Origin of the sequence: Bradyrhizobium elkanii WSM2783 (assembly GCF_000472865.1) — a bacterium.
Classification (GTDB): domain Bacteria; phylum Pseudomonadota; class Alphaproteobacteria; order Rhizobiales; family Xanthobacteraceae; genus Bradyrhizobium; species Bradyrhizobium elkanii_A.
The window spans coordinates 1-53646 of the sequence record NZ_AXAP01000034.1 but is presented as its reverse complement, the minus strand read 5'-3'; the positions used below and the strand labels follow the sequence as shown (position 1 = coordinate 53646).

66 protein-coding genes and 1 pseudogene are annotated in these 53646 nt (G+C 63.0%); 33 read left to right on the top strand and 34 right to left on the bottom strand.

What is annotated here, in order from left to right:
* Positions 1-164 precede the first annotated feature (164 nt).
* Both YY7_RS0126585 and YY7_RS0126580 read left to right on the top strand, forming a co-directional pair.
* Positions 165-2474, top strand: coding sequence for an NADP-dependent malic enzyme (locus YY7_RS0126585; RefSeq protein WP_028165878.1), 2310 nt, complete (start codon positions 165-167; stop codon positions 2472-2474).
* 160 nt (positions 2475-2634) lie between these two features.
* Positions 2635-3087, top strand: a complete 453-nt coding sequence (locus YY7_RS0126580) for a DoxX family protein (RefSeq protein ID WP_028165877.1) — start codon at positions 2635-2637, stop codon at positions 3085-3087.
* A 107-nt stretch (positions 3088-3194) separates the two neighbouring features.
* On the opposite strand, the gene YY7_RS0126575 is transcribed toward YY7_RS0126580, so the two are convergent.
* From YY7_RS0126575 to YY7_RS0126560, 4 genes are all read right to left on the bottom strand, one after another.
* The gene (locus YY7_RS0126575) at positions 3195-3755 is read right to left on the bottom strand and encodes a dihydrofolate reductase family protein (protein ID WP_028165876.1); all 561 of its coding nucleotides are present in this window, start codon (positions 3753-3755) and stop codon (positions 3195-3197) included.
* Between the two features lie 14 nt (positions 3756-3769).
* Positions 3770-4771 carry a polysaccharide deacetylase family protein gene (locus YY7_RS0126570; protein WP_028165875.1) on the bottom strand — a complete coding sequence of 334 codons (1002 nt, stop codon included), beginning with the start codon at positions 4769-4771 and terminating at the stop codon, positions 3770-3772.
* A 145-nt stretch (positions 4772-4916) separates the two neighbouring features.
* Positions 4917-5492: a glutathione peroxidase gene (locus tag YY7_RS0126565; protein ID WP_028165874.1), complete on the bottom strand. Its 576-nt coding sequence runs from the start codon at positions 5490-5492 to the stop codon at positions 4917-4919.
* Positions 5493-5803: 311 nt separating this feature from the next.
* On the bottom strand, positions 5804-7387 hold the full coding sequence (locus YY7_RS0126560; protein WP_051396931.1) for a L,D-transpeptidase family protein: 1584 nt from the start codon (positions 7385-7387) through the stop codon (positions 5804-5806).
* A 240-nt stretch (positions 7388-7627) separates the two neighbouring features.
* Between YY7_RS0126560 and YY7_RS0126555 the strand changes: the two genes are divergently transcribed.
* Entirely contained in the window at positions 7628-8176 is a 549-nt protein-coding gene (locus YY7_RS0126555) for a CreA family protein (RefSeq protein WP_051396930.1), read from the top strand.
* Between the two features lie 115 nt (positions 8177-8291).
* Here the strand turns inward: YY7_RS0126555 and YY7_RS52895 are convergent, their stop codons facing one another.
* Positions 8292-8507 (bottom strand): hypothetical protein, encoded by a 216-nt coding sequence (locus tag YY7_RS52895; protein WP_035690963.1) that lies wholly within the window; start codon positions 8505-8507, stop codon positions 8292-8294.
* A 223-nt stretch (positions 8508-8730) separates the two neighbouring features.
* A complete protein-coding gene (locus tag YY7_RS60690) occupies positions 8731-8979 on the bottom strand; it encodes a hypothetical protein (protein ID WP_155255332.1) in 249 nt (82 codons plus the stop codon).
* Positions 8980-9219: 240 nt separating this feature from the next.
* Between YY7_RS60690 and YY7_RS0126540 the strand changes: the two genes are divergently transcribed.
* On the top strand, positions 9220-9624 hold the full coding sequence (locus YY7_RS0126540) for a hypothetical protein (RefSeq protein WP_028165871.1): 405 nt from the start codon (positions 9220-9222) through the stop codon (positions 9622-9624).
* A gap of 136 nt (positions 9625-9760) precedes the next feature.
* On the opposite strand, the gene YY7_RS0126535 is transcribed toward YY7_RS0126540, so the two are convergent.
* The 3 genes from YY7_RS0126535 to YY7_RS0126525 are packed head-to-tail and all read right to left on the bottom strand — an operon-like array spanning position 9761 to position 11728.
* Positions 9761-10021, bottom strand: a complete 261-nt coding sequence (locus tag YY7_RS0126535) for a DUF6719 family protein (RefSeq protein ID WP_155255331.1) — start codon at positions 10019-10021, stop codon at positions 9761-9763.
* Positions 10021-10173 carry a hypothetical protein gene (locus YY7_RS62045; protein WP_196237334.1) on the bottom strand — a complete coding sequence of 51 codons (153 nt, stop codon included), beginning with the start codon at positions 10171-10173 and terminating at the stop codon, positions 10021-10023. The genes YY7_RS0126535 and YY7_RS62045 overlap by 1 nt, the downstream gene beginning before the upstream one ends.
* A 55-nt stretch (positions 10174-10228) precedes the next feature.
* Complete coding sequence (locus YY7_RS0126525; protein WP_028165869.1) at positions 10229-11728, bottom strand: PLP-dependent aminotransferase family protein; 1500 nt, start codon at positions 11726-11728, stop codon at positions 10229-10231.
* 77 nt (positions 11729-11805) lie between these two features.
* Here YY7_RS0126525 and YY7_RS0126520 point away from each other — a divergent pair, with 77 nt between their 5' ends.
* Positions 11806-12528, top strand: coding sequence for a pyridoxamine 5'-phosphate oxidase family protein (locus tag YY7_RS0126520; protein ID WP_028165868.1), 723 nt, complete (start codon positions 11806-11808; stop codon positions 12526-12528).
* Between the two features lie 70 nt (positions 12529-12598).
* Positions 12599-13876 carry an ArgE/DapE family deacylase gene (locus YY7_RS0126515; protein ID WP_028165867.1) on the top strand — a complete coding sequence of 426 codons (1278 nt, stop codon included), beginning with the start codon at positions 12599-12601 and terminating at the stop codon, positions 13874-13876.
* An 84-nt stretch (positions 13877-13960) separates the two neighbouring features.
* Here YY7_RS0126515 and YY7_RS0126510 read toward each other — a convergent pair whose 3' ends face one another.
* A complete protein-coding gene (locus YY7_RS0126510; protein ID WP_028165866.1) occupies positions 13961-14749 on the bottom strand; it encodes a cobalamin-binding protein in 789 nt (262 codons plus the stop codon).
* Between the two features lie 120 nt (positions 14750-14869).
* Between YY7_RS0126510 and YY7_RS0126505 the strand changes: the two genes are divergently transcribed.
* Positions 14870-15268 (top strand): PaaI family thioesterase, encoded by a 399-nt coding sequence (locus tag YY7_RS0126505; protein WP_028165865.1) that lies wholly within the window; start codon positions 14870-14872, stop codon positions 15266-15268.
* A gap of 166 nt (positions 15269-15434) precedes the next feature.
* Positions 15435-16052 (top strand): GNAT family N-acetyltransferase, encoded by a 618-nt coding sequence (locus YY7_RS0126500; RefSeq protein ID WP_035690959.1) that lies wholly within the window; start codon positions 15435-15437, stop codon positions 16050-16052.
* 70 nt (positions 16053-16122) lie between these two features.
* Here YY7_RS0126500 and YY7_RS0126495 read toward each other — a convergent pair whose 3' ends face one another.
* Complete coding sequence (locus YY7_RS0126495) at positions 16123-16425, bottom strand: hypothetical protein (RefSeq protein WP_028165863.1); 303 nt, start codon at positions 16423-16425, stop codon at positions 16123-16125.
* A gap of 375 nt (positions 16426-16800) precedes the next feature.
* Positions 16801-17505 (bottom strand): DUF2161 domain-containing phosphodiesterase, encoded by a 705-nt coding sequence (locus tag YY7_RS0126490; protein WP_028165862.1) that lies wholly within the window; start codon positions 17503-17505, stop codon positions 16801-16803.
* A 192-nt stretch (positions 17506-17697) separates the two neighbouring features.
* Between YY7_RS0126490 and YY7_RS0126485 the strand changes: the two genes are divergently transcribed.
* The gene (locus YY7_RS0126485) at positions 17698-18405 is read left to right on the top strand and encodes a hypothetical protein (RefSeq protein WP_028165861.1); all 708 of its coding nucleotides are present in this window, start codon (positions 17698-17700) and stop codon (positions 18403-18405) included.
* 9 nt (positions 18406-18414) lie between these two features.
* Here YY7_RS0126485 and fabG read toward each other — a convergent pair whose 3' ends face one another.
* Positions 18415-19095 (bottom strand): 3-oxoacyl-ACP reductase FabG, encoded by a 681-nt coding sequence (gene fabG / locus YY7_RS0126480; protein ID WP_028165860.1) that lies wholly within the window; start codon positions 19093-19095, stop codon positions 18415-18417.
* Between the two features lie 57 nt (positions 19096-19152).
* Here fabG and YY7_RS0126475 point away from each other — a divergent pair, with 57 nt between their 5' ends.
* Together YY7_RS0126475 and YY7_RS0126470 are read left to right on the top strand one after the other, a co-directional pair.
* Positions 19153-19929: an SGNH/GDSL hydrolase family protein gene (locus tag YY7_RS0126475; protein WP_245287409.1), complete on the top strand. Its 777-nt coding sequence runs from the start codon at positions 19153-19155 to the stop codon at positions 19927-19929.
* Between the two features lie 99 nt (positions 19930-20028).
* Entirely contained in the window at positions 20029-20244 is a 216-nt protein-coding gene (locus YY7_RS0126470) for a hypothetical protein (protein ID WP_028165858.1), read from the top strand.
* Here YY7_RS0126470 and YY7_RS0126465 read toward each other — a convergent pair.
* Positions 20241-20990 carry a tyrosine-protein phosphatase gene (locus tag YY7_RS0126465; protein WP_028165857.1) on the bottom strand — a complete coding sequence of 250 codons (750 nt, stop codon included), beginning with the start codon at positions 20988-20990 and terminating at the stop codon, positions 20241-20243. The genes YY7_RS0126470 and YY7_RS0126465 overlap by 4 nt on opposite strands.
* 101 nt (positions 20991-21091) lie before the next feature.
* Between YY7_RS0126465 and YY7_RS0126460 the strand changes: the two genes are divergently transcribed.
* Positions 21092-21406, top strand: a complete 315-nt coding sequence (locus YY7_RS0126460; RefSeq protein ID WP_028165856.1) for an MliC family protein — start codon at positions 21092-21094, stop codon at positions 21404-21406.
* A 90-nt stretch (positions 21407-21496) separates the two neighbouring features.
* On the opposite strand, the gene YY7_RS0126455 is transcribed toward YY7_RS0126460, so the two are convergent.
* Positions 21497-21697 (bottom strand): DUF2735 domain-containing protein, encoded by a 201-nt coding sequence (locus YY7_RS0126455; RefSeq protein WP_028165855.1) that lies wholly within the window; start codon positions 21695-21697, stop codon positions 21497-21499.
* A gap of 558 nt (positions 21698-22255) precedes the next feature.
* Between YY7_RS0126455 and YY7_RS0126450 the strand changes: the two genes are divergently transcribed.
* The 7 genes from YY7_RS0126450 (at position 22256) to YY7_RS0126420 (ending at position 28403) form a co-directional block, all read left to right on the top strand.
* The gene (locus YY7_RS0126450) at positions 22256-23290 is read left to right on the top strand and encodes a glutamine synthetase beta-grasp domain-containing protein (RefSeq protein ID WP_028165854.1); all 1035 of its coding nucleotides are present in this window, start codon (positions 22256-22258) and stop codon (positions 23288-23290) included.
* Positions 23291-23559: 269 nt separating this feature from the next.
* Entirely contained in the window at positions 23560-24204 is a 645-nt protein-coding gene (locus YY7_RS0126445; protein WP_051396937.1) for a GrlR family regulatory protein, read from the top strand.
* A gap of 6 nt (positions 24205-24210) precedes the next feature.
* On the top strand, positions 24211-24897 hold the full coding sequence (locus YY7_RS0126440) for a substrate-binding domain-containing protein (protein WP_028165852.1): 687 nt from the start codon (positions 24211-24213) through the stop codon (positions 24895-24897).
* Between the two features lie 32 nt (positions 24898-24929).
* Positions 24930-25754 (top strand): tetratricopeptide repeat protein, encoded by an 825-nt coding sequence (locus YY7_RS0126435; RefSeq protein ID WP_035690954.1) that lies wholly within the window; start codon positions 24930-24932, stop codon positions 25752-25754.
* A 232-nt stretch (positions 25755-25986) separates the two neighbouring features.
* A complete protein-coding gene (locus tag YY7_RS0126430) occupies positions 25987-26463 on the top strand; it encodes a hypothetical protein (protein WP_028165850.1) in 477 nt (158 codons plus the stop codon).
* A 50-nt stretch (positions 26464-26513) separates the two neighbouring features.
* Entirely contained in the window at positions 26514-26663 is a 150-nt protein-coding gene (locus tag YY7_RS60685; protein ID WP_016843021.1) for a hypothetical protein, read from the top strand.
* Positions 26664-26780: 117 nt separating this feature from the next.
* Positions 26781-28403, top strand: a complete 1623-nt coding sequence (locus YY7_RS0126420; protein ID WP_028165849.1) for an ABC-F family ATP-binding cassette domain-containing protein — start codon at positions 26781-26783, stop codon at positions 28401-28403.
* A gap of 32 nt (positions 28404-28435) precedes the next feature.
* Here the strand turns inward: YY7_RS0126420 and YY7_RS0126415 are convergent, their stop codons facing one another.
* Genes YY7_RS0126415 through YY7_RS0126400 form a run of 4 tightly spaced genes read right to left on the bottom strand, consistent with a single transcriptional unit; the run spans position 28436 to position 31083 of the window.
* Positions 28436-29485: an HD-GYP domain-containing protein gene (locus YY7_RS0126415; protein WP_028165848.1), complete on the bottom strand. Its 1050-nt coding sequence runs from the start codon at positions 29483-29485 to the stop codon at positions 28436-28438.
* Between the two features lie 24 nt (positions 29486-29509).
* Positions 29510-29701 carry a hypothetical protein gene (locus tag YY7_RS0126410; RefSeq protein ID WP_028165847.1) on the bottom strand — a complete coding sequence of 64 codons (192 nt, stop codon included), beginning with the start codon at positions 29699-29701 and terminating at the stop codon, positions 29510-29512.
* A 39-nt stretch (positions 29702-29740) separates the two neighbouring features.
* The gene (locus YY7_RS0126405; RefSeq protein ID WP_028165846.1) at positions 29741-30043 is read right to left on the bottom strand and encodes a PilZ domain-containing protein; all 303 of its coding nucleotides are present in this window, start codon (positions 30041-30043) and stop codon (positions 29741-29743) included.
* Positions 30043-31083 (bottom strand): DUF2336 domain-containing protein, encoded by a 1041-nt coding sequence (locus tag YY7_RS0126400; protein WP_196237333.1) that lies wholly within the window; start codon positions 31081-31083, stop codon positions 30043-30045. Before YY7_RS0126400 ends, YY7_RS0126405 begins: the two co-directional genes overlap by 1 nt.
* Positions 31084-31479: 396 nt before the next feature.
* On the opposite strand from YY7_RS0126400, the gene YY7_RS0126395 reads away from it, so the two are divergent.
* Positions 31480-32424 carry an AraC family transcriptional regulator gene (locus YY7_RS0126395; RefSeq protein ID WP_028165844.1) on the top strand — a complete coding sequence of 315 codons (945 nt, stop codon included), beginning with the start codon at positions 31480-31482 and terminating at the stop codon, positions 32422-32424.
* Between the two features lie 81 nt (positions 32425-32505).
* Here the strand turns inward: YY7_RS0126395 and YY7_RS0126390 are convergent, their stop codons facing one another.
* Positions 32506-32754 (bottom strand): hypothetical protein, encoded by a 249-nt coding sequence (locus tag YY7_RS0126390; RefSeq protein ID WP_028165843.1) that lies wholly within the window; start codon positions 32752-32754, stop codon positions 32506-32508.
* A gap of 119 nt (positions 32755-32873) precedes the next feature.
* Entirely contained in the window at positions 32874-34958 is a 2085-nt protein-coding gene (locus tag YY7_RS0126385; protein ID WP_028165842.1) for a methyl-accepting chemotaxis protein, read from the bottom strand.
* 98 nt (positions 34959-35056) lie between these two features.
* Between YY7_RS0126385 and YY7_RS0126380 the strand changes: the two genes are divergently transcribed.
* Positions 35057-35647: an NADPH-dependent FMN reductase gene (locus YY7_RS0126380; RefSeq protein ID WP_028165841.1), complete on the top strand. Its 591-nt coding sequence runs from the start codon at positions 35057-35059 to the stop codon at positions 35645-35647.
* A 20-nt stretch (positions 35648-35667) separates the two neighbouring features.
* Here the strand turns inward: YY7_RS0126380 and YY7_RS0126375 are convergent, their stop codons facing one another.
* Positions 35668-35922 carry a hypothetical protein gene (locus tag YY7_RS0126375; RefSeq protein ID WP_028165840.1) on the bottom strand — a complete coding sequence of 85 codons (255 nt, stop codon included), beginning with the start codon at positions 35920-35922 and terminating at the stop codon, positions 35668-35670.
* A gap of 210 nt (positions 35923-36132) precedes the next feature.
* On the opposite strand from YY7_RS0126375, the gene YY7_RS0126370 reads away from it, so the two are divergent.
* Positions 36133-36318, top strand: a complete 186-nt coding sequence (locus YY7_RS0126370; protein ID WP_028165839.1) for a hypothetical protein — start codon at positions 36133-36135, stop codon at positions 36316-36318.
* A 26-nt stretch (positions 36319-36344) separates the two neighbouring features.
* Here the strand turns inward: YY7_RS0126370 and YY7_RS0126365 are convergent, their stop codons facing one another.
* Together YY7_RS0126365 and YY7_RS0126360 are read right to left on the bottom strand one after the other, a co-directional pair.
* Positions 36345-37295: a hypothetical protein gene (locus YY7_RS0126365; RefSeq protein ID WP_028165838.1), complete on the bottom strand. Its 951-nt coding sequence runs from the start codon at positions 37293-37295 to the stop codon at positions 36345-36347.
* Positions 37296-37492: 197 nt separating this feature from the next.
* Positions 37493-37873, bottom strand: a complete 381-nt coding sequence (locus YY7_RS0126360; RefSeq protein ID WP_028165837.1) for a hypothetical protein — start codon at positions 37871-37873, stop codon at positions 37493-37495.
* Between the two features lie 231 nt (positions 37874-38104).
* Here YY7_RS0126360 and YY7_RS52890 point away from each other — a divergent pair, with 231 nt between their 5' ends.
* The 5 genes from YY7_RS52890 (at position 38105) to YY7_RS0126330 (ending at position 41789) form a co-directional block, all read left to right on the top strand.
* Positions 38105-38704: a L,D-transpeptidase gene (locus YY7_RS52890; protein WP_196237335.1), complete on the top strand. Its 600-nt coding sequence runs from the start codon at positions 38105-38107 to the stop codon at positions 38702-38704.
* 354 nt (positions 38705-39058) lie between these two features.
* Complete coding sequence (locus YY7_RS0126350; RefSeq protein WP_245287415.1) at positions 39059-39556, top strand: septal ring lytic transglycosylase RlpA family protein; 498 nt, start codon at positions 39059-39061, stop codon at positions 39554-39556.
* Between the two features lie 790 nt (positions 39557-40346).
* The gene (locus tag YY7_RS52885) at positions 40347-40712 is read left to right on the top strand and encodes a hypothetical protein (RefSeq protein ID WP_051396927.1); all 366 of its coding nucleotides are present in this window, start codon (positions 40347-40349) and stop codon (positions 40710-40712) included.
* A 200-nt stretch (positions 40713-40912) separates the two neighbouring features.
* Positions 40913-41080 carry a hypothetical protein gene (locus YY7_RS62040; protein WP_196237332.1) on the top strand — a complete coding sequence of 56 codons (168 nt, stop codon included), beginning with the start codon at positions 40913-40915 and terminating at the stop codon, positions 41078-41080.
* 472 nt (positions 41081-41552) lie between these two features.
* Positions 41553-41789, top strand: a complete 237-nt coding sequence (locus YY7_RS0126330) for a hypothetical protein (protein WP_155255328.1) — start codon at positions 41553-41555, stop codon at positions 41787-41789.
* Between the two features lie 107 nt (positions 41790-41896).
* Here the strand turns inward: YY7_RS0126330 and YY7_RS0126325 are convergent, their stop codons facing one another.
* Positions 41897-42139: a hypothetical protein gene (locus tag YY7_RS0126325; protein WP_028165833.1), complete on the bottom strand. Its 243-nt coding sequence runs from the start codon at positions 42137-42139 to the stop codon at positions 41897-41899.
* Positions 42140-42550: 411 nt separating this feature from the next.
* Positions 42551-43405: a DUF2306 domain-containing protein gene (locus tag YY7_RS52880; protein WP_051396936.1), complete on the bottom strand. Its 855-nt coding sequence runs from the start codon at positions 43403-43405 to the stop codon at positions 42551-42553.
* A gap of 174 nt (positions 43406-43579) precedes the next feature.
* On the opposite strand from YY7_RS52880, the gene YY7_RS0126315 reads away from it, so the two are divergent.
* Positions 43580-43786 (top strand): hypothetical protein, encoded by a 207-nt coding sequence (locus YY7_RS0126315; protein ID WP_028165832.1) that lies wholly within the window; start codon positions 43580-43582, stop codon positions 43784-43786.
* Positions 43787-43928: 142 nt separating this feature from the next.
* Positions 43929-45185: a phosphoglycerate dehydrogenase gene (serA, locus tag YY7_RS0126310; protein WP_028165831.1), complete on the top strand. Its 1257-nt coding sequence runs from the start codon at positions 43929-43931 to the stop codon at positions 45183-45185.
* Positions 45186-45193: 8 nt separating this feature from the next.
* On the opposite strand, the gene YY7_RS62035 is transcribed toward serA, so the two are convergent.
* Positions 45194-45358 carry a hypothetical protein gene (locus YY7_RS62035; RefSeq protein ID WP_196237331.1) on the bottom strand — a complete coding sequence of 55 codons (165 nt, stop codon included), beginning with the start codon at positions 45356-45358 and terminating at the stop codon, positions 45194-45196.
* Positions 45359-45369: 11 nt separating this feature from the next.
* The gene (locus YY7_RS0126300; RefSeq protein WP_028165830.1) at positions 45370-45600 is read right to left on the bottom strand and encodes a DUF6894 family protein; all 231 of its coding nucleotides are present in this window, start codon (positions 45598-45600) and stop codon (positions 45370-45372) included.
* Between the two features lie 452 nt (positions 45601-46052).
* Here YY7_RS0126300 and YY7_RS0126295 point away from each other — a divergent pair, with 452 nt between their 5' ends.
* Positions 46053-46334, top strand: a complete 282-nt coding sequence (locus YY7_RS0126295) for a hypothetical protein (protein ID WP_028165829.1) — start codon at positions 46053-46055, stop codon at positions 46332-46334.
* Positions 46335-46498: 164 nt separating this feature from the next.
* Positions 46499-46768 (top strand): DUF2312 domain-containing protein, encoded by a 270-nt coding sequence (locus YY7_RS0126290; protein WP_028165828.1) that lies wholly within the window; start codon positions 46499-46501, stop codon positions 46766-46768.
* Between the two features lie 128 nt (positions 46769-46896).
* Here YY7_RS0126290 and YY7_RS0126285 read toward each other — a convergent pair whose 3' ends face one another.
* Genes YY7_RS0126285 through YY7_RS0126275 form a run of 3 tightly spaced genes read right to left on the bottom strand, consistent with a single transcriptional unit; the run spans position 46897 to position 49434 of the window.
* Entirely contained in the window at positions 46897-47556 is a 660-nt protein-coding gene (locus YY7_RS0126285) for a nitroreductase (protein WP_028165827.1), read from the bottom strand.
* Between the two features lie 4 nt (positions 47557-47560).
* Positions 47561-48418 carry an alpha/beta fold hydrolase gene (locus YY7_RS56770; RefSeq protein WP_028165826.1) on the bottom strand — a complete coding sequence of 286 codons (858 nt, stop codon included), beginning with the start codon at positions 48416-48418 and terminating at the stop codon, positions 47561-47563.
* On the bottom strand, positions 48415-49434 hold the full coding sequence (locus tag YY7_RS0126275; RefSeq protein WP_028165825.1) for a zinc-dependent alcohol dehydrogenase family protein: 1020 nt from the start codon (positions 49432-49434) through the stop codon (positions 48415-48417). The genes YY7_RS56770 and YY7_RS0126275 overlap by 4 nt, the downstream gene beginning before the upstream one ends.
* Before the next feature lie 89 nt (positions 49435-49523).
* Here YY7_RS0126275 and YY7_RS56765 point away from each other — a divergent pair, with 89 nt between their 5' ends.
* Positions 49524-50138, top strand: a complete 615-nt coding sequence (locus YY7_RS56765) for a TetR/AcrR family transcriptional regulator (protein ID WP_051396926.1) — start codon at positions 49524-49526, stop codon at positions 50136-50138.
* A 70-nt stretch (positions 50139-50208) separates the two neighbouring features.
* On the opposite strand, the gene YY7_RS0126265 is transcribed toward YY7_RS56765, so the two are convergent.
* Positions 50209-51144, bottom strand: coding sequence for a hypothetical protein (locus YY7_RS0126265; protein ID WP_245287408.1), 936 nt, complete (start codon positions 51142-51144; stop codon positions 50209-50211).
* Positions 51145-51559: 415 nt separating this feature from the next.
* Here YY7_RS0126265 and YY7_RS58505 point away from each other — a divergent pair, with 415 nt between their 5' ends.
* Positions 51560-51805, top strand: a complete 246-nt coding sequence (locus YY7_RS58505) for a DUF3551 domain-containing protein (RefSeq protein ID WP_080663856.1) — start codon at positions 51560-51562, stop codon at positions 51803-51805.
* A gap of 519 nt (positions 51806-52324) precedes the next feature.
* Here the strand turns inward: YY7_RS58505 and YY7_RS0126255 are convergent.
* Together YY7_RS0126255 and YY7_RS58500 are read right to left on the bottom strand one after the other, a co-directional pair.
* Positions 52325-52861: a hypothetical protein gene (locus YY7_RS0126255; protein WP_028165823.1), complete on the bottom strand. Its 537-nt coding sequence runs from the start codon at positions 52859-52861 to the stop codon at positions 52325-52327.
* 135 nt (positions 52862-52996) lie between these two features.
* Positions 52997-53191: pseudogene (locus YY7_RS58500) on the bottom strand (nitroreductase family protein); the annotation flags it as partial.
* Positions 53192-53646: the final 455 nt, after the last annotated feature.

Genomic DNA, 53646 nt, shown 5'->3' with positions numbered 1-53646 from the left:
TGCGCAGGCGGGCGGCTGTTGACGGGAGTGCGATCCGATGTTGCATCGAGGGGGCCCGGCGTGCTTCACATCCGGCTCCATCTGCCGGACAACTGGCCTTGTTAGACTGCATAGAACAAGACTTGCATAGAATAAGAGCTTGAGGCCGGAAACGCGAGAGTACGATGTCATCCTCTTCTGAAGATCTCCATTCGGCGGCGCTGGCCTATCACCGGCTGCCGCGACCGGGCAAACTCGAAATACAGGCGATCAAGCCGCTCGCCAACCAGCGCGACCTGGCGCTCGCCTATTCGCCCGGCGTCGCCGCCGCCTGCACCGAGATCGCAAAGANCCCCGCCGAGGCCGCCTCGCTGACGGCGCGCGCGAACCTGGTCGCGGTGGTCAGCAACGGTACCGCGGTGCTTGGGCTCGGCAATATCGGCCCGCTGGCCTCGAAGCCGGTGATGGAAGGCAAGGCGGTGCTGTTCAAGAAATTCGCCGGCATCGACGTGTTCGACATCGAGATCAAGGCCGACACGATCGAGCGCGTGGTCGAGACGGTGGCGGCGCTGGAGCCGACCTTCGGCGGCATCAATCTGGAGGACATCCGCGGCCCCGAGTGTTTCGAGATCGAGGCGCAGCTCAAGGAGCGGATGAAGATCCCGGTCTTCCATGACGACCAGCACGGCACCGCGATCATCGTCGGGGCTGCGATCGTCAATGCGCTGCTGCTGAACGGCAAGAAGCTGTCCGAGGTGAAGATCGTCTGCTCCGGCGCGGGCGCGGCTGCGATCGCTTGCCTCAATCTGCTGGTGTCGATGGGGGCGCAGCGCAAGAACATCTGGGTCTGCGACATTGACGGCGTCGTCCATGAGGGCCGCAACACCTCGATGGACCGCTGGAAGGCGGTCTACGCGCAGAACACGGATGCGCGGGTGCTGGCCGACGTGATCGGCGGCGCCGACATTTTCCTCGGCCTCTCGGCGCCGAATGTGCTGAAGCCGGAAATGGCAAAGCAGATGGCGGAGAACCCGCTAATCATGGCGCTCGCCAACCCGGTGCCGGAGATCATGCCGGACGAGGCGCGGAAAGCGCGCCCCGACGCCATGATCTGCACGGGACGTTCGGACTTCCCGAACCAGGTCAACAACGTCCTGTGCTTTCCCTTCATCTTCCGCGGCGCGCTCGACGTCGGTGCGACCGCGATCAACGAGGCGATGAAGCATGCGGCGGTCGACGCGATCGCGCAGCTCGCGCGCGATCCGCCCTCGGATGCGGTCGCGTCGCGCTACGACACCGGTGAGACGCAGGGTTTCGGGCCCGGCTCGCTGATCCCAAGCCCGTTCGACCCGCGCCTGATCCTGCGCATTGCGCCGGCGGTGGCGAGGGCGGCGATGGAATCGGGCGTAGCGACACGGCCGATCAAGAATTTCGACGAATACACCGCGCTGCTCGAGCGCTTCGCCTTCCGCTCCGGCCTCGTCATGAAGCCGATGTTCGCCAAGGCCAAGACGCAGCCGGTGCGCGTGATCTACGCCGAAGGCGAGGACGAGCGCGTGCTGCGCGCCACGCAAGTGGTGCTGGAAGAGAAGCTGGCGCGGCCGATCCTGGTCGGGCGGCCCTCGGTGGTCGAAGCCCGCATCAAGCGGTTCGGCCTTGCGATCCAGGCCGGCAAGGATTTCGACCTCATCAATCCCGAGGACGATCCGCGCTATCGCTCCTATGTGCAGTCCTATATCGAGGTCGCCGGCCGGCGCGGCGTGACGCCGGATGCGGCGCGTACGGTGGTGCGCACAAACAACACTGTCATCGCGGCGCTGGCGGTGGTGCGTGGCGAGGCTGATGCCATGCTGTGCGGCGTCGAGGGCCGCTACATGAGCCATCTGCGCCACGTGCGCGAGATCATCGGCTTCCTGCCTGGCGTCAGCGACTACGCGGCGCTGGCGCTGATGATCTCGACCAAGGGCGCCTATTTCATCGCCGATACGCAGGTACGGCCGAATCCCAGCCCGGAAGAGCTGTCGGAGATGGCCTCGCTCGCGGCGATCCACGTCCAGCGCTTCAACTTCAAGCCCAGGGTCGCGTTCGTGTCGCATTCGGATTTCGGTAGCTACGACACCGAATCCTCGCGCAAGATGCGGCGCGCCACGCAGCTCCTTAAAGAAAAGCATCCGGAGATCGAGGCCGACGGCGAGATGCAGGGCGACACCGCGCTGTCCAAGGCCGTGCGTGACCTGGTGCTGCCGGGATCGAAGCTGGAAGGCGAGGCCAACATCCTGATCATGCCGAATCTCGATGCGGCCAACATCGCCTACCAGATGATCAAGTCGCTGGGAGACGCGCTTCCCGTCGGCCCGATCCTGATAGGCCCGGCGCGGCCGGCGCATATCCTCACGCCGTCGGTGACGGCGCGCGGTGTCCTCAACATGACGGCGGTAGCCGCGGTCGAGGCGCAGGAGCGTGCGGGCCGCGCGCAGCCGACCTTGTTCGGCTAGAGCATGATCCGAAAAGCTCCTGCTCAAACAAGAAGATGAGATCATGATCCGATTCATCGGATCATGATCTTGGCGGAGACGAATTCGAATTGCTCGCGGCAGGCGGAACGACCATAATCGTTCCGGGCTCGGTTTACGACTGCGATCAATGGGGACGACCATGCCGGGGTTCATTGCTTTCGGACGAGTTTTGTTCGCCGTCCTGTTCATCTATTCGGGAGCAACCAAGCTGTTGGCGATCCAGGCGACCGCGGATTCCTTCGCAGCCAAGATCACCATTCCCGAGATTGCAGCGCCCTATGCGCACCAGCTTGAAACCTTGGCGGCAATGCCGATCATGCAATTGATCGCGATTTCGGTCGGCGTGTTCGAAGTCATCGCCGGCCTGATGATCGCATTGAACTGGCTGGTGCGATTCGTCTCGATCCTGCTCATCATCCTCGTGGTCGGCGCGACCTTCTACTTCCACGATTTCTGGAATCAGCCGGCGCCTGACAACGCCCACACGCTGATGGAGGCGCTGAAGAACCTGTCAATCATCGGCGCGCTGTTCATCCTCGCCGGCTACGGCCGCACGCCGCGGAGCACTGAGGCAGCTTACGGCGATGCGTGAGAGACTTGTAGCCCGGGTGGAGCGGAACGCGTAACCCGGGATGGCGGTATCCGTATTTGCGAGCGGCCCCGGGTTACGCTGGCGCTTCCACCCGGGCTGCGGCAGCCTCACGCTGTGTCGCGCCGCCACGGCGTGACGGTGACGCCTTGGTTGGCATCGAGGATTTGCGGCTCGCCCGGCTTCAATCCGTGGGATGCAAGGATCTGCTGCGGCGAGCGGGCAGGGACGCCGGGAAAGCACGGCTCCCCGTCCGGCAGGTTCACCCCCGGCGCCTGCGACAGCCAGAACGTGTCGTAGCGGTCCATGAACATATCGAACACTGAAGGACCGCCGATGATCGCGACAGTGCCGGAAGTGACACCCGCTTGCGCGCTCGCCGTCTCGAACGAAGCGCCGGCGGGATTCCAGAGCGTAGCGTTCGGATTCGCGGGATCGGCCGCGATGGCGGGCACCTTGCGCGTCACGATGATGCGTTTTCGCTGTGGCGAGTTCGGCTGGTCTTCGTAGGAATTGCGGCCATGCACGATCAAGTCGGCACGGTCGAGGGCGGCGGAGAAGAATCTCTTGTCGCCCTCGAATTTCAATTCGTTCGGCATCACATTATTTGCGTTCGCCAGCCGGCCATCGGCGGAGACAATCACATAGCCTTCGAAACGCAACGCCGGCACGACGACTCGGGAGTCTATTCGTTGACCGTCGTCACGACGCTGTTGACCGGCCGTGCGCTCACCGTCGGCAGCTTGGCGTCCTTGGCCAGCTCTTCCTCATATTTCGGCAGCACCTGCACCGGGGATTTGGCGCGCATTGCGACGACCTTGTAGCCGCCGGCCTTCAGCCGGCTCAACAATTCGGGCAGGGCTTCGGCGGTGTGCTTCTGGAAGTCGTGCATCAGGATGATGCCCTTGCCGAGCTTGTCGACCTTCTTCATCACGGTCTCGATCACCGTCTGCGGCTTGCTCGCCTTGAAGTCGAACGAGTCGAGGTCGCAGGAGAAGATGGCGACGTTGCGGGTGCCGAGATAGGTCACCATTTCGGGCGGATGCTGCAGCGCCGGGAAGCGGAAGAACGGTGAAGGCGAGACGCCGAGCGCCCATTTGACCGCGGCGAAGCCCTTCTCGATCTCGTCCTTGCGCTGGTCTTCAGTCAGCTTCTTGTTGTTCAGGTTGGCATGCGACCAGGTGTGCGCGCCGACGGTGTGGCCGGCGTTGTAAACCTGCTTGAGGATCTCGGGATGGTAGGTCGCGTGCTTGCCGATCGGGAAGAAGATGCCGGTGGTGCATTCGTCCGCCAGCGCCTTCAGCACGGCGGGCGTGTTGTTCGGCCACGGGCCGTCGTCGAAGGTGAGGACCACCTCGTGGTCGCGCAGGAAGTCCAGCTGCTTGAAATGCTCGAAGCCGAAGCCGGGTCCGCCTGTCGTGTCGATCTCGACCGTGCGGCCGACGCCGAGCGCGTTCGGATTGTTGCAAGCGGCGCGTGCTGGCTGCGGTGGCTGTGCGGGGGCGGCCGCCGGAACCGGCGCAGGCGCCGCCTGCGGAGTGGCCGCCTGCTGCGCGGGCGCCGGAGCGGCGTTCGCGCCTTTGGCGACGGGAGCACCTTTGACCATTGGGGGAGTCTGCGACCAAACCGCGGTGGACGAGAGCAGCGAAACTGCGCCCGCCAAAATCAGACCTGCCGCAATGCGCATGGCTGTGTTCCCTAGAGCTATCGTGCGGGTGGAGGTATCCAAAGCCCGCTCGAACTGCCGCCCACCCCAACTAATAGTAGCCTAGATGGTCACACCCCGCCAATGCAACGGAGGCCGACTTCCTGCACAGGTAAATTGCAGGGGATCAGGCCGCCGCCAGCGCCCGGGCGATGGTGGTCTTGACCCTCGTGTCCTCCGGCGCAACCGACTCAGGGAAGACGTCGGCGATGTAGCCGTCGCGGCCGATCAGATATTTGTGAAAGTTCCAGCGCGGGACATCCTTCGGACGCGCCTCGGCAGCCCATCTGTAGAAGGGATGCGCATTGGGGCCTTTCACGACGGCCTTGGCCGCCATTGGGAAGGTGACGCCATATTGGTGATGCGCGGTCTCGGCGATTTCGGTGGCGCCGCCGGGCTCCTGGCTCCCGAAATCGTTGGAGGGGACGCCGATGATGACCAGGCCACGGTCGCGGAACTCCGTCCACAGCGCCTGCAGCCCGGCATATTGCGGGGTGAAGCCACAGAGCGAGGCGGTGTTGACGATCAGGAGCGGACGGCCAGCATGCTCGGCAAGCCGGATGTCACCGCCCTGCAGCGCCGGAAACGAGAAGGCGTAGGCGGTGACCCGGCTCATCGCCGGCTCTGCCTGCAAGGTCCGGGAGAATGAAGATTCGGCCAATACCGCCACCGCGCCCGCGGCAAAGATTCTGCGGCTGATCATGGCCATTCCCCTTCAGCGTGAAGATTCGCCGAACAATAACCCGGCCGGGGGTGGAGCGGGGCTTTCAACAAGACGTTACGGCGGAGAGGCGAAGCCGTGCTTGCGGCGTCGATTTGCGTGTCATTCCGGGGCGCGCGAAGCGCGAGCTACGATGTGCAATTGCACATCGGAGAATCCATTCATCCACGCGTTTTGCGGCCTGATGGATTCCGGGTCTGCGCCTTCGGCGCATCCCGGAATGACGGAGGAGAGAGCCTCAATTTATTGTGCTGGAGAAGGCCGGAGCTGGTCTGCGCTCCCAGCCAAGACGTTCAGCGCAGCGGGATGATGAAGTCCGTGCCTTCGCCGGTCTCGCCCTGGTTGATGCCCTGGTCGGAAACGATGATCGAGCCGCCCGTGGTCAGCGCCTCGTTGACGCGCGCCATCGCGTCCTGCGGGATGGTGATGCGGTCGAGCGCTTCTGCCGGGCTGCTCGCGAGCGGCTGCGGCTTGACCTCGGCGGGGGCCGTCGCGCCGCGGCGGCGCCGTCCCGGATAGGCATCTTCCTCGAGCCGCGCCGCTGTGCGTGCAGTCGGCAACGAGACCACCGACCAGCGCAGGAGGTTGGGATCGCTCTTGTCGACCCGGGCGGTGAACACATGCGTGCCCAGCGGCCGGTCGCCAGGCGCGATCACCACGGGCACCTCGAACAGCGGCGCAAAATTCTGCCGAACGTAAAGCTTGGAATCCTTGCGGCTGATCAGGACGGCGATCTGGCCGGTCCGCTTCGGCTGATCGAGCTTTGCGGCGGCCGGCAAACGTGAACCATCCTTCTTGACGTCGGCAGCGGGCGCGTCGCCCGGCTTGGCGGGCTCGGCCGCTTGCTCGGATTCCTTGGGCTCGGTCGATTTGGCGGCGTCGACTTTCGGTGCATCCTGCTTGACCGCTTCGGCCGTTCTCGCGGCTTTCACACGTTCAGCGGCAAGGGCTTCGGATTTCGAAGCTTCCGTGCTGGCAGTGATGTCGATCGGATTCTGCTCGCCGGCTGAGCTCGCTTCGCCGACCGCGCTGTTGTCCAGCCGGGTGGCCGGCATCGCACCGCTAGCGTCCGCAGTATGGGTCTGCTCGCGCAGCGATGTTTGCAACTCGGCATGACCCACGGTGGCGCGCAGCTCGATACCGGGTTCGTTGGCAGGCTTGAGCTCCGCGCCCTTGTCGCCCTTGACGCCAAGCGGAGCATCCACCTTCGGTTCTTCGGCAACGGGTTGCGGCGCCACCTTTTGCGTGGCGAGCAGCGGATGCGAGAAAGCAACGGGTGTGATCTCGCCGGGCGTGATGACGACGCGCGCGCCCATCTTGGTCCAGTTCCACATCTTGATCGCGAATGACATCGGCATCCGGATGCAGCCGTGCGAAGCCGGATAGCCGGGCAGCACGCCGGCATGCATCGCGACACCCGACCAGGTGATCCGCTGCATGTAGGGCATCGGCGCGTTGCTATAGATGTTGGAGTGATGGAATTTGTGTTTCTGGATGACGCTGAAGATACCCATCGGGGTGGAGTGGCCCTTCATGCCGGTCGAGACCGGGCTCTCGGCAAACAGACCGTTGGCGTCAAAGACCCGCATCTTCTGGTCATGGATCGAGACCGTGATGATCAGCGGAGTCTGAGGCTTGATGCCGGTTTCTTTCTCCGGGGCTGCGGCCTTTGCAGCGGGCTTGCGCGGCTTCTGCCGCCGCGGCTGAATCTGCGGCTCGGGCTGATAGTAGGTGGGATCATAGTCGCGGTAGTAGTAGAGCGCGGCATCGGCCTGCGAGGCGGCGCCAAGCGTGCCTACCGTCGCCAGAAGCGCGATCTTCCAAGCCCGTTCACTTGCAGTATGCAATGTTGAAACCCGACGTCCGCTCACGCGCATAGTCCTTAAGATTCCCAGTCCGCTATTGGTTGGTTGTCGCAGAGGCGAAATACGTTCACCAGCGCAGGCACTTTAACCCTTCTGTGATCGTAGCGCTTTTCATAGAAAGCGTAGCAAAAAAGCCTCACATTAGGTTAAACCGGCCAACGCGCCTCTCAATGCGCGCAGCCTTTCCTTTCAGCCTTTCCTTGCAGCCTTTTCGCCATACATAGGCCGCGCCAACAACGTAGCGGAGCCATCATGCACGCCAAAGCCATCACTTCTCCGCAACTGCCTTGGAAGAGGCTGGCTTTGGCCACAGTCGTCCTGGCGCTGGGACTGGTGCAGGCGGCAGTCGCTGCCGACGAGCCTGACCTGATCTTCCGCCGCTCCACCGTGTTCAAGTGGATTTCGCCCAACGACAAGCTCGCGACCTATGGCGTCGACGATCCCGAGGTCGAAGGTGTGGCCTGTCATTTCACGGTGCCGGAGAAGGGCGGCTTCAAGGGCTGGCTGGGGGTGGCGGAGGAAGTCTCCGACATTTCACTGGCTTGCCGGCAGATCGGCCCGATCCGCTTCAAGGACAAGATGAGCCAGGGCGACGACATGTTCCGCCAGCGCCGGTCCCTGTTCTTCAAGAAGATGCAGATCGTCCGCGGGTGCGATGCCAAGCGCAACGTGCTTGTCTACATGGTCTATTCGGACAAGCTGATCGAAGGCTCGCCGAAGAACTCGACCTCTTCGGTGCCGATCATGCCGTGGGGCGCGGCCGACGCTGTCGTGCAGAAGTGCGGCGACTTCATCCAGTAGTGGAAGAAAGGGCTAGAGCATTTTCGGTTCTGATTGAATCAGAACCGAAGCTCTAGATTCTTGTTTTGACGCGTTTTCTTCACGCGAACCGGTGTCCACTTCGCTCGAAAACGCTCTAGAACTGCCGTTTCTTCCAGTCGGACCCTCGCATGCTGGCCTGAAGGCGGGCTTGGGGATCGCGGCAGCCCACGAGGCGCACAAGCTTCTGCTGCGCGCATTCATTGTCACCCATGACGTGGATGTCCTGCTGCGACATCGCACCCGCCATCTGCTGCTGGCCGGGTTTGCGGGTCGCGGTTTCCTTGCCAACGTCGATGTTGCCATCGCCCACGACTGCGATCCTTCGTTGGATTGAGAGAAGTAGCTAACGCGCGACCATCAACAAAGGTTGCGAGTTGTGCGACTGAGTCGGTGGAGCAAGCTGTTGGGTTCAGTTCGCCGCAGTGCTCCTAGCGGCCAAAGATTAAGAACTCGCGACGTTGTTGATCGGCGCATCGATAATCTAGCGGCAAACCGTGGTTGCCGGCGTTGATCTATGTCATTCGCGAGGTGAATCATTTCTTCGCCGGTGGCGAGGCACGGCGCGAGCGCGCTGGTGTACCAGAAATGCGGGTACTGAAATCATTGCGTTTTCTGCCCCAATGTTTCGTCGCGCCGAGCCCACGAAACAATTCGGCAGTGGAATGAAACCATTTTGAGGTTTTCGCGCAGATGTCCGGAAACAGGGCGTGGTTATCAAACCGCCATACGAGGCGGGAACGCTGGAAGACCGGAGACAGCCAAATGCGGACGATCAGCTTCATCCTTGCCTTCGCCTTCGTCCTGGCTGGACCCTCAATGGCCGGGTCCTCCAACAGCGACCTTCCGGGGATCGGCAGCTTCTCCTATACGGGTTCGCCGATTGCAGGCGCCACGACTCAGGCTATCGTCGTTGCCGCCAACTGAGCTCCTTGTTTGAGCATGATCTTTTCGGAAAACCGGTTTCCACTTTTCCGGATCATGCTGTGAGAAGTCTGCAGGAAAGCCGACGGTAAATGAACTGCATGCTCTTGCGCACCTGTCTCGCCGTCATCGCGGCATCGATCATTTCTGCCAGTTCGGCGCAAGCGCAGGCGCCGACAGCGCATCAGACCCAGCCGGTGCAATTCCGCACCCTGTTCAAGGTGCTGCCCGATCCGCGCGGTGAATTCGTGCGCCAGTGCGCCCCCCACATGCTTGGCCGCTGGGCGCATCCGGAAGCCGTATGCGGCTGTCTGCACGATTATGCTGCCGCCACCGTCGAGGATCCCGATCTGCGCGAAGCCTTGCTGCGCGGGATCAGCGAGACCGGCGTGCCGACGATCGAGACCGACTGGGTGCCGCCGTCAAAGCAGTCCGAGATCGGCCCGACCTTCACCAAGATCGCGAAGCCGACGCTGCAGTGCATGTTCGATCCGGCGACGGAGTGAGCGGCGTTTCTCGATCATCCCACGAGGTCATCGCCCGGCCTTGACCGGCGATCCAGTATTCCGCGGCGCTTCTTGTGCGCACAACTGGCGATGTTGGTTACTGGATGCCCGGCCGGCGCGGGGCATGACTGACAACTCAGCGCTTCTTGGTGCCGAGCCGCGGGACGCATTTGCGCACGCGCGTCACGCCCTGGCTCGTCATCTGCGAGCCCGAGACTTCCTTGATCTGGCCCGCGGGGCATGATCCGTCGTCGACCATCACGCGCTGGCCCAGTCGCAAATCGATGATGTCCTGCTCGCGTCCCAGCACCTGGGCCGACGCTGACGGCGGCGATGCAAGCCAACTCAGCAGCGCGATGCAGCCGACGCGCAGAACTCTTTCCGAAATCATCAGCATCACTTGCCTTGGATCTTCAACCCGTCGGGGCCGACATTGATCTGGAAACCTTCGGGCTGCTTCTTGGCCTGGTAGAGCTGGTAGCTGAGCACGCCGATCACGGCGAGCAGCACACCGATGATCAGATACAGGACGTTGCGATTGCCGGGCATCCGGTATCTCCGCCGTACAGCTTTCATTTTCAGCTTAATGAGGCGCCGGCGATTCTCATAGAGCCGCGCGCGACGTTGACGTTTTGGCGACGCGGGCTCTCGGCTTACGGCTCTCGCGCAGCGCGGTGAGCGAGGCCTTCGCCAGTCGTTCGGCCGATGCTTTCAGTTGCGGAAGGCCGTGGCCGGCAAACCCCAGCACGAAGCCGGGCAGGGGACGCGCACGATGATAGGTCTCTGCGAGCAGCCAGCCGTCGACCCCGGCCGCGTTCCTGGCCTCTGACGCGACGAGCGGTTCGGTCGATGGATCGAACCGTGCCACCAGATGCAGACCCTGCGAGGGCACCGGCACCGACAGCTCGCCTTCGGAAGCCGCCGACAGCGTCGAGGCCAGCACGTCGCGGGCCTCGCGGTAGAGCCTGCGCACCTTCTTCAGGTTGGCGGCGAAGGCGCCGGAGTTGAGCATGTCAGCGACGGCGCCTTCCATCAGCGTGGAGGGAAAGCGATCGAGCGCGGCGCGCGCTGCCGTCACCGGACCGATCAATTTTTCAGGCAGCGCGCAATAGCCGACGCGCAATCCGGGAAACAGTGTCTTGGCAAATGTGCCCATGTAGATGACGCGCCGGAGATGATCGATGCCGGCGAGCGACAGCAGGGGAGCGCCGTCATACCGGAATTCGCTGTCGTAATCGTCCTCGAACACGAAGGCATCGGCGGCCTTGGCCCAGTCCAGCAGTTCCAGCCGGCGCGGCATCGACATCTGCACGCCGAGCGGAAACTGATGCGACGGCGTCACATAGGCCGCACGGGCCGCCGGCGCGCGGGCCCGGCCGTTCGCAACCACCATGCCCGATGCATCGACCGGAACGGAAACCGCGCGATAGCCGCAATGCTCGATGGTCCGGCGCGCGATCGGGTAGCCTGGATCCTCGCACCAGATCTGGTCGCGCGGCCTAAGGATCGCGCTGAGCACGATCCGCAGGCCGTGCAGCGTGCCGGACGTCAGCATGATCTGCTCGGGATCGCAGCGCAGGCCGCGCGCCGACAACAAATGGTCGGCGATTGCGGCGCGGAGCTCGCGGCTGCCCCTGGGATCGCCGTAGTGGAAATGCTCGGCGCTGAAGGCGCGCATCCTTCGGCCGACGAAGGCGCGGAAGCGCTGCAGGGCGCGGCTATCGATATGCGTGCAGCCCAGCGCCAGCGCGCCTTGCTGGGGCGCATCGATGGTGATCTTCGGCTTCGGTGCCTCGCGGGCTCGCGCAGGGATGCGCGCCGCGACGAAGGTCCCCGAGCCCGTGGTCGCCACTGCGAACCCGTCCGCGATCAAACGCTCATACGCGGTGACGATCGCGTTGCGGCGAAAGCCGGTCTGCTTTGCGAGAGTGCGGGAGGGCGGTAGCGGCTCGCCGGGTTTGACGATGCCGCCGAGGATGGCGTGGCAAAGCGCCTGGTAGAGGCGCTGCTGCGCCGAGGCGCCAAGTGTGACATGCGGTCCGGAAAGGTCGAGCGGCAGCTCGGCCTTTCGGGGCGACGCAGAATTGGTCGAAATTTTTCGCATGGAATTGGCACTATCGCAGACCAAATCCGGCGCTACAACTGCTTCGAAACGTTCAAAATCCAGAAACAGGAGCTGCCGTGAGCGAAGGTGCTGCCGCCTCTTATCCGCTGTCACCACGAAACCAGGTGAAGCGCCGCCATGATCGCGGCTTCTATGATCATGAAACCGTGCACCGCATCCTCGATTCCTCGATGCTGTGCCACGTTTCCTATGCGATCGACGGCCAGCCCTATTGCACGCCGACCTTCTTCTGGCGCGAGAGGACGAAGCTTTACTGGCACGGCAGCAGCGCGAGCCGGATGCTGAGGAACCAGTCCGCGGGCCAGAGGGTCTGTCTCACGGTTGCGCATCTCGACAGCCTGGTGCTGGCGCGCTGCGGTTTCAATCATTCGGCCGACTACCGCGCGGTGATGGCGTTCGGGTCAGCCTATCTGGTTACCGATCCGGACGAGAAACAGCGTGCGCTGGTCGCGATGGTCGACCGCTTCTTTCCCGATCGCACCGCGAGCCTGCGGCCGAGCAACACGCAGGAGATCAAGGCGACATCTTTCATCGCGATGGAGATCGAGGAGGCTTCCGCCAAGATCCGCGCCAAAGGCGTCGCCGATGACGACGAGGATTACGAACTGCCGATCTATGCCGAGCGCATCCCGGTGCGCACCGTGCTCGGCGCGCCGGAACCGTGCCCGCGGCTGCTTGACGGCGTGACGCGGCCGGCGTCGCTCGATGGCTATTCGGAAGGCCGGCTGCTCGATGAAGCACTACGAGATGCCTATTTTGTGCAGTACCCCGGCGGCTGAGATCACGCTATAGCGTTGCGGGCCAAGCGCCCACACGCTTGATGATCGAACCTGGAGTTGGAGCTGCTGCATGAGTGCCGATTCGCAACAAAGGATCCTGGACGCCGTTGATGCCGGCTTCGCTGCGCAGCTTGCGACCACGAAGGAATTCGTTGCGATCCCATCGACGCGTGGCGCGGAAGGTCCGTGCCAGGACATGATCGGCGATCTCCTGCGCGCACGCGGCTACGAAGTCGACGACTGGCATATCAATGTTGACGATCTGAAGGACCTGCGCGGCTTCGGCCCGATCGAGCATGATTTCTCCAGGGCCCGTACGGTGGTCGGCACCTATCGGCCGCCCAGCAATGGCGGCAAATCGCTGATCCTGCAGGGGCACTGCGACGTGGTGCCGACCGGCCCGCTCGACATGTGGGAGACGCCGCCATTCTCGCCCACCATCAAGGATGGCCGGATGTATGGCCGCGGCGCCTGCGACATGAAGTCGGGCACGATCGGCGCCCTCTATGCGCTGGATGCGATCAAGGCGGCAGGCTTGCGCCCAACGGGGCGGATCCACTTCCAGTCGGTGATCGAGGAGGAGAGCACCGGCGTCGGTGCGCTCTCGACCCTGCAGCGCGGTTATCGCGCCGATGCCTGCCTCATCCCGGAGCCGACCGACGGCAAGATGATCCGCTCGCAGGTCGGCGTGATCTGGTTTCGGCTGAAGGTGCGCGGCTTCCCCGTGCATGTGTTCGAGGCCGGCGCCGGGTCGAATGCGATCATGGCGGCATATCACTTGATCCACGCGCTGGAAAAGTTGGAGGCTGAATGGAACGAGCGCGCCAAGGCCGACCGGCACTTCAAGGACGTCGCCCATCCCATCAACTTCAATCCCGGGATCATCAAGGGCGGCGACTGGGCTTCCAGCGTGCCGGCCTGGTGCGATGTCGACTGCCGCATCGCGGTGCTGCCGGGCTGGTCGATTGCGGAGTGCCAGAAGGAGATTTTGGCTTGTGTCTCTGCGGCCGCGCGCGACCATCGCTTCCTTTCCAACAATCCGCCAGAAGTGCAGTGGTCGGGCTTCCTGTCCGAGGGCTATGAGCTGACTGACGCGGCCGAGCCGGAAGCGGCGTTCGCGAAGGCGTTCGGCGCCGTCTATGGCGGCACGGTGGAAGACCGCGCCTTCACCGCGCTCACTGACACCCGCTTCTATGGATTGAACTACAACATCCCGAGCCTGTGCTTCGGAGCCAGCGGCGCGGCGATGCACGGCTTCAACGAATATGTCGACCTGGAGTCGCTGCGCAAATCCACCAAGGCCACCGCACTGTTCATCGCGGAATGGTGCGGGGTGGAGAGGGTGTAGGGTGTAGTAGGGTGGGCAAAGCGAAGCGTGCCCACCTTCTCTTGCACCGACCGCGAACGGTGGGCACGCTGCGCTTTGCCCACCCTACGACACCGATGGCCACAGTGCAGCTACTATCGCATCCAGCCCATCGGTCAGTGCGGCTGGGCCCGGCTGCAAGATGATCGTCGACTTGATCTCGATGATGCGGTCGTTGCGCACGGCGGGGATGTCGTTCCAGCCGGGGCGGTTGCGGATACGATCGGGCACGACCTTCTTGCCGCACCAGGAGGCGAGGATCACGTCAGGCGCGGCGTCGCGCACAATCTCGGGCGCGATGATGCGATCTTTCGCCGCCTTCTGTAACCGCAAGCCTGGCAGTGCGTCTTCGCCGCCGGCGATCTCGATCAATTCCGATACCCAGCCGATGCCGCTGATCAGGGGATCGTCCCATTCCTCGAAATAGACTTTTGGTTTCGGCTGCGGACGCGGCGTCGCAGCGATGCTGGCGAGGCGCTGCTCAAAGCTCGTCGCAAGCTGGTCGGCGCGCTCGGCGGCGCCGACCATGGCGCCGAGCGTGCGGATCATGGCCATGATGCCGGCAATGTCGCGCTGGTTGAAGACGTGAACGTCGACGCCGGCCCGCACGAGATCGGCGACGATGTCAGCCTGGATGTCGGAGAAGGCGAGCACGAGGTCCGGCTCGAGCGCCAGGATTTTCGGGATGTCCGCCGAGATGAACGCCGCGACGCGCGGCTTCTCGCGCCGGACCTGGGGCGGCCTCACCGCATAGCCGGAGACGCCGACGATGCGATCCTGCTCGCCGAGCAAATACAGCGTCTCCACGGTCTCCTCGGTCAGGCAGACGATCCGGCGGGGAGGGAAGTGGCGCATCGGAAAATCTCTCTCATTGGCGCATCGTCACATCGGCCATTACCTCGGACGTCATTGCCTGATTTACCGGCTCCGTCCATTCTCCGCCGCTGCCGCGCGCACAACAAAACGGGAGGACGCATGACGCCGCTGGAAAAGATCCAATCGATGAAAATGCCGTTTGCGGAACTGAAGGGCGTCACGTTCACAGAGGCCGACAAGGACCGCGTGGTGGCGAGGATGCTGGTGCGGCCGGACCTCTGCACGCTGCATCACACCATTCACGGCGGCGCGGTGATGGCGTTTGCGGACTCGGTCGGGGCGGCTGCGACCGTGATCAATCTGCCCGAGGATGCCAAGGGAACCACCACGATCGAGAGCAAGACCAACTTCATCGGCGGCGCCAAGGAGGGGAGCACGGTGATCGCCATCGCCACGCCTGTGCATCGCGGCCGGCGCACGCAGGTCTGGCAGACTCGGCTGGAAACCGAGGACGGCAGATTGGTCGCCCTCGTGACCCAGACCCAAATGGTACTATAGTGCGCTCGCCATCCCGAAATTCATCAATAAATTCAGGACGAAAGATCAAGTGAATCCAAATGCAACATTCGGTGAATCTAAGCACTTGAATTTCATGTTGCGACGCACAATATTGCGCGTCTAGGGATTCGACGCCTCCTCGAGGGCTACCACGAGGAGCTATGGAATGAACTACGATTCTACCGGTTTGGCGCCGGCCAAGGGCACTGTTCGGACGCTGAGCCAATCGGAATTGCCGCTTCTGCAGGACCATCTGCTGAGGCTGGACCGAACCAGCCGCTATGATCGCTTCCATGGCTTCATGGATGACGGCTTCATCAAGCGCTATGCCGAGAAGTGCGCCAATGACGGCACCGTCATCATCGCCTATTTCGAGGACGGCACGGTGCGCGGTGCGGCCGAATTGCATCAGCCGGACCAATCGCCTGATGGCGAGCCTGAGATCGCCTTTAGCGTGGAGCGCTCGGCGCGCCGCAATGGCGTCGGCAGCATCCTGTTCCGCAAGCTGATCGCAGAGGCGCGGGCGAGGGGCTATCGCTCGCTTCGGATCACCACCGGCGCGCAGAACCAGGCGATGCGTGCGCTCGCCAGCAAGTTTGGCGCGAAGCTGACCTTCCGCCACGGCGAATCCACCGGCAGCATCGATCTTGCGCGGCATGGCCAGCCGGAACTGGTCCCCGCGCCGACCGTCGCGCCGCTGGAGGCCGCGCGCGCGATCGCCGATCTCAACCGCGCCTATTGGCAGATGGTGTTCAAGATGTACGGCTGGGGCCGCGCCGCCTGATCGGCGCGCGCACTCGTGCGCCCCAACTCTGCGGGCAATTCGCTCAGGTGAACGAATCGCCAATCGCAGTTCAGGTGCCAGTGCGCTTGTCGTTGCCGAACCGCCGGACCACGCGCCGCTCGACCACGACCGCGCGCTGCGCGCCTTGCTCGCCCGTGATCACGCGGGTCGCCGACCTCGCGGTGGTGCGCGCCGTCTTCTTCACCTCAGCCAGCACCTCCTCGTAAGGGAGGCCCATCAAGGCGGACGCGATCTCGGCCTGTTGCTCAAGGTCGTCGGTGATGCCGACGGCGGCGAAGATCGCTTCCTCCAGCGTCGGCGGATCGCGCCTCACGCGTCGGGGACCATATTTCGTTTGCCAGTCTTCGCTCATCGGGGCCTCGCTGGGAGCGGGATGACGGTTCCATAAATCGCCATCCGCCCGCCGCTTCGTTTTGAGCATGATCTCCGCGCAAACGCTTCGTCTGTCGCGAGGAAATTCCGGTAGCTATTTTTCCGGATCACGCTTTGGGCGGATACCTAGGCTGCATATTGTTGCATTGCAATATGAAACTGACATGGCAATCCAGCCATGCACGGTAGACTTTCTCCAGATCATGATCCGATTGGACAGAATCGGATCATGATCTGATCTCTTTGTTTGAGCATGACCTTTTCGGAAAACCGGTTTCCGCTTTTCCGGATCATGCTCTGTTTACCCCGCCTCATCGCGCGATCGTGACCGGTTATGCACCGCAATCGTGCGTCGCTACGCGGTCGTCATCCGGATCGAGGGCGCCGTTTCGATGGCCGCGGAATCAACCGCCGGCTGCGGCCAGCGTTGCAACGCGGCGCGGCCCGCATCGGTCAGCACATAGATTCCACGCTCGGCGCGGTCGAACCAGCCGTAGACATTGTGCAGCAGGATCTTGCCGGCATCCGGAATATCCACCCGGAGCTCGCGCACGCGCCGCGGTCCATTGGCGAGCGCTGACGCGCAGGCGAGCGCCTGCTGGCGGTAGGCCGTCATGATCGGCGAGCGCGTGCTGCCGCCCATCACGGGATCGCCCCTGCGGCGATTGTGCTCGGCAACCAGGCGCGAGCGCTTCTTCGGATCACGGCGCGGCGCCGTGGTCGGCGGCTTCACCAGCACCTCGACCTCGCCGGCACTGGTCACTCCCAGCATGCCGAAGCCGAGGCGGCGGCAGAGATTGCGGTAGCGCGCGTCGCTCTCGCGGCCTTTGCCGCGCGACGACAATTTGGCGGCGATCCAGATCTCGTCGCAGGCGCCGGCGCGACCGACCGCCTGCAGGATCAGTTCCAGGTTGAAGGTGAGCTTCAGCTCACCGACCACGACGACCGGCGGATCGTCGCCGCTCAGCGCCACGAGGTCGCAGCCGCCGATCTCGCCCTTCACCGTGAAGCCGAGCTTTTCGAGAAATCGTTTGACGGGCAGATAGAGCGAGGTTTCCACGCGCAAAACTCTCCAGTCGCGAAATGCCGCGACTCAGTTGCAGAAGTTTACCGCAAAGCGTTTGCCGGGACGGTGGCAAAACGGTTAGTCTTCGTGCGGGACGACTAGACCAAATGGCAATCGGTGAGCCTGCGCGAGCAAACGGTCCGCGCGGGGTATGGTGCATTTGTCGCGTGAGAAGCAGGCGCCAGGGTGCTGCAGGGATTATACAAATTCTCGTTCAGGACAGTGCGGGGCACTGGCTGCGGCGTGATGTTCGCAACCGCCTCCGGCAAGTTCTATGGCGGCAATTCCGGTTCGTCCTTCATCGGCAGCTACACGGAGGAAGGCGGCATCATCTCATCCGAGGTGAAGATGACGCGCCACAACCACGATCCGAGCTATGTGCCGATGTTCCCGGTCGATAACATCGTCATGACCTTCAGGGGCACGCACAAGGGCGACGAGGTTCATTTCGAAGGCGGGACCACCGCCTTACCCGGCGTCGTGTTCACGGCGATCCTGACCCCGATCAACGACAAGGATGCGCCTGCGCCGGGCAAAGTCGGACCCGACGGCATCGGCAACGGGCTCTATTCCATCCACATTCGCATGCTCGATGGGCTCGACGGCGGCAATACCGGCGTGATGATGCTGCATGACGGCCGCATCTGGGGCGGCGACGCCTATTTCGACTATATCGGTGCCTACACCGCCGCGAACGGCCGGTGGAAGGGCGAGATCGTCAACCGCGAGCATACGCCGAGTCTGGGAGAGCGACCGCTGTTCGGCCGCCACGAAGTCGGCATCGGCTTCTCCGGGACCTACGATTCCGAAGGTGCCGAAGCTGAAGCCACTGCGCTCGCTGGCAAGCGCAGCGTCCGCTTCAAGGCGGTGCTGAAGAAGCTGGTGGAGGCGTGAGCGAGAGAGTCAAACGCGGCCATTCACCGGCAACAGCGCGCCGGTGACTGCGCTCGCTGCGTCGCTGGCGAGGAACAGGATGACGTCGGCGAGTTCCTTTGGCGCCACCCATTTTGAGAAATCCGCCTTCGGCATGCTGGCGCGGTTTGCCGCGGTGTCGATGATCGAAGGCAACACGGCGTTGACCGTGATCTTGCCTTTGTGCTCGGCGGCGAGCGCTTCGGTCAGGCGGTGCACGCCGGATTTGGAAGCTGCATAGGCGCCCATGCCGGCGCCTGCCTGCAGTGCACCGAGCGCGCCGATATTGATGATACGCGCGGCGCTGGACGCCAGAAGATGCGGGATCGCCGCGCGCGAGGCGTTGAGCGCGGTCGTGACATTGAGCGCATACATCCGCTGCCAGGTTGCGGGATCGCCGTCTGCGACCGTCTCGAAGGCAAAGCCGCCGGCGATGTTGATGAGCGCATCGAGCCGGCCGAAATGCGCCGCCGCCGTGTCGATCGCCTTTTCTGCCCGGGCTGCGTCGGTCAGATCAACGCCGCCGAACTCGATCCGATCTGACGTCGGCGAAAGCGATGACGGCGCGTGATCAATGCCGGACACGCGTGCGCCGCGCGCCAGGGCTTCCTCAGCGACCACCTTGCCGAGCGCACCGGACGCGCCGGTGATGACGATAACTTTTCCGTTCATGAGACAGCTCCGCACTACCCGGGCAGACAGACTAAACTCAGCAGAAATTCATTTGCAATGCCGGCAAAATCCTCGCGAAATAGGCCCTCAACGTTAAATAGTATTCAATTTGTGGGGCCCGAAATGATTGACAATCTTGCAGATGCCGAATTGCCTGATCAGTTGATCGCCTTCAAATATCCGCTGACACGCCTGGCCGAGGCGCTTCGGCACGGCGGGCCGCTCAAGATCGTGGCGATGGGATCATCGTCGACCGCTGGCCGGGAAGATGTCTTGCCTTATCCATACTGGCTGGAAATGTATCTGAGGCGTGCCTGCGATAATCCAAGGATCGATGTGCTCAACAGGGGGGTAGGCGGTCAAGAGGCGATCGAAGAACTGGATCGCTTCGATTCGGACATTTTCGCCGAAGCGCCGGCACCGTCACTGGTGATCTGGCAGGTCGGCACCAACGCCGTCTTCCACAAGGAGAAGTACAACGTCGACGACGTCGCGGAGAAAATTGCCGTCGGCGTAGACCGGCTTCGTGCCCATGCAGGCCAGATGGACGTGCTACTGATCGATCCGCAACATGTCCCGGCGATGCTGATCGACGATAAGGCCGAGCTTTCCGAGCGCATGGTCTCGCTGATCGCCGCAGTGGCAGAGCGGGCAGGAGTCAATGTGTTTCGCCGCTGGGCGCTGATGCAGCATTGGCACGCGCAGAACAATATCGGTTTCGATCGTATGGTCGACCCGACCGATCCCGATCGATTGCATCAGAGCGACGGCAGCACGCTCCGGATGTCTAGGGGCCTTAACGATGCTATCCGGAAAGCTGCCGCCGTAGCGTAGCCATGCACGTAAGACTACGGCCTTGCCCTTGATTGGTAAAATTTGCCGGACTTCCGTAAGTCGATTGCAGAATCCGTTCGCTAGAAGCGAGGTCTCATCATGGCAGGGGATCAGACCATGGGAAACTTACCCGATCACGGTTTACCGCTCGTTCAGCTTAAGGAGCAGCGGCGGGACTTGGTCGTCGCGCTGCAGAATCGCACCGGTCCGGTCAGCGGCTGGGAGTTGATGCAGATCGCGGCCGTGCAGCAGGCGATCTCGGCTTTCGAGGAAGTCATTGCCGACCTCGACGCCGAGCTGGAAGCGGCTGCTTAAGTTCTCTCGAGATAGAGCGCGGCAAGCTGCTTGCGCTCGCTCTCTCCGACACCAAGGCCGTCGCGGATATAATTGTCGAGGCCACCATAGCCGGCGCTGATGGCCTCGAACGACGTGGCCAGGAACGCCGCCCGCACCGTGCCGATCACCTGCAGGACAGTGTCCGGTAGATCGCTCGGCACGGAAGCATCGCGCCGATAGAAGCGGTTGGTCAGCAGATAATCTTCCGAGATCACCTCGTCGGGAACGCCGAGCGTATGCAGGATCAGCGCGCAGGCGAAGCCGGTGCGGTCCTTGCCGGCGCTGCAATGGATGACGAGCGGCGCGCGGTCCTCCAACAGATGCGCAAACAGCGTACGGAAGCGCGGCGTGTTCTCCTGCACATAGCTGCGGTAGGAATCGCGCATCACCTCGATGGCGTCGTTCTCGGTCGGCGGATTGCCACTGGCGGCGATGGCGCGCAGCGCGGCGATCACCGTCGGTTCGACCGGCAGGGAATGCACGGTGATCTCGGCCACGCCGCAAAGCCCCTCGGCGCGCTCCTCGCGGCCACGGAAATCGAAGGCGCTGCGGACGCCGAGGCCGCGGACCACCGCGACATCGTCGTCGGTGAGGCGGCCGAGATGGTTGGAGCGAAAGATCTGGCGCCAACGGACGCTGCGGCCGTCGCGCGTAAGGTAGCCGCCGAGGTCACGGAAATTGCTCGCGCCGGCGAGATTGAAATGTCGGGCAGGGGAGTCTTGCATCGGGTGACTTGAGCAATCTTGTACGGCAAGCAGATGACCGGATAGGAGATGGTGCGCATCCCGCGCTCGTCTATACTCAAGGCAGCTCCGGGGGGCGAAGCATGAATCATCGGTTGGCAGCGATTTTCGCGGTGGTCTTGGTGGCGGGAACCCTCGCCGGCAGGTCGCAAGCCTCGGCCCAAAGCTCGTTCCAGAACTATCGCTGCGCCGACGGCACGCAGTTCATCGTCGGATTTTTCCAATACGACTCCCGCGCCCATCTGCAGCTCGACGGCAAGGCGGTAACGCTGTTGAAGCGGCTGACACTATCAGGCGCGCGCTACTCCGGCAGTGGCGTTACGCTAAGGATCACGAAAGCCGGCCTTGCCACGCTCAAGCACGCCAAGCGCCGGGCGACGGCCTGCGAGCTGGCATGAAAAAGGGCCGAAACGCGCTCGTTCCGACCCTTTTCGACGCTACCGATCCCCGACATTCCCGTCGGGAGGCTATCCGATATTGACCCGGCATTAGTGGTCACGCGTTGGCTTGGATTCTTCGATCGCCGCTTGGTGGTACCAGCTACCGCTGCAATCGGCCTTGTTCACCTGTGAAGCGGCAATCTCGAGCGCCGACTTGGTCTCACCGTAGCGGCGTCCTGCGATGGACGCCCGGCCGCCAACCGGGAATTGGTAGATCTTGGCAGATCCCTGATTCAGACCCGTATTCATGTCATCCTCTCCTCTGATCGGAGCCGCGATCCTCCATGGTGCGCCCGACTCGTTCTCGTGTGGTTACTTGGATAGTTACTTGGACTTGCGATATCGGCCGTGCCCCGCCCGGATGCAAGTTGATCAAAAAATGTCACTCGATGATTATTCTCTAGGCATTTTTGCTTTTGCTTCGCGTGAGGCAACAAGCAGGTGACCAACGCTTGAGCCGGGCCGAGGGTTGCGGTCGCGCGGCGGCGTCTCCGAGCAATGCCGCGAAAGCCTGCCAAGGCTTTAATCGGACGGTGGGCGCCTAGAGGAAATTGCCGGAGAATCGGGCGCTGGCGGTACCCTGGGAGCGTCAATTGGCCGCTTCGTACGCATGCCAGCCGCGCTTCTATGTCGCAGCAAAAAAGAGCTAGCGCGGTCTGGACTTTTCCCCAGAGACCCGCTCCCGCATTGCAGCGATTGGCATTCAAATTGCTTGGTACATTCTTGGCCGATGGTGGCCGGGTACGCGTGGGGCAACCGAGTGGCTTTTCGGCCCCTCGCGTTTTGCATCATCAACAGAGAGGCTCAATGACTAAGTACAAGCTCGAGTATATTTGGCTCGACGGGTATACGCCGACACCGAACTTGCGCGGCAAGACTCAGATCAAGGAATTCGCGTCGTTCCCGACGCTCGAGCAGCTTCCGCTCTGGGGCTTCGATGGCTCCTCCACCATGCAGGCTGAAGGCCACAGCTCCGATTGCGTGCTGAAGCCGGTCGCCGTCTATCCGGACGCTGCGCGCACCAACGGCGCGCTCGTGATGTGCGAAGTCATGATGCCCGATGGCGTCACCCCGCATCCGTCCAACAAGCGCGCCACCATTCTCGATGACGCCGGCGCCTGGTTCGGCTTCGAGCAGGAATATTTCTTCTACAAGGACGGCCGTCCGCTGGGCTTCCCCTCGAGCGGCTATCCCGCTCCGCAGGGCCCGTACTACACCGGCGTCGGCTACAAGAATGTCGGCGATGTTGCCCGCAAGATCGTGGAAGAGCATCTCGACCTCTGCCTTGCTGCCGGCATCAACCACGAAGGCATCAACGCCGAAGTGGCGAAGGGCCAGTGGGAATTCCAGATCTTCGGCAAGGGCTCCAAGACCGCCGCTGACCAGATGTGGATGGCGCGCTATCTGATGCTGCGCCTGACCGAGAGCTATGGCATCGACATCGAATTCCACTGCAAGCCGCTCGGCGACACCGACTGGAACGGTTCCGGCATGCACGCCAACTTCTCGACCCAGTACATGCGCGAAGTCGGCGGCAAGGAGTACTTCGAGGCGCTGATGGAAGCCTTCAAGGCCAACCGCGCTGACCACATCGCAGTCTACGGCCCTGATAACCATATGCGCCTGACCGGCAAGCACGAGACGGCCTCGATCGATACCTTCTCTTATGGCGTGGCCGACCGCGGCGCTTCGATCCGCGTTCCGCACTCCTTCGTCAACAACGGCTACAAGGGTTATCTGGAAGATCGCCGTCCCAACTCCCAAGGCGACCCCTACCAGATCGCTTCGCAGATCCTGAAGACCGTCTCTCAAGTCCCGACCGGCAAGAAGGCCGCGGCCTAAGACGCTCCCGGCCCGGGCTGGGGGCGCCCGGGACCGCAATCAAGTCCGCCAATGCCGTTCGGCTTTGGCGGACTTTTGCATTTTAAACGGCATTGGACTGGTTGCGCTTCCGGACCGTCGACACGCTTTGTTTAGCGCAAAGCCGGTATCGACCTTGCCGAAAGCGCGCTACACTTGGCTTGGATGCGCGCGGGCCGGGGGCCGAAGTGGGTTTCGGAGGCTTCTACAAGGTCAGATTTCAGCTCAATGATGCGGTCGGCCGCAGCGTCATGCACGCGCATGACGGCAAGATGCTCGGCGGCAATTCGGCCTTCGCCCATATCGGCACCTATGAGGAAAGCGGCGACGATGTCTCTGTCGTGGTCAGGACCGTGCGCCACAATCCGGATCCCAACTATCCCGCCATGGCCGGCACCGATGATGCGACGCTGGTGGCGCAGGGCCGGCCCAATGGCGACACCTATCGCTTCGAGGGAGGGTTGCGGGAGGTGCCGGGCGTCCCGTTTCAGGCATTGTTGACGCCGATCGAGGAGCAGGAGGTCCCGATCGCCGGCGGTGTCGGCGAGGGCGGGATTGCCAATGGCCTTTATTCCATTCATCTCCGCCTGCTCGATGGGGTCTCAGGCGGCCTGACTGGCGTGATGCTGCTCAAGGATGGCCGCATCGTCGGCGGTGACGCGTTCTTCTATTATCTCGGTACTTACGTTTCGGAGAATGGCCGCTGGAAAGGCCAGATCCTCAACCAGGAGCACACGCCGGCCAGGGGCGAGAATCCGATCTTCGGCGGCCACGAAGTCGGCATCGGCTTTTCCGGCACCTGTAATGAAGAGGGAGCGGTGCTGGAAGCAACCGCGCTCGCCGGCAAGCGCAGCCTGCGATTGACGGCGGTGCTGAAGCTGATGCGCCGACTGTAAGACGCGATGCCCGACACCATTCGCCTGCTCTCCACGTTGGCGCTGAAAGGCGCAGTTGCCGATCTTGCCGGACAGTACGCGGCCGCCGGCGGCGTGCGGATCGACGCCGATTTCGCGCCGACGCTCGCGCTGCTCGACCGGATCAGGCGCGGCGAGGGCGCCGACATCCTCATCCTGACGCAAGAGGGGCTCGCCGAGCTCGCGCGGGAAGGAAGCGTCGCCGCGGCGAGCTGCGTCGATCTCGCGCGCTCTTATGTCGGCATCGCCGTGAAGGAGGGAGCCTTGCATCCCGACATCGCCAGCGAGGCGGGGTTGCGCGCGACGCTGCTGGCTGCGCGCTCGGTGGTGTATTCGCGGATCGGCGCCAGCGGGATTTTCTTCGCGCGACTGATCGAGGGCCTGGGCATCGCGACCGAGATCAACGCGCGCGCGACCATTATCCCGTCGGGCTTCACCGCGGAACGGCTCGTCACTGATGAGGCCGATCTCGCCGTGCAGCAGATCAGCGAATTGAAGCAGGTTGCCGGCATCGAGGTCGTCGGACCAATTCCGCGCGAGTTGCAGACGCCGGGGGTGTTCTCCGCCGGCCGCATGACAGCTTCGGGGAAGGCGGAGCAGGCCGACCGGCTGCTGCGCTATCTCGCTTCCGACGAGGTCGCGCCGGTGCTGCGCGAGTCGGGGCTTGAGCCTTGAATTTGCCGGCCGTTCGACGCAACTTGCCAGCCATGATCAAGCGAATTCATGCAGCCGCACTTCTCGCCGTCACAGTGCTCGCGGCGCCAGGCCATGCCCATGCGCAATCGGCCGACCTCGTGCTGTGCGACCGCCTCGCGGCCGATCCCTCCGATCCCGACAAGCCCGCCGACGTCAAGGGCGCGCCGGAGGTCGCCTCGGCCGACATTGCGACCGCGATCAAATACTGTGCGGTTGCTGCGAAATCCTCGCGCCGGGCGATGTATCAGCTCGGGCGTGCCTATGCAGCCAACCGGCAAACGGCGGAAGCGGTCGCGGCCTGGCGGAAGGCGGCAGACAAGGGCTCGACCTCGGCGATGGTCGAGCTCGGCGTGCTCTACGGGACCGGCGCGGGCGTCGCGAAGGACGAGGCGCAGGCACGCAAATTGTTTGAGCGCGCGGCGCAGGCCGGCAATCCGCGCGGCGTCACCAATCTGGCCGCGCTCGGCGGCTCCTCGGCGGCCGATCCGGCACGGGCCCGCGAATTGCTCGCGAAGGCCGCCGAGACCAACCCCGAGGCGCAATATCAGCTCGGCCTGATGCTCTCCGAGGGCTCCGGCGGCGAGAAGGACGATGTCGCGGCACGCGCGCTGTTCGAGAAGGCGGCCGCGCAAAATCATCCTGCCGCGCTGGAGCGGATGGGCGCCTTCGCGCAATCCGGCCGCGGCGGTCCGAAGGATTCGGATGCCGCAAAAGCCTATTACGAGCGCGCCGCCGCGCTCGGCGACGAGGACGCCAAGAAGGCGCTGGAGCGGGCGCGATGTCCGATGACGATCAAGGACAAGCGCGGCAATGTCGTGACTAATCTCTGCTTCTAGCGCGATCAATGGTAACCCAGCCGTCATTGCGAGCAAAGCGAAGCAATCCATCTCTCGAAACTTGCGGAGACAATGGATTGCTTCGCTACGCTCGCAATGACGGCTGTTGTGTTGCTTGGTCGAATTCCCCAGGCGGCTTTGATCAGGCGCAAGACTCCCACGACTCTCCTCGCTAGGCTGCAAGCAAAACAATGTTCTGCGGTCGCTGCCGCGGGAAGAAATGGAGTTTGCGATGAAACGGCGTGCTCTGGTGATGGCTCTGCTTCTGTCTGCGGCGTCGACAACATTGGCGATCGCGCAGTCGGATCTGAAGCAGCCTTCTTCGAGCGACCGATATGTCCCACGGCTTGGCGACATCATGAGCGCTGCGCAACAGCAACACCAGAAATTGTGGTTGGCCGCCACGGCCCAGAATTGGGAGCTTGCGACGTACGAACTGGGCCAGCTCGAGTCCAGTCTTGCGGAGGCGGCCATGATGTATTCCGGCATCCCCGTCAGCAATGTCACCACGCTGAAGGATCCGTTGCAGTCGGTTTCCGACGCGATCGCGTCGAAGGATGGCCGCAAATTTGCGAAGGCTTATGCCAGTCTGACCGAAGGCTGCAACTCCTGTCACACATCGATGGGCCGAAGCTTCATCGCCATCCGTGTTCCCACCGGACCGCAGCCATTTGGCAATCAGCTCTTTCCGCCGCAGCGCAAGCCGTAATGGAACCGAGAGGGTGCGGCGTGGTTGATCGGGCAAAAGGAGACCCGACCATGATCCGCAAATTACGATCCGGCGAATACCGCCTCTATTCGCGGAAGGTCAATCCGAAGACCGGCAAACGTCGCAATCTCGGCACCTTCAAGTCTCGCGCCGCGGCCGAAAAGCACGAGCGCGACGTGCAGTATTTCAAGCGGCACTAGCAGGGCTCGTTTCGGAAGGAAAATCGCGCTGAAGCGGAGCGGGTGGCGGAACGTCTTTGCGCTGGCGGGCGAAATCGACTAAGAGCGCCCCGCACAGATGTCCCACCAGATAGCGCAATGATCCGTCTCGACAACGTCAGCAAGCAGGCCGGCCACCAAATCCTCTTCATCGAAGCTTCCGCGGCGCTCAACCGGGGTGAAAAGATCGGCCTCGTCGGGCCGAACGGCGCCGGCAAGTCGACGCTGTTCCGGATGATCGCAGGCCAGGATGTGCCCGACGAAGGGCAGGTGGCGGTCGATCGCGGCATCACGATCGGCTATTTCAGCCAGGATGTCGGCGAGATGTCCGGCCGCAGCGCGGTCGCCGAGGTGATGGACGGCGCAGGCCCCGTCAGCATCGTTGCGGCCGAGCTGAAGGAGCTCGAGGCTGCGATGGCCGATCCTGAACGCGCCGATGAGATGGACGACATCATCGCGCGCTATGGCGAGGTGCAGGGACGGTTCGAGGAGCTTGACGGCTACGCGCTCGAGGGGCGGGCGCGCGAGGCGCTGGCCGGCCTTGGCTTCAGCCAGGAGATGATGGACGGCGACGTCGGCTCGCTCTCGGGCGGCTGGAAGATGCGCGTGGCGCTGGCGCGCATTCTCTTGATGCGTCCGGATGTGATGCTGCTGGACGAGCCGAGCAACCATCTCGATCTCGAAAGCCTGATCTGGCTCGAGCAATTCCTGAAGGGCTACGAGGGCGCGCTGTTGATGACGTCGCACGACCGCGCGTTCATCAATCGCGTGATCGGCAAGGTGATCGAGATCGACGGCGGCGCGCTCACCACTTACTCCGGCGACTACGAGTTCTATGAGCAGCAGCGCGCGATGGCCGACAAGCAGCAGCAGGCTCAGTTCGAGCGTCAGCAGGCGATGCTGGCGAAGGAGATCAAGTTCATCGAGCGCTTCAAGGCGCGCGCTTCCCACGCGGCCCAGGTGCAAAGCCGCGTCAAGAAGCTCGACAAGATCGAGCGGGTCGAGCCTCCGAGACGCCGCCAGACCGTGGCGTTCGAATTCCTGCCGGCGCCGCGCTCCGGCGAAGACGTGGTCGCGCTGAAGAACGTCGACAAGGGCTACGGCAGCAAGCGAATCTATGAAGGACTGGACTTCATGATCCGCCGGCGCGAACGCTGGTGCGTGATGGGCGTCAACGGCGCCGGGAAGTCGACGTTGTTGAAACTGGTGGCCGGCTCGACTGAGCCGGACAACGGCACGGTCGTGCTCGGCGGCAGCGTCAAGATGGGTTATTTCGCGCAGCACGCGATGGATCTGCTCGACGGCGAACGCACGGTGTTTCAATCACTCGAAGACGCGTTCCCGCAGGCAGGGCAGGGCTCGCTCCGCGCGCTTGCCGGCTGCTTCGGATTTTCCGGCGACGATGTCGAGAAGAGGTGCCGGGTACTGTCGGGCGGCGAGAAGGCACGGCTGGTGATGGCGAAGATGCTCTACGATCCCCCGAACTTCCTGGTGCTGGACGAGCCGACCAACCATCTCGATCTTGCGACCAAGGAGATGCTGATCAACGCGCTGGCGGAGTTTGAAGGCACGATGCTGTTCGTCTCGCACGACCGGCATTTTCTCGCCGCGCTCTCCAACCGCGTTCTGGAGTTGACGCCGGACGGTATCCACCAATTTGGCGGGGGCTATACGGAGTACGTCGCCCGCACTGGCCAGGAAGCACCGGGGCTGCGGAGCTAGCTTTCGACTGCCTGGGGGACGGCGAGGGCGGGTCAACGGTTCAGGGCGACGTCCCTGAACGCCTCGACCAGCGGCCGCTCGAGCTTGCCCTTCATGCCCCGCAGGACTTCGTATGCCGCCGCCCGCGGCATCGCCTTTTTGTAGGTCCGCTGTTCGATCAATGCGGAGAAGATGTCGGAGATGGTCAGGATACGCACGATGTCGGAGATGCTCTCGGCGCAAAGCCCGTCCGGATAGCCGCTGCCATCAAGAAACTCGTGATGGTGCCGTACGGCATCGAGGATTTCGGCCGAGATGCCGGGCGTTCCCTTCAGCACGGCATGGCCCGCGGCAGGATGGGTTTCGATCAGCGTACGTTCCTCGGCATCGAGCTTGCCGGGCTTGTCCAGGACGGCGAGCGGAATCCTTGCCTTGCCGAGGTCGTGAAACATTGCCGCCGCATAAAGACGCTCGATATCGGCCTTCGCCATGCCAAGGCTGAGGCCGAAATCGACGGCGATGCCGGTGACCAATAAGCAGTGCTGGTAGGTGCCCTCATGGTGACGGCGAACTGTCGCGAGCCAGTCGGACAGCCCACGCTCGGCGATCGTCTCTGCGATCACGTTGCCGGCGTTCTTGGCCTCCGCGACGTTGACGGCCCAGCCGCAGGTGACCGCCGAGAACATCGAGGCGAAGCTGGCCGCTCCGACCGATGCAGCCTCCCGCGCGCTCGAGGCGGGTTCGCTCGGAACGATCGATGGGGTCTCGCCCGGCGCGAGCTTTGCCAGCAACTGGGCCGGCTTGACCGGACTGAGCAACGCATGCGTCGCGCCGAGCGCGTAGGCCTGGACCACCGCCAGCCGGGTCCGCTCGTTGACGACGAAGATGCGCTTTGGGATTCGCGAGAACGTGCCTGACAGGGCTTTGAGCGCCGTGATGTTGTCGACGACACGCAGGTCGGCGTTGACGACAACGGCCGCGATGTCATTGCCGCGAATGCTGACGGCTCCAAGCAGATCCCCTGTAACGGGATGCTTCGGCTCCAGCATGGCGCACAAGGACGAAAGCCCGGCCTGCGTATCGGCTACAACGTAAACAGACATCGAGATGGTGTTGCCGGCATTGCTTCAGATGTTGTCGAAGGCGCGCTGCTCGGCCTGGGTGAGAAAATGATCGAGGTCACTGCAGAGACTGTGCGCGACATGCTCGTTGAGTTCGAATCGCAGCGTCTTTCCGGCCATGTCGATCTCGACGATTCCGCGCAGCGGCTCCGCGCAATTCGTGGTGACGGAGAAGGCTGCGATCTTGTGGACGGTCATCGGTCGTTCCTCCCTGGGAAAATTGTGTGGCGGGCATGCTCACTTTGGAATGATGGCGCGCCCTTTCTTCTTTCGTTCGGCGACAAACTTCACACCGATCTGCATCCCGTCGACCCGGATCAGTTCGCAGCGCCGGAACGCAAGTCCTCTCGATGACAGGATCAGGAAGAATTCCTGCGCCCGCAGCACGTCGAGCGGGCCGTCGACCTCGAGCTTGGCGCCGGTCTGCGACACGTCGAGAAGAACGCAGCTTCGTTGCCAGGTGCCGTCAACGCCCATCAGGTTGACCGGATAGCGGTGCTCGAAATGAACGCGCTCGGCTTTTCGGTTTCCATAAGCCATCAATGCACTCCCCCAACTGAAGCTGTATCGGCAGACAAGGGCCTGGCGCCGATGTCGCTTACGGATCCGAAGCGGATGGCGCGCTGCGCGGTGGAAAGCGAAAGCGTGTCAAAGGCCTCCTTGGCCTGTTCGAGTTGTTGCGGCGAAACCGGCTTGACGCCCTTGCGGCTCCTGATGATGGCAACCGCGGTCTGCCAATCGAGCCGCGACGCCCGGCATGCGAGGATCAGGCCGTAGCAATCCTCCGTCTCCAGCAGGGGCTCGATGGTTTCGATCGGGACGGTTGCCAGCAGCGACAGCGCGGCGATGACACTGGGGTGGTCGCGCCGGATCGCAAAACGGTTGACGATGGAATCGTTCAACTGGCCGGCATTGTTGAGCGCGAGCACCGTCGCCTTTGCCTCGGAATAGTCCACGGCAACAGGCTTGCGGGCGCGCCCGCGCGCGGCGGTCTCTTCGATCAGCGTTCTGATCGCGACATGCCGCTCGGGCGGCGCGGTCTTGAGCAGGCGGGCCTGCGCGGAGGGGCTGCACTTCGCCACCAACTCGCAAAGCACATCGCGCGGAAGATCCGGCCGCTGCACCAGCGCGTCGGCGATATCATCGTCGCGCAGGGCCATATCGACCAGGGTCGCGAAGCCCACAACAGAGAACTGCGCGCCGGGATTCCTTGCGAGGACGCCGCAGATGGCGGCATCGCCGCGCATCAGCAGGGCATCCGTGAGCCTGCGGCTCACCGCGCTGCGTCCGGCGATGGCGCCGAGGTGCTTTTCGCCGCGGGTCCTGATGACCTCGATGAGGTCGTCCTCAGACAGGCATTCGCATTTTCGAAGGATCGGGACGGCGACGGCCGCGTCTTCGTGCTGGGCGAGGCGGCGCACCGCCTCCCTCGGGGCCGACCTCAAATCGGCAAGGGGGGCGCTGAGTTTGGTCAGCGTGCGTGCTTCGACCGCCCCGATCAGACGGACCAGGACGTCGTCGAATATTTCGATCTGGTGCTCGCTGAGCCGGTCGGCGTCGGCGAGGAACAGGCTCGCCACCTGCCGCAATATCCGGATGCGGCGTTCGGGCGAACCGGCTCTGACAACATCTTCGAGTTCTGCAATAAGCTCAGTCGAGGCAATGGCAGTCATGGCGGCACCAATAATCCGCTGCAGGACGTCGCTGTCCCTCAGCCGATTTCGCGCCTAGATTGTTAATTACCACTGTAAATTGGTCTTTTAGGGTTGTGCGCCCTTTACGATTCTACCAGAAAACAGTATCGAAATTCGGCAATGGTATTTTGCCACGTTGTCTTTCGCAGTCACTGCGCTCCAACTGGGTGGAGATTGGAGAAGAGTACGAGACGAGTCGTCGAGCGAAGATCGCCGCTTTTTTGCAGCGCGGCATGATTGCCGTGCCCTCGACTGGTGTTGCTCTTACAAGAACTATTTTAAATGAACGATCATTCACCGGCGCCAACGCTGGTGCCGAAGATATTTCGGTTCGATGATATCGACACGTTTCGGAGCTTTATTCGAAACGTGCAGGTGGAGTGCATTCCGCTCGCCCGGGATATTTCGGCCGAGCAAACCATCCTGAACTTGCCGGGTTGCGACCTGAACTACACGAAGGCGTTTCCGCGGGTCATCGACGTGCAGTTGGCGCCGAACACGACCGCCGTCGGGTTCCCGATGGATGAGGGCACCGCCATTCGCTTCAATGGTATCGAGCACGATCGGTCGTTGCTGGTGATTGGCAGCGGCGGGGCCGCCTATAGCGCACTTGAGAGAACCCCCCGGCAGTATGCCTCGATCGTTTTCAAGCCCAAGGTCGAGGATCGCGGGTGGCCGAAGACCGGGCTGAGCTTCAATCTCTATGAAACCAGCGAGACGGCGAAACGGCGGCTGCGCCAGCTGGTGCGGGAGATCCTGGCGATCGCGCCGCATTTGGCCGAGGCGCCTGAGGTTCCCGGAGTAGCGGTCGCGATCCGCGAATCCCTGATGGCCGCGATCGATCATGCGTTCGCGGAGGTCGTGCCGGCAAAGTGGACGGCGCGGGCGAACGCTGCGCGGCAGTTCAAGGTTTTCAAGGATGTGCAGGCGGTCCTGTCCAGCGAGCTCGCGCAGCCGATTTACAGCAGCGATCTTGCCAGGGAGATCGGCGTGTCAGTGCGTACCATGCACGATGCGGTGCAGCGCTATCGGGGGATGAGCCTGCACCGATATCTCCGCCTGCGGCGGCTGTGGCTCGTTCGCCAAAACCTCTTGGCCGGCACCCATAGCGTCAAGGCCTGTGCACTCGCCTGTGGCTTTTGGCACCTCAGCGACTTCTCCAGGATATATCGGGCGCATTTCGGCGAATCGCCATCGGAGACTCTTTCGAGGTCGCGGCGATCCTGAATCAGCTAGAGCGTTTTCGAGCGAAGTGGACACCGGTTCGCGTGAAGAAAACGCGTCAAAACAAGAATCTAGACTGCGCGGTTATGCGCCGCTCTGGCACTTCTTCATGAAGCTGGTCTTGGCGGCGCCGGCGAGCTTCTTGCCATCGGACCCGACCGCTTTGGCCTCGCAGGACTCGGTGGTGCATTTCTTCATGAACGAGGTCTTTGCCGCGCCCGACAGCGGTTTGCCGTCCTTGCCGACGGCCTTGGTCTCGCAGGACTCCTGCGCGAATGCCGAGCCGATCGCAAAGGTGGTGACGACCGCTACCAACAATATCCGTTTGAGCATGGGCTTCTCTCCCTATTTGATTTGCCAAAATAGCCGAGCGGATTGGATATCGGAATCTTGCGCCAATCAAGTTGATAGCGCACGGATTCCTCCGCCAAATCGACAAGCCATACCCGCGACTACGCCGCCCGGACTTCCGCGAGGAAGCGGTTGACCTGGCCGGCGAGGTCGCGCGACTGCGCGGAAAGCTGTTCGGCGGCGCCAAGGACCTGGCTGGCGGCGGCTCCGGTGTCGTCGGCGGCGCGCTGGACACCGGAAATGTTCGAATTGACGTCCTGCGTGCCACGCGCCGCTTCCTGCACGCTGCGCGAGATCTCCTTGGTGGCCGAGCCTTGTTCCTCGATCGCGGCGGCGATCGCGGTGCCGATCTGGTCGATCTCGGTGATGACGTCGACGACGTTCTGGATCGCTTTCACCGTCTCATCGCTTGCGGCTTGAATGGTGGCGATCTGCTCGGAAATTTCGGTGGTCGCCTTCGCAGTCTGGCCGGCCAGCGACTTCACCTCCGAGGCGACCACGGCAAAGCCGCGTCCGGCATCCCCGGCGCGCGCGGCCTCGATCGTCGCGTTCAGGGCCAGCAGGTTGGTCTGCGCCGCGATGTTCTGGATCAGCGTGACGACATCGCCGATCTTCTGCGCGCCCTCGGCAAGCGAGCGGGCGGTGTCGCCGGTGCGGCGGGCGTTCTCCACGGCGCGTGCCGCGATCTCGGTCGACTGCGTGACCTGGCGCCCGATTTCCGAGATCGAGGACGTCAGCTCTTCGGTCGCGCTGGCAACCGTCTGCACATTGGTCGAGGTTTGGTCGGAGGCCGTCGCTACGACAGCGGCCTGCCGGTTGGTGGCGGACGCCGTGGAGGACATCGACTGTGCGGTCTCCTCCATAGTGGCAGAGGCGGCCGAGAGCCCGCCGACGAGCTCGCTGACCTTCGCCTCGAACGTGTGAGTCAGGTTGTCGAGCACTTGCGCGCGGCGCATCTTGACCTGGTTCTCGGCTTCCTTCTCCGCCGCGAGGCGATCGGCCTTGATCATGTTGTCCTTGAAGACGCGTACGGCCTGCGCCATTGCGCCGATCTCATCGCTGCGCTCGGCGCCCGCGATCTCGTCCGCAACGTCGCCGGCAGCAAGCCGCGACATCCTGGCGGTCAATTGCACGATTGGCCTGCAGATCCGGCGTCGCACCATCATGACCAGCGCAATGCTCGCCGCGACCACGGCGATCAGGCCGGCGAGCGCGACCAGGAAGCTGACACGCGCAGAGGAGTAGGCGGAAGAGAGCACCTGCTCGGCATTATCGTAGAAGGCGTCGCGCACCCCGATGATCGAATTGAGCCCGTGCTGCGATTCCACGTAGAAGGCATCGACATCGTGCTCGTACTTGCCGCTGGCCGCACCTTCCTTCACGAGCTTTAGCTCCTTGCCGAACCGCTCGACATAGGCCTCGTTCATGCGGTCGAGTGCGACTGCGACGTTGGCGGGCAGGTTGGGATTGCCACGCAGTTCCTGCAGTGACATCAGCACCTGATCCGCGCGCCCCTGGGCGCGAGCGAGATCGACCTTCTCGGTCTCGGTCGCCGCGCGCCTGGCGCCGACAAGGTTCTTGTGCTGGCTTGCATTGAAGCCGCCGACATCGCGCAGCGACCAGGCGATATTCGCGTAGACCGACTGCCGATAGGCGTCGCCGTCGATCAGGGCCAACTTGCGCACCTGGCCGTCGAGCAGGGAGGCTGCGGCATTGTTGAGCACTGCATTGTCGGCGACGATCTTCTTGGCGGCGTCCTTGCGCGCTTCCGCCGGGCCGTCGATCGCCTTGTCCATCGCCTCGCGCAACGCGTTGAATTTTGCGTTCACCCCATCGATGCCGGCGCCGATCGCTCCGCCATCCTCGAGCGAACCGGGCAGCGCTTTACGCAGCGCCATCATCTTGTCGCGGGCGCGATCGGTCGCCGTGCGCACCTTCTCGTTCAGATCGGCCCGCTGCTTCGGATCGACCACCGGTGGCCCAAACAGGATGTTGGTGGCAAAGCCACGCTCCGAATTAAGATAGCGCGGGATGTCACTGATGGCGCGAACGATTGCGAGCCGCTCCTGCGCTGCCGATACGTTCTCCATGGTCTGGTATTTCGAGACCGCGACGTAGAGGGCCAGTCCACCGCCCACGGTGGAGAGCGAGACGATGGCGGTCGTCAAGAGGGTTCCGATTTTCATGTGACTGGTGCCATTCTGGACGATAGAGGAGCGTTCAGCTCCATGGTAACCAGCGCGGATTAAATCCGCGTTTACGTTTTCCGATCGGAGTGACCGGCATGGCCCATCGTATCCTCGTCTTCTACGGCTCCTATCGCTCCGACCGCATGGGCATTCGGCTTGCAAGCTTCGTGGTCGAGGGCCTGCGCGCCCGCGGCGAGGACGTCGAATTCATCGACGCGAAGGGGGTCGGATTGCCCATGCTCGACCGCATGTACAAGGAGTATCCGAAGGGCACGGCGCCCGCTGCGCTGGAGAAGCTTGCGGGCCAAATCCGCGAGGCCGACGGCTTCGTGTTCATCACCGGCGAATACAATTGGGGCATCCAGCCGGGGCTGAAGAACCTCACCGATCATTTCCTGGAGGAGTGGTTCTGGCGGCCTGCCGCGATCGCAAGCTATTCCGCCGGACGTCTCTCCGGCGCGCGTGCCGCGACCGCCTGGCATGGCACGCTCTCCGAGATGGGCATGGTGGTGATTTCAAGCACGATCGGCGTCGGACCGATCGGGCAGACGCTGTCGGCGGATGGAAAGCCGATCGGCGAGGGCGGCAAGGCGCTGGAGCGGGCCTTTCCGCGCTTTGCCGATGATCTCATATGGTGGGTCGAAGCCGCCAAGGAGCAGCGGGCGCGCAAGAAGCCGCCTTACTGAGTTGAGGCGAGGGCCCTTAACTAGCGCGTTCGCTGATCCGAATTTCCGGTGGCCGATTTGCGCTTGGTCTCGGCAGGCGCGCCCATCTCCTGGCAGGGCATCTGCTGCCATGAACCGTCGGCTGCCTTTTGATAGGCGCGGCAGGGCGATGTAGCCCGATTCTCGTCGGCCTTCTGGGCGTCGGGCTGGGTTTCCGAGTTCTTCGCGAGGACCGGCGTGGCAAAATGCGCAAGCGCAGCCACCGAACCTGCGAAGATCACTGCTGCGATCCGCATCGGAGGTTCTCCTTTTCGATGCAGACTTTTCTAGAAGCAATTGTGGAAAATTTTTGCCAAGCGGCCCCATGCGCCGGACTTTGCTTAACAATCGGAAAATGACCGATCAGCCCAGGTCCTGGGAACGTCGTTGTCGTTCGCCGGTTTAGAACCAACTGCGGCCAACCAGGACAGTGTGACGACCGGCGCAGGCAACATCGGGAGAGCGACATGATGCCAGAGACGCAGATTCACGTGATCGCGCGGCAGATGTTGGAGCAGCACGGCTTTGAGGCGATCGCCCGGGCGGCGCAGAAGGCGCAAGCCTGCGAGAGCCAGGGCGAGGCCGACGAGGCCCGTGAATGGCGCCACATCGAAGCCGCCATGAAGATCATGCGCGGCCCCCACCAGAGCTGATGAGCTATCGCACTAGCTGACGAGAGCTATCGCACCGGCATCGGCGGCCGCACCACCGGTCCGCCATCCTGCGCCGGTGGCTCGGGCACCGTTTGCAACGGCGCCGGCGCTGATGGTGGCGGCAGGGGCGGAGCTGCAGCGGCGGTTTGCGCGGGCGGATATGTCGGCGGCTTCGGCCTGCGCACGGGCGCTGCGACCGGCCGCGGCGGCGGCGCGGCGCGCGGCTGCACGGCTTGTGCCGACACCCTGGCCTCAGAATTCCTGGCGATGTCGCGGGCGATCTGATCCTGGCCAGCCTTGAGCTGCGCGATGCTGGCTTTGAGTTGCTCGATCTGTTGGCCCATCGTCGCGAGATCGTGCGCCATCGACTGCAACAACTGTGAGGAATCAGCAGAGAGGGCGGCGGCCGTGGTCGGCGCGGCGGCTTGCGCTGGCTGTGCCTGAGCAGGGGTGTCCGGCTGAGCGACCGCCTGATCGGTTGAGGCGGTTTGAACGGCGGGTGAGGCTGATTGGTCTGTCGCGGCCTGATCGGCGGGCGGGGCCAATTGCTCGGCGGGCGCCGTCGCCTTACCCGACGGTGACGAGGACAACGACGACAGCAACGAGACCTGCGGTATCCAGTCCGCAATCATCTGCTTGGCAGTATCGCCATGATGCTTCCAGGCTGCCGCCGCGAAAGCGCTGAGCAGAGCGAACAGGAAGCCCATGGCGGCGCGCTTGGCCCATTTGGCGAACGGCGAAGGCTCGCTCGGGAGCTGGATGTGATCGCTGGCTGTGACGCGAAAGGCGGTATCGAGCGATGGCGCCGAGGCGCCGGATGTCACGTAGCTCTGCGGTGCCGGCGTCTGGTTCACTTCGGCAGGCGGCGTTGGCGGTACACGATCTCCACGCGCGGCGAGAACGACTTCGGGGTCGATCACGAAAACATCGTGCGGATCGGATTCTTTAGCAGGATTAGTGTTCAGCGTGGAAAGCATTGGCGCTCCATCTTCAGTCCAATGCCACCCGCTCTGGAAGCGGCCGGCGGATTAACACTACGTCAACCATCCTCTGCCCAGCCCCACGACTCCAGCCAGGTGTGACCAAAGCAAGGCGAGAGGAGGGAGAGTCTGGGGCCGCCCACGGCGACTGGTTTCCCCGGAACTCGGGAATCAGCCGCGCAATGGGCACGCAGCTAGTTCTTCGGACGGATGAAGCCGGCAAGGTGAGTCTTCTGTGTTTCGCACCATGTCGTCATGCCCAGCCGCCGCTGGTCGAGATCAGTCGCCTGCGTGGCGACCGCGACTTCGGCCATGAGCTCGTCGTCCTGCCGCTCGCCCATCTTGCCCCCGGTGTGCATGAACGCGATCGCCTTGCGCACCTTCTCCGTGGTGCCATCGGGCAGGTGCATCTCCTGGGCCTTCTGCACCAGGTCCTGATAGACGAGGTCGGTGTTGGGGCACTCGACCTTGGCGGCAAACGCCTGCAGCACCAGCGTGACATAGGCCGAGCGCGGATCGGCCTGCGCGGGCTGAGCAGCAAGCAACAGTCCCGCGATCAATAAACGAGAGCGCATCCTTGGGAACCTCCTGTTTTTTGAGGAGGCTAGCGTCGACGCTCGCGCCGTGCAACCGAGGCAAGGCAGAACATGCTGATTCAATCAAACAGACGTGTTCCAATGGCTGTTGCCATGATTTCAGCATTATTCTGGCAGCAACTAGGTAATAGGTTAACGCAGGGGAGACGTGCGGTGTCGAGATTGGGGCTCGCAGTTTTGCTGACGGGGGCAGTGGGGCTCGCCGGCTGCATGCAGACGACGCTGTCGCCATCCACAGATGCAAGCATGACGCCGCGCGATCGGCAGTTGTTGGCCAATCCGCCTTACGCGCAGGCCGCTATCCCGGAGCAGTTCCAGCGCCACATCGTCGACTATTCGCGCAAGGAACAGCCGGGCTCGATCCTGGTCGATACCGACGCGCGCTATCTCTATTACGTGCTGCCAGGTGGCAAGGCGATCCGCTACGGTGTGGCGGTCGGCGAGGAAGCGATGGCCTTCTCCGGGGTCGCCACCGTTGGCCGCATGGCCGAGTGGCCCGACTGGGTTCCGACCAAAGACATCCAGGAGCGGCTCGGACCTTATCCGTCGCGAGTCGCCGGTGGACCGGCCAATCCGCTCGGTGCGCGTGCGCTCTATCTCTACCAGGGCAACAAGGACACGCTGTACCGCATCCACGGCACCAATCAGCCGGAATACATCGGGCAGGCGATCTCCTCCGGCTGCATCCGCATGGCCAATTCCGACGTGATCGATCTGTTTGGCCGGGTGAAGCAGGGCGCCACAGTCGTCGTGCTGCCGCCTGCCGCCGGCACGGCGTCGGTTGGGCCGTTCAGCGCGCGCCGCGGATGATTTGATCTAATCCAACTCTCCATCCCTCATTTCGGGGCGACGCGTTAGCGTCGCAGCCGGAATGCATCTTTCCGCTGTGCCTGCGGTCCATTTGATTCTGAGCCAGCGCGCGTCGTACGCATCCGGCCCAGAATGACAGCGCCGGCTGTGGCGCAATCACCACACATCGAAGGAATCGCGCAGCGACAAGCGCGCCCTGACGCGATTGGAGGCCGCCCTTAACCATGTTGGATTTCGGCTTGGGCTAGGGGCGCGAGTTGGGGATGCAACATGTGCTTCGACGCTGCCGCAAATTCGTACGTCGACATCAGGGCGCTCGCGCAGGTTGATGCGCACTTGGTCTCATCCGGTTCTATGTGGAGGGCCACGCGGCTCATTGCTGTGGTCCTCGGGGCCGCTTCATTGGCGGCCTGCGCGCAGTCAACCGTCGTCAGCCAACGATCGGAGATCGGCGCGAGCAGGCAGGCATCGTACGTGTACACCCGCACGGCGGCGGTCGCGATGAAGAAGCGGGTAGCGGCAATGCGCAAGCACGCGCGGCTGGCGTCGCGCAAGGGTGGCGATGTCAAGGTCGCATCCCAGGGTGTCGCGAGCTTCTACAGTGAGGACTCGCAGACCGCGAGCGGAGAGAAGTTCGACAAGAACGAACTGACCGCAGCCCATCCGACCTTGCCGTTCGGCACCAAGCTTCGCGTCACCGACGTGAAGAGCGGCCGTTCGGTGACGGTGCGGGTCAACGACCGCGGACCTTATGTGCGGGGACGAGTCGTCGACGTCTCCTATTCCGCCGCGCAAGAACTCGGAATGGTCGGCAAGGGCGTCACCAACGTCAAGCTTGATGTGGTCCACTAGAGCATGATCCGGAAAAGTGGGTACCGGCTTTCCGAAAAAGATCATGCTCAGACAAAGAGCGAGAGCGGGATGACGATTCGAAGAAAAGTCATCACGCGCTAGACTCTTGCCTTGACGCGTTCGGGAATTTTCTGTGTCGTCGTCGGGAAAATTTCCCTCGCATGCGGCGCTTTAATCAGGTTGCCGACGTCCATCGGCGCGATAAGATTCGAAACGCTACGTCCCGCGCCTTGAACTTATCCATTGCGTGCGGATTCTTACCCAATGAACTTCAACCCCGCCTTCCATTCGTGGAGGCGGGGTTTTTCTTCGGCGCGCTTCGGCAGCCCGCAACAAGGTCCCGGCTAGGCCAAAGGGGCTTCGCCGCGGCGCGCAAGCCCGGGACGACCAGCGGATCCTTCCGATTCAAATTTCAAGCAGCTTTCCGCTGTCATCGTCCGCCACCGGGTCGGCCGAATGGCCGCCCGATGACAGGCTCCGGCGGACGATCCAGTATTCCAGAGCGGTTGAGTTTGAGCCGAAAGGCCGCCGGATACTGGATGCCCCGCCTTCGCGGGGCATGACGGCGGAGTTTGTGAGGGGATGTGCGTTCGCGTTCTCGCGGCGTGAATTGCCCGAGCTTTGCGTTCGTTTCACCCTCCCCGAAACACAGAGGGCGCAGGGAAAGCGGGGGTGCCGGTTGCACCCGTCCATAGCGCCGCGGAACTTCACGGCGCGTTGACTGAAAGGTCGGAACGGCGCCCGTGTTCCACAGTTGGGCCTCCGAAGGGGCACCATTGGAGGAGGACCGATGAAGAAGCTCGCATTGTTGAGTGCCGCCGCGGTGTTGGCGACGACGTTCGCCACCCCGTTGATGGCGCAGGGAGTCACGCAGGAACCCGGTTCGATCGGGTTCAACTATCCGAATTCGCGCTACATGACCGGTAGCTATGGCGTCGGTACGCCCTATAACACCGGCCGTTATCCCCGCATGGGCTATTATTATCGACCGGTCTACTACGGATACGGACCCGTCTATCACCGACCCTATTACGGGCCGGGTCCAGGCGCGGTCGCTGCCGGCGTCGTCGGTGGAGCGATCGGTACCGCAGCCGCGATCGCCGCTGCGCCGTTCGAGCCGTATGATTCCTACGCCTATTACTACGATCCTTATTGAGGAACGCAGTAGCGACAGGAGAGCGGCCCACGGGCCGCTTTTTTGTTGCTGCTTCCGCTATGCGCCCGTCGCAACGGCAGAACGGCGCAGGCGCCGTTCCATCAAATCGTCACGTTCCCGGCGAATTGCGGCCAAAACCTGTTGGCTAGTGGCGAAAACCGGGCAAGTACAAACATGGGAAAAAGAAATTGTCCTACAAAATGATCGCAGAACGCGACAACGAGAAAGTCAAGGTCGAACGCCAGAGCTCATTGATCATCGTTGCCAAGGCACGCGTCTTCGCCAGCGCCGGCTGGCAGGTCGTGATCACGGACAAAGAGGGGAAGTCGTACGCTCCGGCGGAGTTCGATCGATTGTTAGCAGCGTGATTTTTCGGATTGCGTAGGCGGATCAGCGAAGCGCAATCCGCCGATCGGCTGGCTGTGGGTGGCGGATTACGCTGCCGCCAATCCGGCCTACGAGTTCTGCTCCATCAATTCAGCAAAACGTGAACGACCGATCGCCGGGCGCGAGACCGCGATGCGCTGACTGCGCGGCTGCATCAGCGGTTGGTGCCCGGGAAGATCATTTCATTTCGGCGCTCGATTGAGAACGTCCGTATTGTCGGTTGATCGCCAGGCGAAGCTTCTTCCTAAGACACATCAAGCAGAGATGCCCCGACCCCTTTTACGCACACATCCGCCGTGGCCGATCACGATGATGTTTTTTGGATGATGAGTATCATTCTATTGAACGTGAACGTCTGATCGCCATCTGCAGCCGCGAACGCCACGATGACTTCGAAACGTTGGCGAGAGTTCAAACATGATTTGTTTGGTCAAGTCGAAAGGGGAATAGGCAATGACTAGGTTCAAGCTTTTCAGCGCGGTTGCATTGGTATCAGCAATGGTCGCGAGTCCGGTGGTCGCGCAGCAGGCGGTCCAGGAGCCTGGCGCGGCGGCGTTCTATCAGAGCCTCGGCGTCGGCTCTCATTCCTACCCACAGAATGCGCTGGCGTCCTTCGGCCGCGTCGATCTGTCGGCTGCGCCTCCGGCGCGTCATGCGCGCGCGTCCGCGAGGCATCACGTCAGGCACTGACGTAGTGACGACGTCGGCGAGCATGGGTAAGCCGCCGGCTTCTTCAGTCGAAGGCGGATCGCGCTCTCGCGCCGTCCGCCTTCAAACCGTTTGAAGCGCGCCGTTGCTCAAATCCGCCCTGCGGAGCGCCACGCCGGAACGGGATCGAGTGGTGTGCGGTACAGTTCGATATTGTCGGCGTCGGTGACGCGAACCGCGCAGCCTTTCGCTTTCAACTCGGGCTTGACCTGTGAGAGCTCGTTGGCGAGCTGGTCGGCTCTGTCGGAGGCGACGTGCAGGTCCTCGAGAATGATCGAGCCCTGATTCCTGAACTCTTCCCCAACGACGAGATCGAAGCTGTAGCAAGGCATCCGAACCACTCCTGTTTCGGTATGCACTGCATGGTAGCACTGAGTCGTTGGTTCCCTAATACGACCAACGCACAATGGTTAAGCGTCGCGCGAGAACGGTGTGCAGCGATGCCCGAATGCATCACACGGCTCGTTCCGCGATGAAATGTTCCGTAGTTTTCCGGTGGCCCGCTGGCCACAAACTGTGATCAAGGCCACTTTTGCCTTGTTAGGACTTTATTAAACTTATCGGCGTCCCCTTAAAGGCACGGGAATTTGTGGCGGAACCGGATCCGGGAGCCGGCAGCTACAAGAGAAGGCCGGCGGCGTAACGCCCGCCGGTCTTTTCTCTGCACTGGCGGCGAAGGAGCCGAGCTACGAAGTAAGACAGCAATCCTGCTTCTTCTGGCGATGAGCGGCCGCCGTGCTCCATCACAGGATCAAGAGAAGCCTCTGCACAATCCTCGGTCCCCAGTGCAAGGCCGTGAAGTAGTACGTGCTTACGGCGATGAACGCTGCGGCAATGCCCATGCAAATCGCCGCTCCGATTTTGACGTGAACAGCAGAGCGCAGCTCGCGCGCGCGAATGAACGCCTCGGCAACGATCAGATTGGGAATGTAGAAAAAGAAAGCCATCACGACGTCAAAGCCCCCATCGAATGTCGGCGTGTGGCCCATGTTGTGGCCGAGCAATGCCCAGAATCCGTAGTCCATCCGGTAGAGCCAGGATCCGATCACCAGTGCAAACAGCCGGATCGCCCAGGCGCGATGCTGCTCGAAGCGTTTGCCTCGCGCATGCCAGAACGTTGTGACGGCGGCGATGGCCGTGAGCGCGCCATAGAGGCTGAAACCGATATTCATCGGTGTCCCGCCGATGGTGCCCTGCACGGCGATAAAAGCGAGCCCGCCCAAGCCGGCCATGAGTGCTGACAATGCATAGAGCCGGCCGACCCACCGGTGAAACGCCGGTGCTCTTGCCCGCACGGCGCTGATCAGTTGCAACGGCCCGAGCAGAAGCAGCACCGTGCCGGCCGCAAAATGCAGCCCGATACCCATTGTTGCCAGCAGCGAATGCGGATCGTGAAGGCGCGGCAGATCCCGGTTCCACTGATCAAGATTTCCATCCACCAGCGCGCCAAGATAGATCGCAACGATATAGAGGCCGAAGATGGCCGCGCTGATCCAGACGGCAGCCACAAGGGCGGTCATCGTCCATCGCAACGCCGCCGCGCCGACGGCATTTGCGCCGATCGAGCTGCTTTGTTGCCGATCAAGTTCGAATTGCAAGGACACTGCGATAGCTCAGCGTAAGTTTGACGCGCGACGAACAGGATTTGGGGCTGATTGAGGCATTGGGATGACTGCAAGGCTCGGAGCCTGGCCGATGACGTTACCGATGTAATTCGAACGCATGTGATCGATCGAGCGCAACTTTCGTGGTCTCCAGCGCGTTGTGCAAGCATGACAGCTCAGCAAACCCTGCATCCCATGATGAACTTTGACCCGTCCGAGCCGGCGATCCTGCATGACCGTACCACGGACGAGATTGTCACCTGGATCGGCGACGAAGCCGACGACTTCCGCCGCACCAGCAACGCGCGCGCCGACGGAGCGGTTGCGTGGCGGGAGTTCGTGTTCGACGGATGGGGGAATGTGCTGGGCGGGTGAGGGTCGGCGGAGCTGGTGGCGGGCGTGCAGCGCCAATCGCGGATAGCGGTTGCCTCGGGCGGCAAGGGCGGATATCCGTCCGCTCCTCCGGGCCAGACCAAACTCCGACGATCGGCCCGGGCAGACCACGAATGGACGACCGATGCCCCTGTCTCTGCCCAAGCAAAAGATCCGCGTCCTGCTGCTGGAAGGCGTGAACGATTCTGCCGTTCGCCTGTTCGACGCCAATGGTTACACCGAGGTCGAGCGTCTGCCGAAGGCGCTCGGCGCCAAGGAGCTCAAGCAGGCGCTGTCGGGTGTGCATATGCTGGGCATTCGTTCCAGGACCCAGCTCACCGCCGACGTGATCGAGGCGGCCGATCGGCTGATTGCGGTCGGCTGTTTTTCCGTCGGCACCAACCAGGTCGATCTCGACGCGGCGCGGCGGCTTGGCATCCCAGTGTTCAACGCGCCTTATTCCAACACGCGCAGCGTCGCGGAACTCACCATTGCCGAGGTGGTGATGCTGCTCCGAAAGGTGTTCCCGCGCTCGGTCGCGGCGCATGCCGGCGGCTGGGACAAGTCCGCGGAGGGCAGCCGCGAGGTGCGCGGCAAGACGCTCGGCATCGTCGGCTACGGCAATATCGGCTCGCAATTGTCGAATCTCGCGGAAGCCATGGGCATGCGCGTGATCTTCTTCGATCAGACCGACAAGCTCCGCCACGGCAACACCGAGCCGGTCGAGACGCTGGATGAGCTGCTCGCCGCGAGCGACGTGGTCTCCCTGCACGTGCCGGAGACGCCGGCCACCGCCAACATGATCGGCGAGCGTGAATTGCGGCAGATGAGGCAGGGCGCCTACCTCATCAACAACTCGCGCGGCACCGTCGTTGACCTTGATGCCCTGGCCCGGGTGCTCGGCGAGGGCTGGCTCGCCGGCGCGGCCGTCGACGTCTTCCCGGTGGAGCCGGCCTCGAATGCGGACCGCTTCGTCTCGCCGCTGCAGGGCCTTTCCAACGTGATCCTGACCCCGCATGTCGGCGGCTCCACCGAGGAAGCCCAGGATCGCATCGGCGGCGAGGTCGCGCGCAAGCTCATCGACTATTCCGATGTCGGCTCAACGCTCGGCGCGGTCAACTTCCCGCAGGTGCAACTGCCGGCCCGCCCAACCGGCACCCGCTTCATCCACGTGCACCGGAACGTCCCCGGCGTGCTGCGGCAGGTGAACGACGCCGTCTCCCGTCACGGCATCAACATCCTCGCGCAATACCTGCAGACCGATCCGGAAGTCGGCTATGTCGTGCTCGAGACCGACGTCGTCGGCGGCGAGGGCGAGGGATTGCTGGCGGATTTACGGGCTGTCGACGGCACCATCCGCGTCCGCGTGCTGTACGATCAGAATCGGCCGATGGCGCGGTGAGGGGCTCCCTACGGGGTCTGCTGCTTCGCGCGCCACTTTGGGCCGGGCCCTCGCATGTAGTGAAGCTCGGGCCGGTAGGGATCGCAGACGGCTCCGATCAGCTTGCAGCAGCCGGCGATGATCGCCTTCAGCGCTCGGCGCAGCGGTGTCCATGACGGCTGTGCGAGCGGCACCGGCTCCGCCCTCAATGCGACTTGCCAAGCACTGATGCGAACGGCACGGCGAGGACCTCGTCGCCGAGCTCATCGGTGACGTGCAGGACCCAGCTCCGCCAATCTTCCTCGCTTGGCGTCATGATGAGGGCGCGGACCAGGCCTTCCGCGTGCTCGCGTGCCTCGGCCAGGTCCATGGCGTGGCCGCATTCGTCGATGATGACGTGCTCAGCGTCGGAGCAGTGGAAATACAGTTCAGTCATGTTCCGCCTCCTGCGGCAAGCGACCTCACGGCCTATCGATAGCAGCAGGGATGACGGCTGAGAATCCGGGTGATCCCCCATCGGGAAGTTACGGGGAATGCAGAGGATTCGAATCAAGCCGATGTGATCGGTTCGCTAAACGGCTGCATGAGCTCAGAAAAATGTGAACGGGGTCGTTCTTCTCGCGGCGATCCACGGCGTTCGCGTGACCGGGTTTTGCGAACGGAAAATCGTTCTGTCTTGCTGCTCGCTTCTGCACTTCGAATCTACGGCGCCGGCAGCCGGCGAAACGAATCGCTCCATGACGCGACGATGGCTGTTGCGCATTGATCCCGCTCACTATCGCGTCGAGAGGTGCGCATTCCTGCATTGTTGCAATGCAACAATAGTGAATGCCGCAGTGCAGCAAGAGACCTATATCCTGAGCAGCGAATCCACTCAGGAGAATTGCAGTGAAGAAGACTTGCCTAACCCTTGCGGCCGCCGTCGCGATCTCAATGGCAGGCGGCGCTGCCAGCTTTGCTGCGGAGTTGCCGACCTATGAACTCAACGGCCTGCCGATCTCGCAGGTGCAGGTTGGATTGCTGGGAGCGGCGAATGTCCGGGAGCAGTCGCCGGTCGCCACCGCAGCGGCTTCTCCGCACCAGCTCAGCGTGCTGACACAGCGACCGAAACTCAAGGCGGCGTCGGCGACACAAAGTCCGACCCAAACCTCCGGTCTCGCGGCCCACTGAGCGCCGCGTCCAAAGCCGCACGAAATGCCAAAAGGCCCGCGACCGCGCGGGCCTTTTTTCTTGATGGCCGCCGCTTGTGGACGGCGGTGAGGCAGGACGGCGGGTTAAGAATTTGGTCATTTCTTTCCGCGCATTTTCACGACCTCATTCAGCAAAGAGGCACCATGTCTGACATCACCATTCCCGGCGGGCGTATTCGTTCCTTCGTCGAGCGGATCGAGAATCTGGACACCGAATTGCAGGAGTTGAACGAGCAGAAGAAGGAAGTCTTCTCGGAAGCCAAGGGCGAAGGCTTCGACGTGAAGATCCTCAAGGAGATCATCAAGCTGCGGAAAGAGGACAAGGACGAGCGCGACGAGCGCGAGAGCCTGCTCGATCTCTACATGCGCGCGATGGAAACCTCGCCGCCGGAAAAGACCGCCAAAGCGGCATGACACGATCAAAGTGACGCGCGTCGGGCGGGTGAACCATCGGGGCTGCGCTTCGCGCGGCCCGATGACAGGCTCCGCGTAACCTGCCGACGTCCGGGCAGCGTATCGCGGCCAATGCTGACATAACGATGTCAGTCGAAGCCGCGGAACGCAACCCAATCGGAGATCGGGTCCCGCCTGGTCCTGAGCGTGTTGATGGGATTTTCGTCCGCGTATCCCAGGCCCATCCCGCAAAACACCATTTCCTCGGCTGGCAGTCCAAGCAGGTCTGCCAGCGTCCGGGGATAGCGCGACCAGTATTCCTGCGCGCAGGTCGACAGTCCATCCTCGACGGCGAGCAGCATCACCGTCTGGATGAACATGCCGAGATCGGCCCATTGCGGAGGGCCGAGCCTGCGGTCGAGGCAGAAGAACAGGCCGACCGGCGCGCCGAATAGTTGTCCGTTCTTCGCCAATTGCTGCAGTCGGCCGGCACGATCTTCCCGGGGAATGCCGATCGTGGTGTAGAGATCCTCTCCACATTCCCAGCGTCGGCGCCGGTACGGGTCCCACAGCGAATTCGGATAGACTTGGTATTCCGGAGGCTCTCCAAGCGGATTGGCAGTTGCGCGGGCCTTGAGTTCGTCAAGCGGGGCGCCCTGAAGCGCATAGACGCGCCATGGCTGGAGATTGCCGCCCGATGGCGCGCGCCTGGCTTTATCGAGCAGCCGCAGGACCTGCTGCTTGGTGACGGGATCGGATTTGAACGATCGAACCGAAATGCGCCGCTCGATAGCTTCCGCAACATTCATGAGATCAACCAAGGAGTTTGGTGAGCGCGTCGGCCACTTCATCCGGCCGCTCGAGTTGCGGATAATGGCCGAGACCGGCAAGCGCGGTCACACGGGCATGCGGTAGCTTCGCGCTTGCGCGTTCGAGAATAGCGCTGCCGGAAATTGGATCGGCAGCGCCATAGACGAAGCCAAGCTTGACGCCGGTCTGCGACAGTGCGGCTTCCCACTGCGGGGAAAGCCCGGACCGCTCGGCCATGTAGACCAGGTGCCGCGGCCAGAGCAGTTGTCCATCTGCGCGCCGAATGGCGTCCCACATGTCATCGAGCTCTGAGGCCGCGAGCCGGCGAGACGGGAACAGTGTCGCCATCGCTGCTTCGAGCGTTGCGCGCGAGAGCGATCGGGCGATGATCGGTCCCTGGACCGGGTCGGCGAGGGCGAGTTGCGTCGGGGTCGGACGGTAAAGCTCCGCGTAGACCGAGGAGTTCATGAAGATCGCCTGCCTCAGACCGAGTTCCAACCGGTCCTCGAGCTGGCGGTGCAGCATGTCCTGAAGCAGGATGCCGCCCAGATCGTGCGCGACGACATCGGCCTCGGTAACGCCGAGAGCAGCAAGGATCGCGAGCGCACGGTCGGTTTGGATCAGCGCCGAATAATTGGCATCGGTCGGCTTTTCGGAGGCACCGTAGCCCAAATAGTCGAACGTCACGCAACGGTAATGGTCGCGAAGGCGGATGATGACGCCAGCCCAATCGTGCGAGGAGGTCGGAAAGCCGTGGAGGAAGACGACGGTTGGCCCGCTCCCTTCCACGCGCGTGAAGATGGCGTGGCCATCAACCTCGATCGTCGAGCCGCTATCCCACCACTCGGTAAGCCCTGTCATTGCACGCTCCTGACGTCGATACAGATCTTGCCGTGCTGGTCGGCGCTGGCGAGTCGGCGATAGGCTTCCGGCACTGCCTCAAATGGATAAAGGCTGTCGATCACCGGCTTGAACGCGGCCGTTTCGATGAAGGACAGCATCGCCTCGAAGCTGGCGCGCGATCCGACGGTGATGCCGCGGATCGTGAGGTTTTTCGAAATTACCTGACCAAGCTCGACCTTGGTCGACAGGCCACCGAGAAAGCCCACGGCAATGATCCGACCGTTCTGCCCGCTTGCAGCCACCGACTGGGCGAACGTGGAGTCGCCGCCCACATCCACGATCACGTCCGCGCCCCGTTTGTGCGTCGCGCGGACGACTTCCTTGCCCCATTCCGGTGTATCCGAAGCAAGGATCACGCTCTCGACACCGAGATTACGGATTGCGGCGGCCTTGGCCGCGGAGCGCGACACCGCCACCACGCGCAAACCTGCGGCAAGCGCGAATTGAGCGGCAAAGGTCGACACCCCGCCCGAGCCCTGCACGACCACCGTTTCGCCGGGTTTCGCGCCGGCAAGATCGAAGAGGGCGCACCAGGCGGTGAGTGCTGCGATAGGAAGCGTCGCGCATTCGACATCAGTCAATCGGTCGGGGGCGCGTACCACGAAATCGGCCGGAAAGACGCGCCGCTCGCAGAGCACGCCGTCCAGTGGCGAGCCCAGCGTCCGGGTGCGGTCGGAAGGCTCGCTCGGTCCCCGGTCCCAGCTCTGCATGTAGCAGCCGATCACGCGCTCGCCGACATGCCATCGCTCGACACCGGGGCCGACCGCGACGATGCGGCCGACGGCATCGGAGGCGGGGATCATCGGGAGTGACTGCGAGGGCGCGTAAACGCCGCGCGCAATCGCGAGGTCACGATAATTCAGCGAGACGGCATCGATTTCCACGAGCACCTCGCCTTCGCCCGCGATCGGGTCAGGCCGCTCCCCGAGCGCCAGTCCTTCGACGTCGAATGACCGAACTTCCCAGCACTTCATACAAATCGCCATCCAAATACATAAATGTATCTGAATGCAAAGATGTTAGGCTGTCAAGCGTCAGGATTCGGCTCGCGACAGGAGGACCAATGCGAAAAGTGAAGCGATTGAATCGCGAGGAGAGCCAGACACGGACCCGCGAGTTGCTGATGCGCTCGGCCTCGGCCTGCTTCGCCAGGCTGGGCTTCGAAGGCGCATCGGTGGATGAGATCGCCGAAACTGCCGGATTCTCGCGCGGCGCGTTCTATTCGAATTTTGCCGACAAGGACGAGATCTTTCTCACGCTGCTCAAGCGGCACCTGGAGCGGGATCTGCGCGATTTTGAAGCGGCACTGACGACGAGTGACAGCTTCGAGCAGCTCGTCGAAAAAGCGGCCGCACGATACATCGAGCTCGGCGACCATCCCGATTGGTGCCTGCTGATGGCCGAGTTCCAGTTGCGGGTATCGCGCGCGAACAAGACCGACGACGCCTTTGTCCGGACCTATGCTGAATATCGTCAAACGCTATCCGGTCTGATTGAGCAGACCTTCGCGAAATTCGGCAACAAGGGGAGCCTGGCGCCCGCCGATCTCGCCATAACTCTGCTCGCGCTATCGCATGGGTTTGCGCTGGAGCGCGCGGCATCAAGGGATGCAATTCCAATGGCGCTGACGGGCAAAGCGATGAAGGCACTGTTGATCGGAGCCGCGAGCAAGATGTAGTTCGCAGCGTCGGAAAACCGCTTCAGCGCGAGCAAAGTGGAACTGATTTGCCCGTCGAGGGGCGCACACCTCACCAATATGGATCGTCCCAGGGGTCGACCGTATACGGCGGCGGCCTCCAAGGCCCTGGCGGCCGTCTGGGCCGCCGAGGTTCGACTACGGGCACGTGCGGGCGCGCAGCCACGCTGCTCTCTTTCCTCACGGTCGGCGCGGAGGGTTTCGCGGATGAAGCGGCAAGCTGCGCTTGCAGCGCCTGTAGCTGCTCGGCGATGCGCGCGCTGTCTTTCGCATTCTGCTCCTGAGCCGCCTTGAGCTGTTGAATGGACTCGGCATGCTCGCGAAGCGTTTGTTCGTGACTGCTCTTCAGTTGCTCCAGCTTGTCGTTGATGCTTACAAGGCCCTGCGCGATGGTCTTGAGCGATTGCGCGACATCTATGGATGTCGAGTCGGCGGACTTGGCGGAGCCGGCTGGCGGAGCGTCTTTCGTTTCCTTGGGGTTCGAAGGCGCCGGCGCTTCCTTGGGGCTCGAAGACGGCGGCGAGGGTGGTTCGCCTGCCTCTGCCACCTGGACGGTCAGCGACCTGGTCGGACCGCGAGGCTCGGACGCCTCCGGGGACGCCATCGAGGCTTGCGGGGTCCATCGCGCCATGATCGCCTTGGTCTCATTGCCGTATCGCGAAGCCAGCGCAGCACCCGCGATGCCCAGCGCCAACAGAAGGCCGCCGACGGCTCGCAGCAGGGGCCGACCCCGTCTCGGGCCTGGGTCGCGAGCCTGGTTCTCTGGTGTTGGAGTCTCGTTCACGGTGGCAGCGTCGGGTGGCGCGGCGCCGGCATCTTCCTGCCGGATCTTTGGGCCGTCGCCGCGCTCCAATCCGGAGACCAATCTGTCCAGCCGCGTAAGGTCTTCGCCGGCACTTTTGATCCGTTCATAGGCCCGCGCCAGTTCGCCATCGGCGCGCGGCGTGCCCTGCGGTTCGTCCGGCTTCGGGTTGTCCGTATCAGCCACCGATGCGCTCTCCATTCAGTCTTGCATCAACGGAATGAGTGCGGCAGTCCGAGATCATCGGGAGGATAGTTGCCGTCGCCGTTTGGATCAAGATAAGGCCGGCGTGAGGGAGAATTTAAGGCGACCTCGGCCGGGTCCGGCAGATTACGCCGTCGGCTAATCCGCCCTGCGGGCTGATGGCTTCGCAAGCCGGCGTTGACCTGCGCAGATGCCGAATCCGCATAGCGCGCCATTCCCACTGAGCCCATGCTGGCCGGGCGCCCTGTTTCTCGGACGGATCGCAACTGCTTTCCCTCCCTGGTGCGCACCTTCGGGCCTGTGCTCGACGAATTCGAAATCGATCGCGCTGCTTTTCGGCAACAGCGCAAGAACGACTTCCTGCGTCGAACCAGGCACCAACCTCAGGAGGTATCGCATGCGACGTCTCATATTCGCCCTGTCCGTCGCCGTTCCGGTAGCAGTGGGAGCAATCTCGCCAGCTACCGCGCAGGACTACCCTTACTGCCTGCAGGGAAAGGACTGGGGCCTTCCGGGCCTTTGCCAGTTCTGGACCTACGAACAATGCCAGGCGAGCGCATCCGGCACGTTCTCCTATTGCGGGATCAACCCGCGCTTCGCGTTTTTCTACACGCAGCCAGGCCGCTGGCCGCCGCCGCACTGAGATCGTGGTGACATAAGGAAGGCCGCGCGGCGGGCTCAGCGCGAACGGCTTGTCGGACGAGATCCGGCCGTCCGACGTTGACGGCCGCTTCATCTGCATCGCGTCCGGCAAGCGGACCGGCCGCGCAACGACCGAGCCAGACCTGAACGGGGGCTGAGCCATGAAATGCACCAAGCAGTCGTTTGCCGTCATCTGCGCGCTCGTGGCAGTGCCTCTGTCCTTGAGCATTGGAAGGCTCAATGCGCGCGATTCCGATCTCGCCGCCGACACATTGGCAGCCGCTCAGACGGCCAGGCAGCAATGCGTGAATACCTGTCGTGCGCGATATCGCGACTGCCGTCATCTGAAACAGCTACCATCGTTCGAGTGTCGAGGTGTTTACCAGGACTGCACCCGATTCACTTGCAGTGGTTCAGGACCGGGATGACGCAACTTGCCCTTGCGGCCGTCAGCGGCGAGAGCGAGCGGCGGATTACGCTGGCGCTGATCTGCCCTACGAACTGGTTTACGAGCACGCGCCTAGCATCCACCGATGCCGCCGAAGAGATCGCCTGCGCTGGCATTGCCGGCCATTGACGGTATCGCGCCCAGGCAACGCACGCTCGATGAGGCAACACCGCCGACTGCGCCACCTGCGCCCGACGTGGCGTTGGGCGTGCCGGTTTGCGTGTTCGGGGCAATGCTGCCCACTGGTGCCGTTGTCACCGCGGTGGCCCCTGCCTCCGCCGGAACTTGGTAGGTTGGGGCGCCGAGCGGATCGGATGCGCAGCCGAACGCCGTCAGATCGGCGCTCAGCGATACGCCGGCCGCACAGGGCACCGCCACGGGCGCAATGGTGCTGAAGCTTCCTCCCGTTGCCCCGGTTACTCCCCGGCCGGATGGCACGATCGCGCCGGTCACCGTGCTCACTGCGTTGGTCGGGGAGTTGACCTGCGCGCCGGTTTGAGCGCTGACCTGAGGGTTCGGCTGCGTGCCTACCGATGTACTCACCTGCGCGTGAGCGGTGGCAGACACACCAAGCCACAGGGTGACCGCAAGGATGAGCATCTGTTTCATCGCGCTCTCCTGTCTTGCCGAAGCGACGATGAGGTCGTGATACGGCTTGCGCCCGCCCGTTGCTTCAAACGTCTCCGACGCAGAGGGGTTCCTTGGGACCGAGCCTCAGTGCGCGGGGCGGGCTAGAGTAAGCGGGCGGATTACCGGGTCCTCCACGATAACGAACCGCCACGGCTGGCTCAGCCCGACCGATGGGGACAGGCAGGCGATGTCGATGAGCCGCTCCAAGGTGCCGTCCGGCAGCGGATCGGTTCGGAAGCGCCGCACGTCGCGCCGCCAGATGAGGAGTTCGCGCAACTGCTGGCGAAATTGCTCGTCGAAGGCAACCATCAGAGTTGTAGATTCGGATGAAAGAGCGCGGCGATCAAACTGGATGGCTGTCTCCCGGATCTTCGGCACTAGCGACAAAATTGGACTAACCATCCCGCCCTGCGGCTACGTGTTTCGATTCGATTGTCAAACAGCGGATGCGATGCGAGTCCGCGTTCCCGCGGCACGATGTGCCCGAGGTCCGCGTTTTCGTTGACCCTCTTTCGATGTAGAGGGCGCAGGGAAAGCCGGGTGCCGGTTGCACCCGTGGGTCCCGTGCAACAAAAAGCACGGGGGTAGGACCACAGGTTCAACCGAAGCAACTCCGGCTTTCCCTGCGCGGTGGTGTTACGGCTTACTTCGTGCTCTCCTCGGTGACCGGGCTTTCTTGCCACCGTCGCCCTTAGGGATGTTTCCATCCCTTAAGGACTTAGCGCCAGCGTCGGGGCGCCAGGACCACACGACTTCGCCGTCCG

Bases quoted from the DNA above. Each gene is read 5' to 3' on its own strand.
- YY7_RS0126580 (WP_028165877.1), top strand. From the start codon at position 2,635: ATGCCGGGGTTCATTGCTTTCGGACGAGTTTTGTTCGCCGTCCTGTTC.
- YY7_RS0126570 (WP_028165875.1), bottom strand. From the start codon at position 4,771: ATGCGCATTGCGGCAGGTCTGATTTTGGCGGGCGCAGTTTCGCTGCTC.
- YY7_RS0126565 (WP_028165874.1), bottom strand. From the start codon at position 5,492: ATGATCAGCCGCAGAATCTTTGCCGCGGGCGCGGTGGCGGTATTGGCC.
- YY7_RS0126560 (WP_051396931.1), bottom strand. From the start codon at position 7,387: ATGCGCGTGAGCGGACGTCGGGTTTCAACATTGCATACTGCAAGTGAA.
- YY7_RS0126555 (WP_051396930.1), top strand. From the start codon at position 7,628: ATGCACGCCAAAGCCATCACTTCTCCGCAACTGCCTTGGAAGAGGCTG.
- YY7_RS60690 (WP_155255332.1), bottom strand. From the start codon at position 8,979: ATGAAGCTGATCGTCCGCATTTGGCTGTCTCCGGTCTTCCAGCGTTCC.
- YY7_RS0126540 (WP_028165871.1), top strand. From the start codon at position 9,220: ATGCTCTTGCGCACCTGTCTCGCCGTCATCGCGGCATCGATCATTTCT.
- YY7_RS0126535 (WP_155255331.1), bottom strand. From the start codon at position 10,021: ATGCTGATGATTTCGGAAAGAGTTCTGCGCGTCGGCTGCATCGCGCTG.
- YY7_RS62045 (WP_196237334.1), bottom strand. From the start codon at position 10,173: ATGCCCGGCAATCGCAACGTCCTGTATCTGATCATCGGTGTGCTGCTC.
- YY7_RS0126525 (WP_028165869.1), bottom strand. From the start codon at position 11,728: ATGCGAAAAATTTCGACCAATTCTGCGTCGCCCCGAAAGGCCGAGCTG.
- YY7_RS0126515 (WP_028165867.1), top strand. From the start codon at position 12,599: ATGAGTGCCGATTCGCAACAAAGGATCCTGGACGCCGTTGATGCCGGC.
- YY7_RS0126510 (WP_028165866.1), bottom strand. From the start codon at position 14,749: ATGCGCCACTTCCCTCCCCGCCGGATCGTCTGCCTGACCGAGGAGACC.
- YY7_RS0126505 (WP_028165865.1), top strand. From the start codon at position 14,870: ATGACGCCGCTGGAAAAGATCCAATCGATGAAAATGCCGTTTGCGGAA.
- YY7_RS0126500 (WP_035690959.1), top strand. From the start codon at position 15,435: ATGAACTACGATTCTACCGGTTTGGCGCCGGCCAAGGGCACTGTTCGG.
- YY7_RS0126495 (WP_028165863.1), bottom strand. From the start codon at position 16,425: ATGAGCGAAGACTGGCAAACGAAATATGGTCCCCGACGCGTGAGGCGC.
- fabG (WP_028165860.1), bottom strand. From the start codon at position 19,095: ATGAACGGAAAAGTTATCGTCATCACCGGCGCGTCCGGTGCGCTCGGC.
- YY7_RS0126475 (WP_245287409.1), top strand. From the start codon at position 19,153: ATGCCGGCAAAATCCTCGCGAAATAGGCCCTCAACGTTAAATAGTATT.
- YY7_RS0126470 (WP_028165858.1), top strand. From the start codon at position 20,029: ATGGCAGGGGATCAGACCATGGGAAACTTACCCGATCACGGTTTACCG.
- YY7_RS0126465 (WP_028165857.1), bottom strand. From the start codon at position 20,990: ATGCAAGACTCCCCTGCCCGACATTTCAATCTCGCCGGCGCGAGCAAT.
- YY7_RS0126460 (WP_028165856.1), top strand. From the start codon at position 21,092: ATGAATCATCGGTTGGCAGCGATTTTCGCGGTGGTCTTGGTGGCGGGA.
- YY7_RS0126455 (WP_028165855.1), bottom strand. From the start codon at position 21,697: ATGAATACGGGTCTGAATCAGGGATCTGCCAAGATCTACCAATTCCCG.
- YY7_RS0126450 (WP_028165854.1), top strand. From the start codon at position 22,256: ATGACTAAGTACAAGCTCGAGTATATTTGGCTCGACGGGTATACGCCG.
- YY7_RS0126445 (WP_051396937.1), top strand. From the start codon at position 23,560: ATGCACGCGCATGACGGCAAGATGCTCGGCGGCAATTCGGCCTTCGCC.
- YY7_RS0126440 (WP_028165852.1), top strand. From the start codon at position 24,211: ATGCCCGACACCATTCGCCTGCTCTCCACGTTGGCGCTGAAAGGCGCA.
- YY7_RS0126435 (WP_035690954.1), top strand. From the start codon at position 24,930: ATGATCAAGCGAATTCATGCAGCCGCACTTCTCGCCGTCACAGTGCTC.
- YY7_RS0126430 (WP_028165850.1), top strand. From the start codon at position 25,987: ATGAAACGGCGTGCTCTGGTGATGGCTCTGCTTCTGTCTGCGGCGTCG.
- YY7_RS60685 (WP_016843021.1), top strand. From the start codon at position 26,514: ATGATCCGCAAATTACGATCCGGCGAATACCGCCTCTATTCGCGGAAG.
- YY7_RS0126420 (WP_028165849.1), top strand. From the start codon at position 26,781: ATGATCCGTCTCGACAACGTCAGCAAGCAGGCCGGCCACCAAATCCTC.
- YY7_RS0126415 (WP_028165848.1), bottom strand. From the start codon at position 29,485: ATGTCTGTTTACGTTGTAGCCGATACGCAGGCCGGGCTTTCGTCCTTG.
- YY7_RS0126410 (WP_028165847.1), bottom strand. From the start codon at position 29,701: ATGACCGTCCACAAGATCGCAGCCTTCTCCGTCACCACGAATTGCGCG.
- YY7_RS0126405 (WP_028165846.1), bottom strand. From the start codon at position 30,043: ATGGCTTATGGAAACCGAAAAGCCGAGCGCGTTCATTTCGAGCACCGC.
- YY7_RS0126395 (WP_028165844.1), top strand. From the start codon at position 31,480: ATGAACGATCATTCACCGGCGCCAACGCTGGTGCCGAAGATATTTCGG.
- YY7_RS0126390 (WP_028165843.1), bottom strand. From the start codon at position 32,754: ATGCTCAAACGGATATTGTTGGTAGCGGTCGTCACCACCTTTGCGATC.
- YY7_RS0126385 (WP_028165842.1), bottom strand. From the start codon at position 34,958: ATGAAAATCGGAACCCTCTTGACGACCGCCATCGTCTCGCTCTCCACC.
- YY7_RS0126380 (WP_028165841.1), top strand. From the start codon at position 35,057: ATGGCCCATCGTATCCTCGTCTTCTACGGCTCCTATCGCTCCGACCGC.
- YY7_RS0126375 (WP_028165840.1), bottom strand. From the start codon at position 35,922: ATGCGGATCGCAGCAGTGATCTTCGCAGGTTCGGTGGCTGCGCTTGCG.
- YY7_RS0126370 (WP_028165839.1), top strand. From the start codon at position 36,133: ATGATGCCAGAGACGCAGATTCACGTGATCGCGCGGCAGATGTTGGAG.
- YY7_RS0126365 (WP_028165838.1), bottom strand. From the start codon at position 37,295: ATGCTTTCCACGCTGAACACTAATCCTGCTAAAGAATCCGATCCGCAC.
- YY7_RS0126360 (WP_028165837.1), bottom strand. From the start codon at position 37,873: ATGCGCTCTCGTTTATTGATCGCGGGACTGTTGCTTGCTGCTCAGCCC.
- YY7_RS52890 (WP_196237335.1), top strand. From the start codon at position 38,105: ATGCAGACGACGCTGTCGCCATCCACAGATGCAAGCATGACGCCGCGC.
- YY7_RS0126350 (WP_245287415.1), top strand. From the start codon at position 39,059: ATGTGGAGGGCCACGCGGCTCATTGCTGTGGTCCTCGGGGCCGCTTCA.
- YY7_RS52885 (WP_051396927.1), top strand. From the start codon at position 40,347: ATGAAGAAGCTCGCATTGTTGAGTGCCGCCGCGGTGTTGGCGACGACG.
- YY7_RS62040 (WP_196237332.1), top strand. From the start codon at position 40,913: ATGATCGCAGAACGCGACAACGAGAAAGTCAAGGTCGAACGCCAGAGC.
- YY7_RS0126330 (WP_155255328.1), top strand. From the start codon at position 41,553: ATGACTAGGTTCAAGCTTTTCAGCGCGGTTGCATTGGTATCAGCAATG.
- YY7_RS0126325 (WP_028165833.1), bottom strand. From the start codon at position 42,139: ATGCCTTGCTACAGCTTCGATCTCGTCGTTGGGGAAGAGTTCAGGAAT.
- YY7_RS0126315 (WP_028165832.1), top strand. From the start codon at position 43,580: ATGACAGCTCAGCAAACCCTGCATCCCATGATGAACTTTGACCCGTCC.
- serA (WP_028165831.1), top strand. From the start codon at position 43,929: ATGCCCCTGTCTCTGCCCAAGCAAAAGATCCGCGTCCTGCTGCTGGAA.
- YY7_RS0126300 (WP_028165830.1), bottom strand. From the start codon at position 45,600: ATGACTGAACTGTATTTCCACTGCTCCGACGCTGAGCACGTCATCATC.
- YY7_RS0126290 (WP_028165828.1), top strand. From the start codon at position 46,499: ATGTCTGACATCACCATTCCCGGCGGGCGTATTCGTTCCTTCGTCGAG.
- YY7_RS0126285 (WP_028165827.1), bottom strand. From the start codon at position 47,556: ATGAATGTTGCGGAAGCTATCGAGCGGCGCATTTCGGTTCGATCGTTC.
- YY7_RS56770 (WP_028165826.1), bottom strand. From the start codon at position 48,418: ATGACAGGGCTTACCGAGTGGTGGGATAGCGGCTCGACGATCGAGGTT.
- YY7_RS0126275 (WP_028165825.1), bottom strand. From the start codon at position 49,434: ATGAAGTGCTGGGAAGTTCGGTCATTCGACGTCGAAGGACTGGCGCTC.
- YY7_RS56765 (WP_051396926.1), top strand. From the start codon at position 49,524: ATGCGAAAAGTGAAGCGATTGAATCGCGAGGAGAGCCAGACACGGACC.
- YY7_RS58505 (WP_080663856.1), top strand. From the start codon at position 51,560: ATGCGACGTCTCATATTCGCCCTGTCCGTCGCCGTTCCGGTAGCAGTG.
- YY7_RS0126255 (WP_028165823.1), bottom strand. From the start codon at position 52,861: ATGAAACAGATGCTCATCCTTGCGGTCACCCTGTGGCTTGGTGTGTCT.